This window comes from Devosia sp. ZB163 (assembly GCF_028613635.1).
Lineage (GTDB): Bacteria > Pseudomonadota > Alphaproteobacteria > Rhizobiales > Devosiaceae > Devosia_A.
Genome location: NZ_JAQRMY010000001.1, coordinates 1,565,499 through 1,620,919 on the forward strand (window position 1 = coordinate 1,565,499; position 55,421 = coordinate 1,620,919).

Below are 55,421 nucleotides of genomic sequence, written 5' to 3' on the forward strand. Positions count from 1 at the left end.
GAAAATATCGGTGATCGCAAACTGGTGGATCGGGTCGACTACATTAGGATCGGCCAACTATGACACCCTGAGGCTGGAGCCTTCACTCTTCTGTTTCATCCGGAGCGCGCGGGGCGTCCGTAGGCGGTGGCACCGCCTTGTTCATTTCCGCAGCCGAACGCACCACATTGAGCACGCCTGCAGCGAAACCCAGCATGACCATGACCAAAAAGAGCCACGGGCTGGTGTGCAACCACTGATCGAGCAGGAAACCAAGACCTGCGCCAACCAGGATTGCGGCGACAAATTCCGAACCGAGTCGCAGGCCGCGGCTCAATGCAGACATGTCGCGCGTGGCGGATCTGAACTCATCGTCCCCAGCCACTGACTTCTCGGCCCGGGCCCGCTCGATGCGGGCTTTTAGGTCCGAAGTCAGGGACCCGGCTTTTTTGCCGGCTACGGGACGTTCGGTTTTTCGTGGCGCTTTCATGCGCATCCCTAACGTGCCCGGGCCACAATGGTTTGGAGCCCCTCGAAGTCGCGCGCAACATAAGGGTGGCCCCAGTGGGTGTCAAGGTTGGTTTTGGCCATGTAAGTCGTTGAAATATAATGACTTAATGGCTGCGCTAACAGGTGTGACATTGAGTCATGCCGACTCTACCCGCCGCGATTGCGGCACGTGTAGGGCGCAGACGTCACGGTTGCGATACTTTAGGCGTAGCCGGAAGGCATGGCGCCGGGCTCAGCTTGCCTGGCGGACGGCCGCTTCAGCGCCCTTGAGGTCAACCGAAACCAGCTGGCTCACGCCCCGCTCTGCCATGGTGACGCCGAACAGGCGGTCGACCCGCGCCATGGTGATGGGGTTGTGGGTGATCACCAGGAATCGGGTCTCGGTCCGCTGGGTCATCGTGTCGAGCAGGTTGCAGAAGCGTTCGACATTGGCGTCGTCGAGCGGAGCATCGACCTCGTCGAGCACACAGATGGGTGCGGGGTTGGTGAGGAACACTGCAAAGATCAGCGACATCGCCGTGAGCGCCTGCTCGCCGCCAGACAGCAGCGTCATGGTCGACGGCTTCTTGCCCGGCGGCCGCGCAATGATCTCGAGCCCCGCCTCCAGCGGGTCGTCGCTCTCGACGAACTGCAGCTCAGCCGTGCCACCCCCGAAGAGCGACGTGAAGAGTTCCTGGAAGTGCGCGTTGACCTTTTCGAAAGCCTCGTTGAGGCGCTGCCGGCCCTCGCGGTTGAGGCTCTGGATGCCGCCGCGCAGCTTGGCGATGGCGGCGATCAGGTCGTCGCGATCCTTGACCATGAGGTCGAGCTTCTCGCGGACCTCCTCGGATTCCTTTTCGGCCCCGAGGTTCACGCCGCCCAGCCGCTCGCGCTCGGCCTTGAGCCGCTCCACCTGGGATTCGACCTGCGATTCCTGGGGCAGGGCATGCTCCGGCTTGATGCCGGCAAGCTGGGCCGTCTGTCCTGCCTCGACGTTGAGCGTCTCGTGGACCTGACGTTCGATCTGGTGGCGCTGGGCGATGAGGCCTTTGATGCGCTCCTCCACCCGGGCCAGTTCGGCGCGGAAGCCGGAGAGCGCATCGTGGGCGAGCCGCTGGGCCTTGTCGGCCTCGCGGTGGCGGGTATCGCCGACACTGAGCGCGTCCGCCGCACCCTGGTGGGCTTCGCGCGCCGTGGCGATCTGCGCATCGAGCTCGCGCCGACGCTCGGCAAGGGCCTCGGGCGAGGCCTGCAGCGCCGCGATCTGCTCGCGAACTTCGCCGGTGCGGCTGTCGAGCGTGGCGAGCTGGGCTGCGGCGCTCTCGCGCCGGCGAGTCCAGGCGGCGCTGTCGCTGGCAATCTGGCTCAGCCGCGAGGTCCGCATGCGGGCGGCCGTCTCGAAGCCGCCAAGCTTGAGGCGCGCGTCGTCGGCCTTGCGGCGGAGTTCGGCAAGGGCGGCCTGTTTGGCCCCATAAAGGGTGGCGGCCTCGGTTTCGTCACCCGCCTCGGCCGCATGCCGCTCAGCCTCGGTGACGGCGGCGGCCGCTTCGGCTCGACCTGCCTCCAGCCGGGCCCGTGTCTCTTCTAGTGCCGCCTGTCGGGCGGCGAGATCGCTGATGGCGCGCTGGGCCTTGTCGACCTCGGCCTGGGCCGCCGCAATCTCGCGCTGCGCCAGGCGCCACGCCTCGCGACGGTTGCGCTCGTCATTGCGGGCGGTGGCAAGTGCTTCCGCGAGGGCAGCCGCATCGGCCTTGCGGGTGTTGCGCGACGTCCGGACATCGCCGATCTCGGCCTCGATCTCGGCGAGGCGATTGCGCTGCGCCAGCTTCTCGGCCGCAGCAGTCGGTGCGTCGGCCGCGGCGATGAAGCCGTCCCAGCGCCACAGCGCACCCTGCTTGCTCACCAGCCGCTGGCCCGGCTGGAGCTGGGCCATGAGTTGCGCTCCGTCGGCGGCCTCGACGATGCCGATCTGGTCGAGGCGGCGCGCGAGAAGCGGGCTGCCCGAAACGAACCGCGAGAGCGGGGTGGCGCCGGCAGGCAGGGCCGGGTCGCCCTCTGCACCGGCACCCGCCCAGTGGAGCGGCGCGCGCGCATCTGTCGAGGCGTCGAGGTCGTCCCCCAGCGCGGCGCCGAGCGCCGTTTCGTAGCCGGGCGCGACCTTGAGCTGGTCGACGACAGCCGGCCACTTGCCGGCGCCGCTGCTGTTGAGGATGCGGTTGAGCGTTTGCGCTTCGGCCTCGAGCCGGGTCAGCGACGCCTCGATCTGCTGCAGCGCCGGACGGATGGCATCGGCGGCGACCTGCGCCGCGCTGGCGGCGGACTCGGCGGCGATGGCGTCGCTTTCGGCCGTCTTGGCCTTGGCCTGGGCGCCCTCCAGAGCTTCTCGCTTGGCCGTGAGCGTGGCATCGGCGCCGAGCATGCGGGCAACCTGCTCTGCCTCACGCACCACCTCGGCAACCTGGCTTTCGAGCCGCTCGGCGCGCGAACGGGCCTCACCGACGCTGCGCTCGGCGGCGGCCCGGCGCGCGCGGAGTTGGGCCAGTGCTTCGGCAGCGGCGCGCGACTCGGCATCAGCTAACGCGACCTCGTCCTGAATGACATCGGCAATGGCCCGCGCCTCTTCGAGCGCCTGCTGTTCGCCGGCGGCCTCGTCTTCGAGACGGGCTTTCTCATCGGCGGCCGACATCAGCGCCTCGTCGCTCTCGACGACCAGTGTGCGCTCGCGCACCGCGTCCTGCTCGATCTGCTTCAGCCGGTCGTCCAACTCCCTGAGCCGCGCCTCGGCGCGCTTGGCCTCGTTGTCGAGCTGCTCGGCAAGGATGGTCAGTCGCTGCAGCGCGGCACCGGCGGCAGCCTCGGCTTCGCGCAGCGGTGCCAGTGCCTTGTCGGCGAGGAACACGACCTTTTGCGCTTCGAGTTCGGTGTGCTGGGCCTCGGCGAGCTCGCGGACCAGCTTCGCCTGCGCTGCCTCGGCGTCCTTTTCGTTGAAGCGCGCGGCGATCCAGCGGATGTGGAACAGGGTCGCCTCGGCCTTGCGGATATCGCCCGACAGCGCGCGGTAGCGAACGGCGAGGCGCGCCTGCCGCTTCAGCGTTTCGAGCTGCTGCTCGACCTGGGCGATGACGTCGTCGACGCGTTCGAGGTTCTGCTCGGCGGCGCGCAGGCGCAGTTCCGCCTCATGCCGGCGGGAATGGAGGCCCGAGATGCCCGCCGCCTCTTCGAGCAGGGCACGGCGCTGCTGCGGCTTGGCCGCGATCAGCTCGCCGATCTGGCCCTGGCGGACAAGGGCAGGCGAATGCGCGCCGGTCGAGGCATCGGCGAACAGCAACTGCACGTCGCGGGCGCGCACTTCCTTGCCGTTGACGCGATAGACCGACCCGGACTCGCGCTCGATGCGGCGCGTGACCTCGAGGACATCGGCATTGTTCAGCGGGGCAGGGGCGGTGCGATCGGAATTGTCGAGCACCAGGGTGACTTCGGCCGTGTTCCGGCCCGGCCGGCTGCCCGAACCGGAGAAGATCACGTCGTCCATGCCGGAGGCGCGCATGGCCTTGTATGAGCTTTCGCCCATCACCCAGCGCAGCGCTTCGACAAGGTTGGACTTGCCGCAGCCATTGGGGCCGACGACACCGGAAAGACCGGGCTCCAGGTGGAGCTCGGTCGGATCGCAGAAGGATTTGAACCCGGTGACCTTGAGGCGCGTGAACTTCATCGCGCGCCCCTAGGAGCGCGCGCTTTAGCCCAGCAGCGGATCGATTTCGGCCTTGAGAGCCTCAAACGAGTTTTCCCCAGTCAGCTTCTTGCCGTTGACGTAGAACGTCGGCGTGCCCTGCAGCTGGAACTCGTCGAGAGCCTGCTTCTGCAAGGCTTCCAGTCCGGCGAACAGGTCCTGATTCGTCAAGGCAGCGTCATAGCTTTCCTTGGTGAAACCGAGCTGCTGGGCCACGGCGAACAGCGCGTCGTTCGGCGCGTTGGAGGTCAGCCACTGGTCCTGCGTCTTGAAGAATGTGTCGATGACGTCGTGGTACTTCTCGTCGCCGGCCGCCTCGGCCAGCATGAACACCACGGCATCGAGCACGTTGCGCATGAACGGGCGCGCAATGAACTGGATCTTGCCGGTGTCGATGTATTCGGCCTTGAGCTGCGGATAGACGTCGAGCGCGAACACCTTGCAGTGCGGGCAACTGGGCGACAGGTACTCGATGACGGTGACCTTGGCGTCCTTGTTGCCGAGCGGACGGTCCGGAATGTTGCCGGCCGGCGCCATCAGCTTGGCCTGGTCGATCTGCTGCGCCTGCGCAGCCGTGGCGCCAAGCAGCAGCGACAGGCTCGTGCCCGACGCGGCGGCGACAAGGGCGGCGCCCGAGCCGATGAGGATGTTGCGACGGTTGGCCACGAGTTTTCTCCGTTCTTCGTTGCAAGGCCTATATCGCGCCCAGGCTAGCGGGGACAAGCTCAACCCACGATGAACAGTTGGTGAGAACGGGCGGCTCTCACTGGGGCGGGTTCGGCGGCACAGGTGATCCACCGCACCACCCCCTCCCTCAATCCCTCCCCTCAAGGGGGAGGGAGGCGACCGTCGCAGCAATCGAGCTTCGCGTTGGCCTGGAAGCTCCCCTCCCCCTTGAGGGGAGGGGTTGGGGGTGGGGGTCCCTCGGTGATCCACAGGATCATCCCTAAATTGGGTAGCGGCGACGCTAAAGCTTCTTCCGAGCCATCGCCTGGCCCAGCTCCCGCAGCGCCTCGCGCACACCGGGATCCTGCACACGGTCGACCGTACGGCCGATCCGGGCCCGTGTGACCTCCGGCAGGGCGGGGACCGTCTCGGGCACTTTCTCCGACAGCTCGAACGGTGTGGCGCTGAGCCGGACCTGGCCGACGAGGAAATAGCCGAAATAGCGGTTCACCGCGGCGGCGACCTTCTGGCCCTCATGAGCGAGCGCCAGGGAATGACCGGGATGGCAACTCAGGTGCAGCACTGCGCCCTCGGCTCCCTTCTCGCCGCGCGGCCAGGTGAGCTTGTCGGGGCGCGCCATGCGGTCATAGGGCGCGGGAACGATGGCCGCCCAGTGGGTGATGATGTCACGGCTGGCAAAGCCGCGCTTCTTGAGCGCAGGATCGAGCACCTTGCCCAGGGCTTCGCCCGCGCCGACGGCACGGTTGAGCCGCTTGGGCGGGACTTCTTCCTTGCCTTTGGCTTTGGTTTTCTCGGCCACTGGTAACAACTTTCCGACGCCGCTTGCGCGCACTGGGATCGCGCGCCATCTGTTGCCGCCATCATGTCAAAAGCCGCGGCCCCGCAAAACCCCACACCGATCGATGCCGACGCCGTTCTCGCGTGGTACGATCGGCACGCCCGCACGCTGCTCTGGCGTGTAAGCCCGGCTGACCGCGCCCGGGGCGTCCCGCCCGATCCCTACCGGGTATGGCTTAGCGAAGTCATGCTGCAGCAGACGACGGTTGCGGCTGTCGGGCGCTACTACGCGCGCTTCCTGTCGCTCTGGCCGACGGTCGCCGACCTCGCGGCGGCCCCACTCGAGGCTCTGCTCGTCGAGTGGGCCGGGCTCGGCTACTACGCCCGGGCGCGAAATCTCCACGCATGCGCCATGGCGGTGGTCGAGCGCTTTGGCGGCCGGTTCCCCACTTCCTCGGCCGAGCTGCTGACGTTGCCGGGCGTCGGGCCCTACACGGCCGCCGCTATCGCCGCGATCACCGCGGACGAGCGCATCGCCGTCGTCGATGGAAACGTCGACCGCGTGGTTGCCCGCTACATCGCCCTCGATGTGCCGGTGCGCGACGAGAAGGACCTCGTTCGCGCCACGGTTCAGACCGCCGTGCCCGCGCGGGCCGGGGACTTCGCGCAGGCGCTGATGGACTTGGGCGCTACCATCTGCGCGCCGCGCAACGCCGCCTGCATCCTCTGCCCACTCGAGCCCGCCTGCCTCGGCGCCAAGGCCGACCCGTTGCGCTTTCCTGTCAAGCCGGAGAAGGCCGACCGCCCGACACGCTACGGCCATGCCTTCGTGATGCGCGACACCGACGGCGATGTCTACTTGCAGACACGCGCCGACACCGGTCTCCTCGCCAAGATGACCGAGACGCCGGTCTCAGACTGGACCCCGGACCGCCGGCCGGTGGCTCCGCCCGTCCCCTCGGACTGGCGCCATCGCGGCCAGGTGGTGCATGTCTTCACCCATTTCCGGCTCGAGCTCGAAGTGTGGTCGGCACACGTCGCCGACACGGCGCAACTCAGCGCCGGCTGGTGGGCCGATCCGCGCGAACTCGACAATGAGGCGCTGCCGAGCGTCTTCCGCAAGGTGCTGGTGACCGCCGGAGTGGAGTAGGCCCAAAACAGAGCCGCCGGCACCTTTCGGGGCCGGCGGCGAGGTAGCCTGGTAGATTGGAGGTCGTTCAGGCTGAAAGGCGTTCCATCTGCGCGCGCACCTGGCTGCGCAGATCGTCGATCGGGGAGAGGCGGCTGCCCTGCCGGGCATGCCAGAAGGTCCAGCCGTTGCAGGCCTCCGCGCCCTGGACGAGCGCGCCGACCCGGTGGATCGAACCCATGTGCTGGCCCGAAACCAGCGAGCCATCGGCGCGCACCATGGCGCTCCAGCGCTGGCGATCGTCGTAGAGCTCGGTGCCGGGGCTGATGAGACCCATCTCGACCAGCGAACCGAAAGCGACGCGCGGCGCTTGCCGCTTGGGCACGGCCGTCTCGATTGCTGCCGCTGTCAGCGGCCGGATCGAGGCGATGCGCTTCAGGGCGCCCGCGATGTAGGTGTCCTCGCGCTCGATGCCGATGAAGTGGCGGCCCAGCTTCTTGGCCACGGCGCCCGTCGTGCCCGTTCCGAAGAACGGGTCGAGCACCACGTCGCCCGGCTTCGTCGTCGCCGAGATGACGCGGTAGAGCAGGGCCTCGGGCTTCTGCGTGGGATGCAGCTTCTCGTCGTCGTCTCCCTTCAGGCGCTCGGCGCCGGTGCAGATGGGGAACAGCCAGTCCGAGCGCATCTGCACATCGTCATTGGCCTGCTTCATCTGCTCGTAGTTGAACGTGACGCGCGAGTTGCGGTCCTTGGCGGCCCAGATCAGCGTCTCGTGCGCATTGGTGAACCGGGTGCCGCGGAAGTTCGGCATCGGGTTGGCCTTGCGCCAGATGACGTCGTTGAGCATCCAGAAATCGAGGTCCTGCAGTGCGACCCCGAGCCGGAAGATGTTGTGGTACGAGCCGATGACCCAGATGGCGCCATCGGGCTTCAGGATGCGCCGCGCCGCCTTCAGCCAGGCCCGCGTGAATACATCGTAGTGGGCAAAGCTGTCGAACTTGTCCCAGTCGTCATCCACGCCATCGACCCTCGACTGGTCGGGACGGGTGAGCCCCTGCTCCAGCTGGAGGTTGTAGGGTGGATCAGCAAAAATCAGGTCAACCGAGCCGGCCGGCAAGGCATTCATGTGGGCGATGCAATCGCCAACAAGGATGGTGTCGATGGGGAGCGAGGTCCCCTCCGCATCGGCGGAAGCCGCCGTACGCGCGGTACGCAACATTACTCGAACCCTGACGCAGAACTAACGGTACTCGTTGTAAGGCGTTAGGGTTAAAGGGGATTTAAACGTCGCGGTTAGCAGAAGGTTAAGCACGAGATACGCGTCGGCCACTGCCGTAAGGAGCTACGCCACCACCCCACTGCCCCCATTTGCCGGGCGGTGCAGCTGTGTCACGTGGCTTGAGCAATGGGAGAGAGGGGGCGAGGAGAAAGAGGTTAGGCCGCCACCACCTGGTCGGCAGCCACGATCCCCGCGTCCTTGAGGCGCTGGGCCGCGGCGCAGGGCGCAAAATCCATGCGGTGATGGCGGCCTGGCCCGTGGGCGGTGAGAGCCTCGAGATGCTGCGGCGCGGCGTAGCCCTTGTGGCTCGCGAAGCCGAAATGCGGCTCCTCGCAATCCATGATCTGACACATCCGGTCACGCGTCACCTTGGCGATGATCGAGGCGGCTGCGATCGACACCGATTTGCCGTCGCCGCCCACGATCGCCTGCGCGGCGCAGGGCAGGTCCTTGGGAACGAGGTTGCCGTCGACGAGCACGTGGTCGGCCTTCACCGTCAGTCCGAGCACCGCCTGGCGCATGCCCCACAGCGAAGCCTGGAGGATGTTCATGCGGGCAATCACCGACGGCGGCATCACCGAGATGGAGACTACGGCCTTGGCCATGATTTCCTTGTAGAGTTCTTCGCGATCGGCAGCGCTCAGCACCTTGGAGTCGTTAAGCCCCGAGGGCACCCGCTTGTGATTGAGGACGACCGCCGAAACCACGACCGGTCCTGCAAGCGGCCCGCGGCCCGCCTCGTCCACCCCGCACACGATCGTCGCACCAAGCTTGATCGCGGCGCGCTCAAACTTGAGCGTGGGCTTTGTGGGGACGACGGGACGCGAATCGGGAGGCATGTCCTCAAGCATCGCCAGTTGGGCCGGCGACGCAAGCGGCCGCGCTGTCACAGCACTGACCTGATCGGATTGCCCGTCGATCTTCATCGTTACCGACTAGCAGCGGGCCACGGCAGCAGTGAGGCGACACCCCCCAGCTTCGCCGATGGCTGCCCCGCCCGCGCGGTCTGCCCGACAGGCCTCAGAACAGGCTCATCTGCCCGTCGTCGACCTTGGGCGGCACGAACAGGTCAGTCCGCAGGGCCGGCACCGGCTTGTTCAGACCGTAGCGCACGCGTGCCATTTCGAGCCGCTGGCGGAGCAGGGTGGCGTAGGGGCCTTCGCCCACGAAGCGGGTATGGAAGTTCGGGTCGTTGTCCTTGCCGCCCCGCGCATCGCGGATCAGCCCCATCACGTGGCTTACCCGATCGGGGAAGTGCCGCAGCAGCCATTCGCGGAAGATGTCGCGCACCTCCAGCGGCAGGCGCACCAGGATGGCGTGTGCCTCGCGTGCGCCCTGGGCAGCGGCGGCATCGAGGATGCGCTCGAGCTCCATGTCGTTGATCGCCGGGATCATCGGCGCGGCCATGACGGAAACGGGGATGCCCGCTTCGGAGAGCAGCCGAACCGCCTCGAGCCGCTTCTCCGGCGTCGAGGCGCGCGGCTCCATCTTCCGGCTGAGCTTGTGATCCATGCTGGTGATCGAGAGCGCCACGCGGACGAGGTTCAGCTCGGCCAGCGGCTTCAGGATGTCCAGGTCGCGCACCACCAGCGCCGACTTGGTCGTGATGGTGACCGGGTGCTTCGTCTCGAGCAGCAGCTCGAGGATTCCGCGCGTCAGCTTGTGCTTGCGCTCGGCCGGCTGGTACGGGTCGGTGTTCGTGCCCATGGCGATGGGCTTGGGTTTGTAGCGCTTGTCAGCCAGCTCACGGCGCAGCTGATCGACCGCATTGGACTTCACATAGATGTCGCGCTCGAACTCCAGGCCCGGCGAGTGGCCGAGATAGGCGTGCGTCGGCCTGGCGAAGCAGTAGGAGCACCCGTGCTCGCAGCCGCGATAGGCGTTGATCGAGCGGTCGAACCCGATGTCGGGGCTCTCGTTGCGGGTGATGATGGTGCGGGCGCGCTCGACATGTTCGATCGTCTCGAAGGGCTTCAGGTCCTCGACCATGCCCCAGCCGTCGTCGAAGGCCTCGCGGCTCTCCTTGTCGTATCGGCTGCCCTTGTTGGTCTGCGCGCCACGCCCGCGGTTGAGCGCAGGGTCGACATATCGGCGCGCGATGAGATCGGCATCGCGCGTGCCGTTCAGGCGCTCCAGCTGTTCGAAGTTCGGCGCGGTGACCCGCATGGTGCATCTCCAACGGTCCGGGCGGCGACTCGTCACCCGGTAACGTTCCGTTAGGAGTACCAGTTGCGCGAGAACAGAACAAGAACAAACTGGCGGGGATAACTTTCTGCACCGATTGACCCGATTGTGGCGCGCGCTACCCTGCACCGGTCAGAAAAGGAGAGGCAGGTGCGGTTAGCCCTGTCCCGCTTCGGCGGTCCTGGCCTTCGCTGTGGCGACTGAGTCCCATGACCTTGAACGCCCTCCAGAGTGGAGCGGCGATAGGAAAGGTCTTGGCCATGCAGGCATCAGTTTCCGTCATCACCCTCGGTACCACCGACCTCGTTCGCTCGAGGCGGTTCTACAGCGAAGGCTTCGGCTGGACGCCGGTTCACACGAGCGACGTCATCGATTTCTACCAGTTGAACGGGGTCGTGCTGGGGCTGTTCCTCACGCCCCTGCTCGAGGAAGACATGAACCGCACCGGGCTCGTGACCCCCGGTGCGTTCGCATTGGCCCACAATGTCCGCACGGCCGCCGAGGTGATCCCGCTGATGGACCGTCTCGCGGTCGCCGGCGGCCGGATCACGCGCCCGGCCGATGCCCCGCCGCATGGCGGACTCCGCGGCTATGTCGCCGATCCCGATGACCACGCCTGGGAGATCGCCTGGAACCCTGCCTTCGCCATGGATGCTGAAGGCAACGTGACCTTCGGGCTCTAGAGCCCGAGCAGGCCGCGGCGTCCCCACAACACGAAGGCAGAGAGGGCGAGCAACAGCAGGTTGGCGCCCAGCGTCTGCCCGGTTTCCCCGCGCTTGCCGTGATAGCCGATGGCGATGATCTGCAGCACGACCGAGCCGAGCGCCGCCAGCGGTGTCAGGAAGGTTAGGATGCCTGTCGCCATCGGCAGGATCAGGCCGAGGCCAGCCGCCGAGTCGACACCGCCGATGAAGCGCACGAAGCCGGGCTGCACGTCGCCCGGCCATTTCATCATGCCGGCGAGCTTGGGGATAGGCTGCGTGCTCTTCATCACGCCCGCCATCAGGTACATGGCGCCGGCGGCGACCTGTGCCGCCCAGAGCCAGAAATCGAGAGAGGTCAGGAAGTCCATCTTTCGCGTCCATTGATTGTGGAGCGGATGATCCGCTCGCGTTCGGGCGAAGATGACGGATACCGTTTGATGCAACAATCGGGATAGTGATGGAGACATCGTGCAGGATCATGCATAATAGGCCATGGTTCTCAACGGCATCGATGTGTTCGTTCGGGTGGTGCAGGCCGGCAGCTTCGCCGCGGCGGCCCGCGACCTCGGCATGCCCACCACAACGGTTTCGGCCAGGATCGCGAGGCTCGAGGAGCGGCTGGGCGTCACGCTGATCCAGCGCTCCACCCGTCGCATGCATGTGACCGAGGCCGGGCAGGCCTATTTCGGCCATTGCGTCGAGGCGCTGAACGCGCTGGAGGCCGGTGAGAGCCAGCTTGCTGCCGCCGGCTCCGAACCGTCGGGTCTTCTCCGCATCACGGCCCCATCCGATATTGCTGGCACGGTCCTGCCTGCGCTCTGCGAGCGCTTCCTCGAGCACTATCCGCGAGCCGACATTGACCTCGTCGTCACCAACCGGCAGGTGGACCTGATCGGGGAGGGGGTGGACCTCGCGGTCCGCGCCGGGCCGATGCGGGACTCGACCATGCTCAGCCGGAAGTTCGTGTCGGGCAGCCTCGGGCTATGGGCGAGCAGCGATTACCTCGGGCGCCACGGCATGCCGGCCAGCCTCGAAGACCTGGCGCGGCACCAGATCATCCGCTTCTCGCGCATGCCTGAGAGCTTTCGGTTGGTCGCGGGCGGGCACAGCTACACCCTTCCCGAGCGCAGCCGCATCAGCGCCGACGACTTGCAGACGATCCGCGCCTTCGTGCAGCGGGGCGCGGGGATCGGGTTGCTGCCCGATTTCAACGCGGTGACGCCGGACGCGCCCCTGGTGCGTGTGCTGCCCCAGTTCGGCACCGAGCCGGCCCCGGTATTCTTCGTCTATCCGGCGCAGCGGTTCCTGACGCTGAACGTGCGGGCCTTCATGGACCTTGCGCGGGAGCCGGCCTGAGGCGCCGGAGTTACCGCCGACCTTCGAGATGGCGTCACCTTTGGGTTCTAGCCTTATCAGGCCGCGCGCTTCCTCATGTGATAATGGAAGGGGCGGGCGCCGGGCCCGGAGCAGCGGCAGGAGGTGGATGATGAGCAGAATTCCGCATCATACCGAGCGGCATGCGATGGAGCGCATCGGCTGGCTGCGTGCGGCAGTGCTCGGCGCCAATGACGGGATCGTCTCGACCTCAAGTCTCATCGTCGGCATCGCCGCAGCGAATGCGGGACACACCGCGATCCTCTCGGCCGGCGTTGCCGGGCTCGTCGCTGGGTCCCTGTCGATGGCCGCCGGCGAGTATGTTTCAGTGAGTTCGCAGGCCGACACCGAGCAGGCGGACCTCGAGCGCGAGCGTCGCGAGTTGGCCGATCAGCCGGGGGCCGAGCTCGAGGAACTCACCGATATCTATGTCAGGCGCGGCCTAAGCCCCGGTCTTGCCCGGCAAGTGGCGGTGGAACTGATGGCCGGCGATGCGCTGGCCGCCCACAGCCGCGATGAACTGGGGATCGTCGAGCACCTGGCGGCCAATCCCCTGCAGGCGGCCGTCACTTCCGCCATCACCTTCGCGGTGGGAGCCGCGGTGCCGCTGCTGACCGTGCTGCTGACGCCGCCTTCGGCCCTGCTGCCGACCACGATGGTGGTCACACTCGTCGCGCTTGCCGTGCTGGGGGCGCTCGGCGGCTGGACCGGCGGAGCCGGCATGGTGAAGCCGGCGCTTCGCGTGCTGCTCTGGGGCGCCATCGCCATGGCCGTCACCTTTGGCGTCGGCCTGCTGTTCGGGCAGGTCGTCTAGCCCGCGACCTTCGAGAAGTCCGCCACGAGCCGCATCGTGTCGCGGAGCTTGGCGAGGAGGTTGAGCCGGTTGGCGCGGACGGCGGCGTCCGGATCGTTGACCAGCACCGCCTCGAAGAAGCGGTCGACCGGCTGGCGCAGCGTCGCGAGGGCGGTGATCGCGCCGGGATAGTCGTTGGCGGCGACCTTGGCTGCCACAGCCGCATCGGCCTTCATGATGGCATCGGCGAGCCCGATTTCCTCATCGAGCTTGAGCTGCTCCTCGACGACGGGCTCGTTGTAGCTGCGCTTGTCCTTCTTTTCCTCGATCGAGAGGATGTTGGCGGCGCGGCGATAGCCGGCGAGGAGGTTCTTGCCGTCCTCGGAATCGAGCAGCTTGCTCAGCGCATCCACCCGGCGGGTGATCTCGAGGATGTCGTTGCTGTCCTTGCCGATGACTGCATCGACGAGGTCGTGACGGGCCCCGGCATCGCGCAGCGACACCTTCAGGCGATCGTGGAAGAAGCTGAGCAGATCCGGTTCGACCGTGAGCGGGAAGGTGAGCTCGTTGTCAGTGACGATGCGGATGACACCCAGCGCGGCGCGGCGCAGCGCGAACGGATCGCGCGAGCCGGTGGGCTTTTCGTCGATGGCCCAGAAGCCGGTGAGCACGTCGAGCTTGTCGGCGAGCGCCACGGAGATGGCGACCGGCTCGCCGGGAACGAGGTCGGTGGGGCCGAGCGGCTTGTAGTGGTCGGAGACGGCGTTGGCGATGGCCGCCGGCTCACCCTGCGCCAGGGCATAGTAGCGGCCCATGACGCCCTGCAGTTCGGGGAACTCGCCGACCATGCCGGTGACGAGGTCGGCCTTGGCGAGCATCGCAGCGCGCTTGGCCTGCCCAGCGTCTGCGCCGACCTTGGGCGCGATCTCGCCGCTGAGCTTCACCAGGCGCTCGACGCGCTGGAACTGCGTGCCGAGCTTGGCGTGGAAGATGCTTTCCTCGAGCTTGGGCAGGCCATGCTCGAGCGGCAGGGCGAGGTCGGTGTTGTAGAAGAAGCGCGCGTCGCTCAGGCGTGCGCGGATGACGCGCTCGTTGCCGGCGACGATCGCCTTGCCGCCGTCCTCGGCGATCTGGTTCGAGATGATGATGAAGTTGGGCGCGAGCTTGCCCGACGCGTCGCGCAGGCAGAAGCATTTCTGGTTGGCGCGGATGGTCGCGATGATCACTTCCTCGGGCACTTCGAGGAAGGCCGGGTCGAACGACCCCATCATCACCACCGGCCACTCGACGAGGCCCGCGACTTCCTCGAGCAGGCCCTCGTCATGGATGACGCTGAGGCCCTGCGCGAAGGCGAGGTTGTCGGCGTCCGCCTTGATGATCTCCTTGCGGCGATCGATGTCGAGGACGACCTTGGCCTTCTCGAGCGCCTGGACGTAATCGTCGAACCGCTTCACGCGGATCGCCTCGGGCGCGAGGAAGCGGTGGCCATAGGTGGTCTGGCCGGAGGCGACCGTGTTGGACTTGAACGGGATGACGACCGGCTCGTCGTTGTCGGTGCCGAAGGTGGCGGTGATGGCGCGCAGCGGCCGCACCCAGGTCAGCCCGCCATTGCCCCACTGCATGGATTTCGGCCACTCGAAGCCGGTGATCACCTTGGGCAGGAGCGTTGCGAGGATCTCGGTCGCCTCGGCGCCCTTGCGCTCGATATGGGCGACGTAGAACTCGCCCTTCTTGGGGTCGCTCTCGACCTTGGCCTGGTCGATGGAGGCGAGCCCGGCCGCCTTGAGGAAGCCGTCGATCGCCTGCTGCGGCGAGCCGACGCGCGGGCCCTTCTTCTCCTCGCGCGTATCGGGCGAGCGGGCCGGCAGGCCGGTCACCGTCAGGGCGAGGCGGCGCGGCGTCACGAACGCCTTGGCGCCCTCGTAGACGAGGCCCGCATCGACCAGCGCATTGGTGACGGCCTTCTTCAGATCCTCGGCTGCCTTGCGCTGCATGCGCGCAGGGATTTCTTCCGAGAACAGTTCGACGAGAAGTTCGGGCATTTGGGAAACCGGCGTTGAGAGCGCGGGAGGACTAGCAAAGGGCAGGGGGGATTGTCCATTGCGACGGCCACTTTGGGGACGATGAGAAGCGAAACGTCGCCCTGCGGTCGCGCTTGAACTCCAACTTAAGACTAAACTTCCAAGAATATTGCACGACCTTGATTGTCCTGCCCGAATTTGGTCCGACTCCATAGGCAAGCGCCTCGGGATCAGCGAACGCAGAAAGCGCCCATGTCCGCCGCCCTGAAAATCTACGCCCTGTTCATCGGCTCGGCCCTGTTGATGTTCGGAGGAGGGTTGCAGGGCCTGCTAATGTCGGTGCGTGGCGCCGAGGAGGGTTTTTCCCTGACGGCGCTGGGCCTTATCGGCACCGGCTGGTCCGTCGGTTTCGTCGCCGGCTCCATCACTGTGCCGATGCTGGTGAAACGCGTCGGCCACATCCGCGCCTACTCGATCATGGCGGCGATCGGCACCGTGACGATCCTGCTCAACCTGCTGTGGATCCAGGATATCGGCTGGATCGTGCTGCGCGCCTTCTCCGGCTTCTGCTTCGCCGGCGCGGCGATGATCGTCGAGAGCTGGCTCAACGAGGTGGCGGACAATCGCAGCCGCGGCACCATCTTTTCCGTCTATACCACCATCAACATGGCCGCCTCGACCGTCGGTCAGCTCGCCATGGCAGTGACCGGCACCTACGGCCACATCCCGTTCGTGGTCGGAGCCATCGCCTTCATCTGCGCCGTGCTGCCGACTGCGCTGACCTCCACGCCCCAACCGCGTCCAATCTCGTCGGCCCGGCTCGACGTGGTACTGCTCTACAAGACTTCGCCGCTCGCGGTGATCGCTGCCTTCGCCTGCGGCATGGCCAACGGCACGTTCGGCACGCTCGCGCCGGTCTACGGGTTCGAGCAGAAGCTCGACGCGTCGACGCTCGCCTATCTGTTCGCCGTCACCGCCGTCGTCGGTGCGGTGGCGCAGACGCCCTTCGGCCGGCTGTCCGACCGGATCGACCGACGGATGGTGATCGTCGGTCTCAGCGGCTTTTCCGCGCTCATCGGGCTGATCACGGTGTTGCTCAACCCGAGCAGCGGGGTGCTGATGTTCATCCTGTTCGGGCTCTACGGCTTCGGCGCCTACCCGCTCTATGCCATCGCCGTCGCCCACGCGAACGACTTCGCCAAGGAGGGCGAGTTCGGCCGCGTCGCCGGCGGCATGCTGCTGATCCTCGGTATCGGCCTCGCCATCGGCCCGATACTCGCCAGCTGGGTGATGAACGTCATCGCCCCCGTCGGGCTCTTCATCGTCACGGCGACTTTCCACGGCGCGCTGGCGGTGACGGCCTTCCTGCGCATGAAGGTGAGGCCGGTGCGCGATGCCACGGGTCGCGTCCGCTTCCGCGCCATGAACGCCGAAAAGCCGATATCGCCCGGCACCGTGACGCTCGATCCGCGTGCCGACGAGAACCAGGACAACATCCCGCGCACGCCACCCGCCAAGGCCCCGCCCGCTCCCGAAGGCGAGGCCGAGATCCTGGTCCCCGATCCAATCGAGCCGGTAGTACTTGTGCCAGAGCACCCCAAGCCCGATGCTCCCGGCGATACCGACAAGTCGGACAAGCCCCGGCCGGAGTAAGAATATGTTCAAGTCCGAACTGGACCTTGCGAGGACCTTCACCCCGCTCTCGATCGCGGTGCTGGCCGTGTCCGACACGCGCACGCTTGAGACCGATACGGGTGGCGCGCTGCTGAAGTCGCTGATGGAAGCCGACGGGCACAACTGCTTCGAGCGCGCCGTCGTGCGCGACGATATCCACCAGATCCGCGCCAAGGTGATGGAATGGGTGGTGAACCCCGGGGTCGATGCCATCATCACCACCGGCGGCACCGGCTTTTCGGGCCGCGACGTGACGCCGGAGGCGCTCGAGCCGTTGTTCCAGAAGCGGATGGAAGGATTCTCGGTGCTGTTTCACCAGTATTCCTCGACCACCGTCGGGACCTCGACGCTGCAGTCGCGGGCGACCGGCGGCCTGATCGGCGAGACCTTCGTCTTCGTGCTACCCGGTTCGCGCGGCGCCTGCCGCGACGCCTGGGAGGGCATCCTCCGCGCCCAGCTCGACAACCGGCACAAGCCCTGCAACTTCGTGGAACTGATGCCGCGCCTCAGCGAGCGGTAGCAGCTCGGAACGGACACGGTGGCCCGACGTTCTCCCCCGCGAGGAGAATGCCAATGATCCGCAAGCTCAAGTCCGGCGAGTTCAGGCTCTACTCGAGGAAGACCGACCCCAGGACCGGCAAGCGCCGCAACCTCGGGACCTTCGATACGCGCGAGGCGGCCGAAGAGCACGAGCGCGAAGTGCAGTACTTCAAGCAGCACTGACAAGCTGCTGTTCCGGCGCTATCCTGAGCCATGGCCAAGGACGAGAAGATTACCGTCAAGCTCACGCGCAAGGAAACCGCGCCGCGCAATGTTGCGGCCCGCGCGCTACGTGAAGGCCAGTTTCAGCCCAAGGTCGAAGAGGACCCAAAGGGCTACAAGCGGCACACTCGGCACAAGCGTGACCCGATCCTCGATGAGGATCACGACGAGCCTTAACTGAAATCAAGTTATGATGCGGCGTTGACTGATATTTGGTTCATTTCGAACATCAGGGACGCACCGGAACTCCCTCCAGAAACACGTTCATTTCCGGTTCAGCCAGCGCAATTCAGTTGAAGGCCCAGTTCCGCGGTGACAAGCTCCGCGGTGACCCGGCACTGCGGAGGGCTCCATGACCGGCCTGATTATTCTCGCGATCCTCGTCGCGGTCGTTGGCTATGCGATATTCGTATACAACGACCTCGTCTCCAAGCGGCAGCTGAAGGAAGAGGGCTGGTCGGGCATCGATGTGCAGCTCAAGCGCCGCAACGACCTCATCCCCAACCTGATGGAGACGGTGAAGGGCTACATGAGCCACGAGCGCGAGACGCTCGAAGCCGTCACCCAGGCCCGCGCCGCCGCGACCGCCGGCGCCAATGCCAGCCCCGCCGAGCGCAGCGCGCTCGAGGGTGCGCTGTCGGGCGCGCTGGGCAAGCTGATCGCCATCGCCGAGTCCTATCCCGAGCTCAAGGCGAACACGACTTTCCTCGAGTTCCAGGAAGCGCTTCAGGGCGTCGAAGAAGAAATCCAGATGGCCCGCCGCTACTACAACGGCTCTGTCCGCAACCTGAACACGACCGTCGAGAGCTTCCCGTCCAACGTCGTCGCCAACGCGTTCAAGTTCGAGAAAGCCGAGTACTTCGAGCTCGACAACGAGGCCGAACGCGCCGTGCCGCAGGTGAAGTTCTAGCTGCTGCGACGAGGGGCGCCAAAATGCATAGAGACGGCCCCCTCCCATCCTCCCCCACAAGGGGGGAGGTGCCTGCCGGTGCATCTGGCTCGATCGCGCCCCAAACTCGACTCTTCACCTCCCCCCTTGTGGGGGAGGATGGGAGGGGGCCGTCCCTGTCGGCTCTGGCCGGCCGCCTTGGCGTTTTGCTGGCGCTGATCCTCACCCTGCTGTTCGCCCTCCCGGCCACCGCTCGCGAGGCCATAACCTCGTTCTCCTCCGCCGTGACGCTCCGCGCCGATGGCTCGGTAGATGTCATCGAGACGATCGTCGTACGGGCCGAGGGCTATGAGATCCGGCGCGGCATCTACCGCGACATCCCGCTCATCCTCATCAATCCCGACAATTCGCGGCTGCGCTCGACGCTCGACGTGCAGACAGTGACGCGCGACGGGCGCGAGGAGCAGTACAAGCTCGAGAACATCGGCGCCGGCTTCAAGCGCATCCGCATCGGCGACCCCGATGTGACCCTGAGCTACGGGCTCCACAAGTACACTATCCGCTACACCATGAGCCGCATGGCGCGGACCTTCGAGGACCATGACGAGTTGTTCTGGAACGCCACCGGCAACTACTGGAACTTCCCCATCGACGAAGCCGTGGCCTCCATCCGCCTGCCCGAAGGCGCGGTGATCGACAAGCTCGTCGGCTACACCGGCCGCCCCGGTTCGACCGAGCAGGCAGTGACGGTCACCCGCACCTCCGACAACACCGCCACGTTCCGCGCCACAAGGCCGCTCGCCTCCGGCGAAGGCCTTAGCGTCGCTGCGTCGTTCCAGAAGGGCATCCTCGCCGAGCCACAGGGCTGGGACCGGCTGGTCTGGTGGCTGAGCGATCACCGCGACGTCGTGGTGCCCGCCATCGCCGTGGGACTGGTGCTGCTCTACAACCTCCTCGCCTGGACCTCGGTGGGTCGCGATCCCAAGAAGGGGACGATCATCCCGCTCTTCCACCCGCCCAAGGGCTTTTCGCCTGCGCTGGCGGAGTATGTCGACGGCATGGGCTGGGACAAGAGCGGCTGGACCGCCTTTACCGCCTCGATCTTCGACCTGGGCGTCAAGGGGCTGGTGAAGATCGACAATCCCGGCAAGACGCTGACCGTCACCGTCACCGGCCAGGAGCCGCCCGCCGATCTCGGCGCGGCCGAGCGCTTGCTCTTCAACTACCTGAAGTCGCAGCGCAGCGTAACGGTCAACACCACGACCGGGCCCAAGCTCAACGAGACGCGCGGCCAGTTCGTCGCCGCTATCGAGGGCGAGAACCGGCAGGTCTACTTCAACAACAACACCGGCTACATCGTCTTCGGCGTTGCCCTGTCGGCGCTTTTGCTGCTGGGCATGGTTATCTTCGACATGATCGATCCGCTGACGCTGGTCTTTGCCGCGATGGGCGCGATCTTCATCGGCGTGCTCGCCGGCATCCTGCGCGGCTTCTGGCAAAGCCCGGTGCTTGTGAAGATCATCGTCAGCGTCTGGGCCCTGATCTTCGGCGGCAACCTGCTCGGCGCCGCCGGGAGCCTGCTCACCGATTTGAGGCTGGACGGCCCGCTGATCGGCGCCGCCTCGATCATCTTCGTCAACGTCGTCTTCGCCGTGCTGATGCGCGCGCCCACGGTGCAGGGCCGCAAGGTCATGGACCAGCTCGATGGCTTCAAGATGTATATGGAGACGGCCGAGAAGAACCGGCTGAACATGGACAACGAGCCGCCGATGACGGTTGAGCGCTTCGAACGCATCCTGCCCTATGCCATTGCGTTGGGCGTCGAAAAGCCGTGGTCGAAGCACTTCGAAGCCGAACTCGCCCGCAACGCCGTAGCCGATGCGCGCGGTGGCACCTACCAGCCCGGCTTCTACTCAGGCCGGAACTGGTCGACCAGTTCCGGCGGGTTTGCCAACACGGTTTCCTCGGTCGCCACCGGCATGAGCGCCGCCATGGTCGCCGCCCAGCCCAGTTCGTCGTCGGGCTCCGGCTTTTCGAGCGGCGGTGGTGGCGGCGGCTCAGGTGGCGGTGGCGGCGGTGGTGGCGGAGGCGGCTGGTAGACTGCCGCCGTCGATCAGGCGTCTATCGCCTGCTTGAGGCTCAGCATGTCGCGCCAGGCCATGGCCTTCGAAGCCGGCGTCCGCAGCAGGTAGGCCGGATGCAGTGTCGCCAACGCCCGGACCGGGTGGCTCCCGACGGTAAGGTCGCGCCACTGGCCACGCATCCGCGTGATGCCGTTCTGCGTCTGGAACAGCGACTTGGTCGGCACGTTGCCGAGCGTCACGAGGAACTTGGGCGCAACCAGTTCGACCTGCCGCAGCAGGAAGGGCGCGCAGAGCGCCATTTCCTCGGGTGAAGGTTCGCGATTTCCCGGCGGGCGCCAGGGCACCATGTTGGCGATGTAGACCTTGGTGCGGTCGAGCCCGATCGAAGCCAGCATGCGATCGAGCAACTGCCCGGCACGGCCGACGAAGGGCTTGCCCTGCAGGTCCTCCTGCTCGCCGGGGCCTTCGCCCACCAGCATGATCTCGGCTTCGGGATTGCCGTCGGCGAACACCAGCTGCGTGGCGCGCTTCTTGAGCAGGCACCCCTCATAGGCATCCATCACGGCACGCAGGGCGTCGAGCGTCTGTGCGCTGGCGGCGAGGGCGGTCGTTTCCGTGGGGTCGGACGTCAGCGAGATCGCGACGGCAGGGGCGGGCGCGGCTTCCGACACCGGTGCCGGGGCAGGGCGCGCGCGCGAGGGTGCGGCAGACGCCGCGAAGCGATCGACCGGCTCCTCGCCCACGGCGAAATCGACCCCGACGGCACGATACCAGTCGAGCGCCGTTCGGGCTTCGGCATCATTTAGCGGTCGATTTTCGGACATGTGTTCTGTTATGTCACAGCCCGCTTTCCCCCGCTACCTTGCACTGGACTTATCCATTGGCCGAAGCCGGTAACCGCGAGATTCTCGAGACCGACGTGCTGATCGTGGGCGCCGGTCCCGCCGGGCTCAGCGCCGCCATCCGGCTCAAACAGGTTGCGCCCGACCTCGCCGTTACTGTGGTGGAAAAATCCGCCGAGATCGGCGGGCACATCATCTCCGGCGCGGTGATGAATCCGGTCGGGCTCGACCAGTTGCTGCCGGGTTGGCGCGACATGGGGGCCCCCGCCGGTCCCGACGTGATCCGCGACACGTTCCACTTCCTTACGGCGGCCGGCGACATACCGTTTCCCGGGTTCATGATCCCGCCGCAGATGAAGGTGCCCGACGCTGTGATTGTCAGCCTGGGCGACCTCGTGCGCTGGCTGGGCGAGCAGGCGCAGGCGCTGGGCGTCGATATCTTCCCCATGACGGCTGCAGTCGATGTGCTGACCGGCCAAGGTGGGCGCGTCCAGGGCATCATCACCGGTGACCTCGGGGTCGGCGCCGATGGACAGCCCAAGTCCACCTATGCCGCCGGAATCGCGCTCAAGGCGAAGTACACGCTCATCGGCGAGGGCGCGCGCGGCTCGCTGGCCAAGGGGCTGATCCGCCAGTTCGGGCTCGCCGACGGCCATGACCCGCAGCTCTACGGCCTTGGCATGAAGGAAGTGTGGGAGATCGCACCGGATCGCCATGAGGCGGGCCGCATCGACCACTATCTCGGCTACCCGCTCGACGACGCGACCTCGGGTGGCGGCTTCGCCTATCACGCGCAGGGCAACAAGCTCTATCTCGGGCTGGTCGTGCACCTCTCCTACGACAACCCCACGCTGTCGCCCTTTGGCGAGTTCCAGCGCTTCAAGCAGCATCCGGCGATCGCACGGTTGCTCGCCGGCGGCCGCCGCCTGAGCTACGGCGCGCGGGCGATGACGTCGGGCGGTCTGCAGTCGATCCCCGACCTTGCCTTCCCCGGCGGCGCCCTCATCGGCTGTTCTGCCGGTTTCATGAACGTTCCGGCTCTCAAAGGCATCCACAACGCTATCCTGTCGGGTAAGGCCACTGCCGAGCGCGTCGCCGCGGCGATCGGCGCGGGCAGGGCGCACGACACGCTCGAGGGGCTCAACGAGTCCGTGCTCGCCACCGGCATTGGCGCCGAGCTCAGGCCGGTGCGCAACCTCAAGCCGTTCTGGTCCCGCTTCGGCACCTATCTGGGGGTGCTGCTCGGTGGCTTCGATTTGTGGTTCCAGGCGCTGTTCGGCGCATCTGCCTTCGGCACCCTCAGCCACGGCAAGGCCGACTTCGAGAAACTGCGTCCGAAGAAGGAAGTCACGCCCAAGGCCTATCCGACGCCTGACGGTACGACGACATTCGACCGGGCGAATTCCGTGTACTTTGCCAGCCTGAGCCACGACGAAGACCAGCCAATCCACCTGAAGCTCACCGATCCCGACGTGCCGGTGCGCGACAATCTCCCCCGCTACGGCGAGCCGGCTCCCCTCTACTGCCCGGCGGGAGTCTACGAGCTGGCCGAGGAGGGTGGCGCACCGGTCTTCCGCATCCACGCCGCCAACTGCGTCCACTGCAAGACCTGTGATATCAAGGATCCGGCGCAGAACATCACCTGGGTCCCGCCCGAAGGTGGCTCGGGCCCGAACTACTCCGGCATGTAGCCGCTCACTAGATTGTGCCCACCCCTTGCGGCGCAGTCCCAAAATCGCCCATCTTTCCAAGGCTAGTGCAAAACTACCCTGTCCCTCGGAGCATTCGAGCCACGTGACTCACAAAGCCCGCCTCTTGTCCGGTGTCGTTCTCGCCTCAATGCTTGTTTTCGGTGGCGCTTCGGCGCTCGAAAACAGCACGATGCTGCCGCTGCTGAACGACAGCGTCACGGGCAGCTATCTGGCCGGAAAGCAGGCCCTGTCCGACCTCAGGACCGAGGACGCCGCCCGCTATTTCCGCCTCGCCGCCGAGAATGATTGGGAGAACCCCGTCCTCGTCGAGCGCAGCTTCATCGCCTACGCGGCCGACGGCCAGATCGCCGAGTCAGCCCGGGTAGCCAAGCATCTGCTCGATCTCAGCGCCCCCAACGATCTTGCCAGCCTCGTCATCGGCACCCAGGCCGTGAAGGAGCGCCGCTACGGTGCCGCAGCCCGGGAACTCGAGACGGTGGGCGGCGACACCTTTGCCGGCATCACCGGCGGCATCCTGCGCGCCTGGGCACTGGTCGGCGACGGCAAGAGCAACGAGGCCAGCAAGGTGCTGGACGAGATCGCCGAGGGCGGTCTCGAGGACTTCCTCGTCTTCCACCGCGCCGTGATGGCCGATGTCGAAGGGCGCAGCGAAGAGGCGCTCAAGCTGATTGCCAAGGCGTACGAGACCGACCCGATGGTCGCCCGCATCGTCGAGGCCTATGCCCGCATGCTCGGCAATGCCGGGCGTTTCGACGAGGCCGAGAAGGTCATCGCCGGCTTCGAGGACCAGGGTCTGAGCCACCCGCTGATCGACGCCGTGAAGGAAAAGATCGACCGCAAGCAGCGCCCCGGGGTCTTCGCCGCGGACGTGCAGGCCGGCGCGGCCGAGATGTTCCATTCGGTTGGCGTTGCGCTCGCTCGTGAGGGCAGCCCCGATACCTCTGCCGTGTTCCTGCAACTCGGGATGTACCTTGATCCCAAGTCCGACATCATCGACCTGGTCTATGGCCAGCTGCTCGATGGCGCCGACCAGCATCAGGCGGCCAACGCCGTCTACGACCGCATCCCCATGGATTCCCCGATGAAGCCGATGGCCGTGGTGCGCGTCGCCGAGAACCTGAACTCCATGGGCGATCGCGATGAGGCCCTGCGCCGGCTCGGCAACATCGTGCATCAGAACCCCGATGACCTCGAAGCGCTCTCGGTGCTGGGCGACATGCAGCGCGCCGCCGAGAAGTACGCCGAGGCCGCCGATACCTACACCAGGGCGCTGGCCGTTGCCGGCGGCAACCACCCTGGCGACTGGCGCTTCTACTATGTCCGCGGCATCTCCTATGAGCGGAACAAGGAGTGGGCCAAGGCCGAACCGGATTTCAAGCGGGCGCTCGAGCTGAACCCCGACCAGCCGCAGGTGCTGAACTATCTCGGCTACAGCTGGGTGGACCAGGGTCTCAACCTGATGCCGGCACTGGACATGATCCAGAAGGCCGTCGCTGCGGCACCCAATGACGGCTACATCATCGACAGCCTGGGCTGGGCCTACTACCGGCTCGGCCGTTTCGAGGAAGCCGTTCAGCAGCTCGAACTCGCCGTTCAGCTGCGCTCGACCGATCCCGAGATCAACGATCATCTGGGCGATGCCTACTGGCGCGCCGGGCGCAAGCTCGAGGCAAGGTTCCAGTGGAACATCGCTTCGTCGGTCGACAAGGAAGGCAACGTCAAGGAGCGCGTCGCCAAGAAGCTTGCCGACGGCCTCGATGCAATCGAGGCTGCGCCCAAGCCCGCCCCGGTGGCGGACGGTCAGGCCGTGCCCGCCCAGTAATGGCGTCCGACGCGGACCCCCACTTCACCGAGGCGGCGCCCGCCAAGGTCAACCTGGCACTGCACGTCACCGGCCGGCGCTCCGACGGCTACCATGAGCTCGAGAGTCTCGTGGTCTTCGTCGACGTCGCCGACGAGGTGTCAGCCCGCCCGGCGAAGACCGACCGGTTCAAGGTCTCCGGCCCCTTCGCGGCCGCCGCCGGCAACGGCGACTCGAACCTGGTCGTGCGGGCGGTCCGCGCCTTCCGCGAGCGCTGGCCCGGTCGTGTACCGAACGGGCTCGACATCCAGCTCATCAAGAACCTGCCCGTAGCCGCGGGTATCGGCGGCGGCTCCGCCGATGCGGCGGCCATGCTGCGACTGCTGGTGCACATGGCGGATGGCGCGGTTCCCCTGCCGGAACTGCAGTCACTCGCCTTGACCCTGGGCGCGGACGTACCGGTCTGCCTCCTCTCGCGCCCCTGCGAGGTGCGGGGCGTGGGCGAGATCCTGCATCCGCTGCGCGATTTCCCGCCGACCCATATCGTTCTGGTCAATCCGCTGGTGCCGGTTGTCACCGCCGACGTCTTTCGCCGGCTCGATAGCCGCGAGAACCCCGCCATGCCGGCACTGCCACAGCCGCTGACCCGTCCGGTTCAGCTCGGCTTGTGGCTCGCCGAGACCCGCAACGACCTCGAGCCAGCGGCCATGGAGCTGGTACCCGCCATTGGCGAACTGCTACGCCACATGCGCGTGCTCGATGGCTGTGCGCTCGCTCGCATGTCGGGTTCCGGCGGGACGGTGTTCGGCCTCTTCGGTTCCGCAGCGCAGGCCCACCAGGCGGCCCATGAGACTCGGGCCAAATACCCCAGCTACTGGGTCGCCGCGGGACCCGTGATCGGTTGAAACGGAAGCGGCCCCCCGAAGGGAGCCGCCACCACCAGTCCGCCTGTAGGAGGGTCAGAACTGGAAGTTGAGACCGACGGTGAAGGTATTGGTGTCGAAACTCGACTCGAGGTCGGGATCGAAGAAGTCGAAGTTCTCGTCGCTGAATGACGAGAAACGATACTCGCCGCGGATCGACATGTTGTCGGTGACAAGCACTTCGGCACCCACGCCGACCGTCCAGCCGACGTGTGTGTTGTTGTCGTTTAGCCAGACTCCGTCCCACACGTCGATGTCGTGGGAGGCGAAGGCCAGACCCGCGGTACCGTAGACGAGTACAGTATCGAACCCGAAGCCGGCACGACCGCGCAGGCTGCCGCTCCAGTCGATGCTGGGATCGAAGTCGTCGAGGTCGATATCGTCCTCGTCGCCCTCGAAGTTGTTCCAGGTGATATCGCCTTCGAGACCGAAGACGAACCCGCCATCCATCTGCCAGTTGTAACCGGCCTGGAGACCGACCAGCCAACCCGAGACGTCGAAGTCGAACGTGTCATCGGGAAAGTCGACCCAGTTCCAGTCGATCGTGCCGGTGCCCCAGCCAGCATGGACACCGATATAGGGGCCAGTCCAGTCCATGATGGGAACGACGACCGGAGCAGGCTCTTCGATAACCAGGTCGGCCGCCATGGCGGAACCGGCCAATGAGATTGCTAGGGCGGACGCCGTAGCCAGGACTAGTGTGCGCATTCTCAGGACCCTCTGTAGTAATGCCCCAGAGTCTGCCTCAATGCCGCCGGGTGTCTAGTGATCTACGTAGTGGATACTTTTGGCGTCGCGGGTGAGTTGCGCCTGTGCCACAGTTGAGACAAGTATCTTGTACAGTAACGTACGCTTGTATGGCAGTAATGTGCCAAATAGTACAATCAACTTGTGGAAAACCTGCATGCCGAATTCTCCGCCTTCGCATGCGCTGGCCGGCGAATCATTTTTCGATCGACTCGGATTGGGCCGTTGGCGCTGGCCCGACGCGCTCAGTAAGCCCGCGCTACGGTGAAATCGGCGATGTCGCCGAGTAGCGTCTTCATCTCGCTGGGCGGCAGTGGCTTCAGCGCGTCGCGGGCGCGGATGGCATGGGTGCCGGCCTCGGCAATCGTCTTGCCCAGCGTGTCGTAGCGCTCGAAGATCGCGACCACCTGCTTGAGTTCTGCCTCGCCCGTGCCGATGTTGCCGAGACTGCCGATGATGGTTTCGTGCTCCGCCGGCGTCGCCTGCCGGAGCGCGAGAATGACCGGCAGGGTCATCTTGCCTTCGCGCAGGTCGTCGCCGGTATTCTTGCCCAGCGTCCCGCTCTCGCCGCGATAGTCGAGGACGTCGTCGACGAGTTGGAAGGCGAAGCCGAGTTCACGGCCGTAGTCCTTGAGCGCGCGGCGACCCGCGGCATCCGCGCCACCAGCCATGGCGCCAACTTCGGTGGCGGCCTCGAACAGGGTCGCGGTCTTGGCGCCGATGACTTCGTCGTAGTCGGCCGAGCTGGTCGACAGGTCGCGCGTCTTGGCGAGCTGCAGGACTTCGCCCTCGGCAATGACCGTGGCTGCCTGCGAGATCACCTTGAGCGCTGCGACGTTGCCAGTATCGACCATCATCATGAAAGCCTGCCCGAGCAGGAAATCGCCAACGAGCACGCTCGCCTGGTTGCCCCACAGCATCCGCGCTGCCGCGCGGCCGCGCCGCATGTTGCTCTCGTCGACCACATCGTCGTGAAGCAGCGTCGCGTTGTGCATGAATTCGACTGCGGCGGCGAAGTTGACCTCGCTGCCATTCGCGTTGCCGAAGAGCATCGAGGCCGCGATCGTCAGCATGGGGCGAAGCCGCTTGCCGCCTGCGTCGATGAGATAGCGCGCCACTTCCGGCACCAGCGCGACATGCGAGCTGGCCTTGTCGAGGATCATCGCGTTGACGCGTTCCATACCGGGCCGCGTGGCGTCGAGCAGCCGGTCGAGCGCGCCGGCGCTGGTGATCGCCTCGTTTGCCGCTGCCGCCGAAAGAGCCATGAAATCCCCGGTTTGAGGTACGCTTCCAGCGCCCTATAGTCGGGCACATCCGAACCGTCGCGATGGTGCGATGTCCCTAGACGATGCAACCGACGTTGTAAAACAACAAAAGCTCACGCGCGACGCCTTTTTGGGCGGCCGCCTCACCGTGTCGCAACCCGAAAAGGGGTTCCGCGCCGGACTGGATTCGGTCCTGCTCGGGGCGGCGGTGAGCGAACGCTCGCGCCGGCTTCTCGATCTGGGTGCGGGCGCCGGGACGGCCTCGCTCGTCGCAATGGCGCATCTGCCCGAGCTTTCCGCAACGCTGGTCGAAGCCGATCCGGCCATGGCGGCGCTTGCCGCGTCGAACCTCGGCGCCAACGGCATGGCCGAGCGGGGCAGGGTCCTGGCGCTCGACGTCACCGAACCGGGGCGAGTGCGTGCGGCGGCGGGGCTGGCGTCCGATCATTTCTCATCGGTCATCGCCAATCCGCCCTTCTTTGATCCGGGCCGCGGCTCCGCTCCGTCGGCCGCACGCTCCAACGCCCGCCACATGGATGACGATGCCCTCGACCGTTGGGTGAAGGCCGCCGCGACCCATGCCGCCCCGGATGGTGAGGTGATCTTCATCCACGTCGCCGAGGCGCTGCCGCTCCTCGTTCCCGCCTTTACCCAGCGATTCGGCGCGGTGACGGTGCTGCCGCTGCTGCCGCGCGAGGGCGAGCCGGCGAGTCGCATCCTCGTGCGCGGCACGAAGGGGTCGCGGGCGCCGTTCAGGCTGTTGGCGGCCCGCGTGCTGCACGAACCCGAGGGGCGGGCCTTCCGACCCGAGTTCGACGCCGTCTTTCGCGGGCAGGGCCGTCTCATCTGGTAATGCGGCGGAGGGGCACATACATGTGCCCGGAAATCGGGAAACGAGAGGCGATACATGGGCCTGCGGCACTGGATGAAGCGCAAGATGGGGCAGAGCGGTCCCGTTATTCCCGTCGTGCGCCTCCATGGCGTCATTGCCGCCGACCAGCGCCCCGGCCGGCTCAACATCGAGATGGCGGCGCCGCTGCTCAAGAGGGCCTTCGCCATGAAGCAGGCGCCGGCCGTCGCCATCATCGTCAACTCGCCCGGCGGCTCCGCCGTCCAGTCCCGGCTGATCTCCAAGCGCATCCGCGACCTCGCCGCCGAGAATGACAAGCGCGTGCTGGTCTTCGTCGAGGATGCGGCGGCTTCGGGCGGCTATTTCATTGCGACGGCGGGCGACGAGATCATCGCCGATCCATCCTCGATCGTCGGCTCCATCGGCGTGATCTATGCGGGTTTCGGCTTCGTCGAGACGCTGAAGAAGGTCGGCATCGACCGCCGGGTGCATACCGCCGGCCGCAACAAGTCGACGCTCGATCCCTTCCTGCCGGAGAAGGCCGAGGACGTCGAACGCATCAAGTCCATGGAGACCGACATCCATCAAGTCTTTATCGACTGGGTGAAGGCGCGCCGCGGCGACCGCCTGAAGGCCTCGGACGATAGCCTGTTCACGGGCGAGTTCTGGAGCGGCATCAAGGGGCTGGAACTCGGTCTGGTCGATGGACTGGGCGACATCCACGAAGTGCTGCGCAGCCGCTTTGGCGACAAGGTCGACCTGGTCCAGATTTCGCCCAAGCGCGGGCTGTTCGCCATGCCGCGCCTCGGTTTCGCTGCGCTCGCCGGCGACGTTGCGGCCCAGCTCGAGGATCGCTCGGTCTGGGCCCGCCTGGGGCTCTAGCCCATGAGCACGGCCATCATCATCCGCGTGCTGATCTTCCTCGCGGTCTTCCTCGCCATCGCCTGGGGCGTGCGCAGGATCTGGCGCGACTGGAAGGGCGAGTTCAGGGCCATCGACAAGGCCAAGCACGAGCGCGACCTGCGCGAACGCGCCCGCCCCGACGTCATTACGCTGAAGCGCGACAAGGACGGCAAGTTCCGGCCGCCAGAGGATCGGCCCTAGTTTTTTCCGCGACATCCAGTCCTGCGTCGCGGTAGCTTTCAGCGATGCCGGGAGCACACGGCCATGAGTAGCGGACTGTTACGCGAGCGGCGGGCGGATCAGCCGGCGCGCGTCACCTTTGTCGAACTGTTCTTCGACCTCGTCTTCGTAATCGCCATTACCCAGATCTCGCACGGGCTGCTGGATCATCTCGATTGGGCCGGCGCGTTGCGGGCGGCGATGCTGTTGCTCACGATCTGGTGGGCCTGGATCGACACAGCCTGGATCACCAACTGGCTCGATCCGCAACGGCCGGCCGTACGGGTGATGCTATTCGTGCTGATGGGCATAGGCCTCGTGATATCGAGTTCGCTGCCCGAGGCTTTCGGCGAACGCGGGCTGGTCTTCGCCACGGCCTTCGTGGCGTTCCAGTTGAGCCGCACCGCCTTCATGCTCTGGGCCGTCCGTCGCGATGCCTCGCTGAGCCGCAACTTCGTGCGCATCGGCATCTGGTACTGCGTCTCAGCCGTGTTCTGGTTGCTCGGCGGCCTGGCGGAAGGTGACCTGCGGCTCTGGCTCTGGCTCGTGGCGGTGGTTCTCGACGCAGCGGCGGCGATGGTCAACTTCTGGGTCCCGGGGATGGGTCGTTCGGAGACGCGGGAGTGGACAATCGATGGTGGCCTGATGGCCGAGCGGACGGGGCTGTTCATCATCATCGCGCTGGGAGAGTCGATACTCGTGACTGGCCGCACATTCATGGACCTCGAGTGGACTCCGGTCCTGACGCTGGCCATGACCGTCTCGCTGCTGCAGTCGATCGCCATGTGGTGGATCTTCTTCGGCCAGCACGCCGGCGCAGCGGCCGAGGCGATTGCACGATCCAAAGATCCGGGCCGGGTGGCACGGTTCGCATACACCTATGTGCCGATCCTGCTCGCAGCCGGCATCGTGGTGTCGGCCGTCGGAGACGAACTGGTACTGTCTCATCCCGAAGGACATATCGAGACGCCGACCGCTCTGGTGATCGTGGGCGGGCCGGCCCTGTTCCTGATCGGTGCAGTGTTGTTCAAGCGGGGGGTGTTCAAGTACTGGTCGGTGCCGCGCCTCTGCGGGCTTGCGGTGATCCTCGCGCTCTATCCGCTGGCGGGGAGCCTTTCGCCGTTACTCCTCTCGGCCGCCACCACCGTCGTCATGCTCGCTGTGGCGGCCTGGGAAGCTGTCGACATCGCGAGGCACCCGGAGCGCATCGCCAACGTCCGGGATTCCGGCGAGTGAAGACCGGCAATTGACCCCGCGCGACGGCCCCACCAGGTTCCGCGCGGAATTTCCAAGCCGGATCGCCCAGGGACCCGTCTCACCGCCAGCGCCGGCTGCGCGTTGGGTCCCTGCTTGCGCAGGGATGACAGCCGGTGGAGTGGTGATACCGCGGTCACACCGATGCATCCGACAGCCACGCGGCTTCGGAGTTCTCAAAGAGCGCATCTCCCGATTGGGAGATGAAGCGGGGCCGGCGAGGCGATTGCCCCTCGCGGGTAGTCCGCAGGGTTTGTGAGGCTCGCGCCTCGCCGGCCGGCCGGGGTTTTGGGCTTTGCCGGAGCGGATCCCGGGACCGTGGTCCCAACACCGTCTCGCCCGAGCCATGGAAGCTGTCCTGCTGGTCCAGATCCTCGGGGGTCACAGGTGACCCCCGGACGTTTCCAGGCAGGCAGTCCGCTCTCCCCACGGAGAGCTGGTCGTTGGAGCAGAGCTGCCTCCGCCCCGGCGATATGACAGTGCGCCCGAGGGCGAACCGGCTCAGACTTGGGCCTGGATGATGCGACCACCACCCACCCGGTCTCCGCTGCACCAACCACTCGTCATGATCTCGCTTCGGTGCGGCGGACGGGGGGAGAGTCGCATGGGGCGGGGGGCGGGGGGATAAGTGGGGCGTGGAGAGGAGGGTTTGAGTATGTGGCGCACCGGGACGGCAAGTTTCCGGCCGGACGAGTGACGCCCGCTACCCCGCCGATCAGATCGGCGCCCTTTGAGAGCGGCCGACCCAAGTTCCGCGCGGGCGCCTGATCTGCTAGCTTGCTCGCGACCGTCGCCGCGGGGAGGGAGCCGATGCACGACGACGATGATGTCGCCCAGATCACGGCGCTGATCCACCGCAATCGCATCGCCATCTGGATGCGGGACTTCGAGGCGTGGTCGGAGTGCTTCGTCCATGCGCCTTACCTGTCCCGCTGGGGCTGGTGGGCGCTGGGTGGGATGTTCGTCCGACAGGGCTGGGACGATATCTCCGCCCGGCTGCATCGCGAAATGCTGGAACGCCCGGAGCCCTGGCCGGACTTCGCCTACAACACCAAGGTCGTGAACCTCAATCTGCGCATCCACGGCGATCTGGCCTGGGCAACGTTTGAACAGCACTATCCGGACGGTCCGGTCTGGGAGGGGGCCCGCGGCCCGGGCCTCGCATACGAGATGCGGGTTTTCGAGCGCCACTACGGCGAGTGGAAGATCGCCTTTCTCGGCCTTCTCGATGGTGGCTATCCCGACGACGGCGTGCTGCGCCTGAGGCTCGATGGCGAAGGCCGAGTGCTTTCCACGGGCCCTGAACTTGCCCGTGCACTGGAGGACGACGATATCGCGATCCGCAACGGCCGGTTGCGCATCCGGGACAGTCGCACGGACAGCAAGCTCCAGGCCGCCATTCGCTGGGCCGCCAAGCAGGACGCCGCCTATATGCCGTTCACCGGCGCGGTCCCCATCGTCATGGAATCCGGTGAGGGGCTCGCCACCAAGGTCTGGTGGATCTCATGCGAGAGCGGCCGGGTGAACTTCGCTTTCGGCGATTCTCGCACGACCGAGGCCCGACTCGGCGCGGCGGCGCTTATCTACGGCCTCTCCCCGGCCCAGCGTCGGGTTGCCGCGCTGGTTGCCGACGGCCTCACCCTGAACGAGATAGCCGAGCGGATGGGCATCACGTCGAACACCGCCCGCACACATCTGCAGCGTATCTTCGACAAGACCGGTGTCCACAACCAGTCCGCGCTGGTCCGCGTGCTCCTGTCTGCCATCGCCCCGGTGCGCAAGCAGTATTTCGGCTCCGTCTGACGACCCTCGTCCCCTTTTTGTACGACAGGCCTGTGTCACGGGTTCCGCTGACAATGCGTCCGTGGGCGTTGGTCTAGCCTCCTCCAATCGAACAGGAGGTTGCCTTGACCGATTTCGCGTTGCCGCTTCATGCCCCCCGCACCTCCGTCGCCCGCCCGGACTGGTTGACCCGCCTTGGCAGAACTCTTCGCGTTCGCGCCCGCGTCAACCGTCGTCGCCGCCGCCGTCAGTACCGCGACTTTGCCGGCACTGGGGCGCACGACTGGCTGCTGGCGTTGCCGCAATCCCGTCACGGTGGTTGACCGTCCACCGGCCTCCCACTAGGTTCCGCGCGGAATTTCCAAGCCGGATCGCCCGTCGATGACCTCCTTGCCCGCCCACATGGACCCCCGGAACTCTTTCCAGGGGCTGATCCTGACGCTGCAGCGCTTTTGGGCGGAGCAGGGTTGCGTGATCCTGCAGCCCTACGACATGCAGATGGGCGCTGGTACGTTCCACACCGCGACGACGCTGCGCGCGTTGGGTCCGAAGCCCTGGAAGGCTGCCTATGTGCAGCCGTCGCGCCGGCCCAAGGACGGGCGCTATGGCGAGAACCCCAACCGGCTGCAGCATTACTACCAGTTCCAGGTCATCCTGAAGCCGTCGCCGGACAACATCCAGGATCTCTACCTGAAGTCGCTCGACGAGATCGGGCTGAACCGCAAGCTCCACGACATCCGCTTCGTCGAGGACGACTGGGAGAGCCCGACGCTGGGCGCCTGGGGCCTCGGCTGGGAATGCTGGTGCGACGGCATGGAAGTGAGCCAGTTCACCTACTTCCAGCAGGTCGCCGGCTTCGAGACCATGCCGGTGCCGGGCGAGATCACCTACGGCCTCGAGCGGCTGGCCTGCTACCTGCAGAACGTCGACTCCATCATGGAGCTCAACTTCAACGGCGGCTCGGGCGAGGACAAGGTCACCTATGGCGACGTCTTCCTGCAGAACGAGCAGGAATTCTCGAAGTACAACTTCGAGGCGGCGGACACCGACATGCTGTTCCGCCATTTCGAGGATGCCGAGAAGGAGTGCCGGGCCCTTCTGCAGAAGGGTGCCGTCGGCAACCGTCAGACCCTGGCCGTCCCTGCCTACGAGCAGGTCATCAAGGCCTCGCACAATTTCAACCTGCTCGACGCCCGCGGCGTGATCTCGGTGCAGGAGCGCCAGAGCTACATCCTGCGCATCCGCGAACTGGCCAAGGAATGCGGCGCCGCATGGCTGCAGACCGAGGGCGGCGGCGCGGCCTGAGCGACCTGCAGGTGCTTGGGGGCCGCGTTTTCCGACACGGCCCCGCTTGCACGAAAGTCCGGCCCCGATAAGGGGCCGGCGCGCTGTCGTCAGGTGCGGGCCCCGATCTGCGCGGCGGGAATGGCGCGGCCTTCGATATAGTGGCCATAGAGCGTCGTGAGGATGCTCACGCCCACGAGCATCTTCACCCAGCCGGTGCACAGGGTCCAGAGCATCGCGAGGAAGGCGCCGATCGGTCCTGCCAGCATGAGGACGATCGCCGGGATGTCGATGACGATCGCCGCAATGGCCGAAACGATCGCGAGGACGATGATCGGGCCATTGGCGTTCTTGGTCGCCTCCCAGGCCTGCCCCAGGGTCAGGGGCTTGTCGATTGCGATCGCCGGCAGCATGGGCGCCAGCCGATAGCCGACGATCAGCGCCGCGGCCAGGCCGAGCAGCGTCGTGATGAAGATGCCGACCGCACCCAGGAGCGGAATCGCGACGACTCCGATCACGGCGGACACGATGAACAGCAGGACCATCGCGATAAGGCCGAGCAGCAGCGAGTAGCCGCCATAGCGCAGCAGCCTGCTGCTGTTGAACTCCGGCAGCTGCCCGGCGGAGGTCTCGTCGAGCAGGATGTAGCGATGCCATGCTACGGCGATCCAAACGAAGGCGACGATCGCCAGGATCAGCGTGATGAACGAAACGAGGCTGCTGGTGCCCATGGCTGCCAGCGCCTGATCCGGTCGTGACGGAGCGGGGAACAGCAGCGCAAGCAGCAGGCTGGGCACGGCGTAGATGAGATAGAGCAGTCCCGAGATCCTCAGCGCATTGCGCCAGTCGCCCAGCACCAGGCGCACCGAATGAACAAACATGTTGACGCCCACAGCCAAGCCTCCAAATCATTGTGCGGAAACGTATTTGGCCGCGAAGCTAACCGAACGCGGAGCGTGGCGGAAGCAGCGCAGCGTGAAATACTGTGCATGTAGAGGCCGGAAGTACAGCGCCTAGCTGCAGGTCATGCTCATGCCGTCGGCGCCGGTGAACTTGAACACGGTTGTTCCTGTGTCATCGGTTCCGAACACGCCGGTGAGCCCCATTTCCTTGAGTGGTCCCGAGAGAGGGTTCACGTCATTGGCGGCGGATGCCACCTGCCCGGCGGAACTGTTGCCGTCGATGCTCTTGAACGAGTAGTCGCCTGCGACGAGGAGGGTGAGTTCACCCAGACTTGCGCCGGCCCGATCGACGCAGGAATAGACGCCGGGCGGCGGGAACTGCGCAAAGGCGGGGCTGGCGAGGATCAGCAGCGGCACGGCGAGCAGGGCAGGGCGCATTGGTGGATTGTCTGCGCGGCGCATGGCAGCAGCAAGGCGTCCGCTATAAGCAGGTTGCGATCTGCATATAGCGTGCGCTCGTTGGTTCGCTCGAGCGCAGGAAGGCCGAGCCGGCCTCATACGGGCTGCCCAACTAGACTGGAGGAACCAGTTGGTCCTTGCGGCCCCTGCGCTTGAACGGCTCCATGCCGTCGTTGGCGAGTTGGTCGGCGCGCTCGTTCATCTCGTCGCCGTTGTGGCCCTTGACCCAGTGCCAGTTGATCTTGTGGCGCTGGGTGGCGGCGTCGAGGGCCTGCCAGAGTTCCACGTTCTTGACCGGCTTCTTGTCGGCGGTGCGCCAGCCGTTCTTCTTCCAGCCGTGGATCCACTTGGTCAACCCGTCCTTGACGTAGTTGCTGTCGGTGTGGAGCTCGATCTCGCACGGGCGCTTCAGCGCCGTCAGCGCCTCGATGGCGGCGGTCAGTTCCATCTGGTTGTTGGTGGTCAGCGGCGCGCCGCCCTTCAGCTCCTTGACCGTATCGCCGTACTGCAGCACTGCGCCCCAGCCGCCTGGGCCGGGATTGCCCGAGCAGGCGCCGTCAGTGTGGATGATGACCGAGTTCACGCGGCGGCCGGACGGTCGTAGCGGTACCACTCGCAGTAGTGGCCGTGGTCATTGTTGCCGGTATGGGTATAGACGCCGCCCAGCTTGCGCAGGACCTTGAGCGAGCTCTCGTTTCGGACGTCGGCGATGCCGATGAAGTGGCTGCGGTCCGTCTCGCGGAAGTACCAGTCGCGCAAGGCGCTGGCCGCTTCGAAGACGTAGCCGTTGCCCCAGTGCTCGGGAAAAAGCGAATAACCGATCTCGGGCGTCTCGTCCGGCCCGTAGACGCCGAAGCCGCAGCGGCCGACGAGCACCCCGTCGGACTTCCGCGTGACGCGGAGCTTGCCCATCTTCTGGCGGTCGAACAGGTCGATCCAGTGGGCAAGGGAGGCATCCATCTCGGCAGTGGTCCAGGGCCGGCCGTGCTCGGTGAGGTAGCGGGCCACTGTCGCATCGCCATGCAGGCGGTAGAGGTCGTCGATCTGGTCTGACCGCCAGCCGGAAAGCACCAGGCGGTCGGTTTCGAGAAGAGTCAGGTCGGTCATGCGGCTGGCGCGGCTCCCTGGGGTGCGCGCAGCTCGCGCGGCAGGTTGAAGACGATCCGCTCGCGCTGCTCGCCGCTCGCGGTCACGGAGATATCGAAGCGCTGGGCAAAGGCCTCGATCACCTCGTCCACCAGCGTTTCGGGGGCCGAGGCTCCGGCGGTGACGCCCAGCGACGTGATGCCCTCGAAGCGGCTCCAGTCGATCCGGTCTGCGCGCTCGACCAGCGAGGCGTTGGCGCAGCCCGAGCGCTGCGCGACTTCGACGAGGCGGACGGAGTTGGACGATTCCGGCGCGCCCACCACGATCATCGCATCGACATTCGGTGCTACCCGCTTCACCGCTTCCTGGCGGTTGGTGGTGGCGTAGCAGATGTCTTCCTTGTGCGGCAGCGCGATCGCCGGGAAGCGGCGGCGCAGCACTTCGACGATGGCCGAGGTGTCATCGACGCTGAGCGTCGTCTGCGTCACGTAGGCAAGTTTCTCCGGGTCGCGGGGCGTGAAGGCCTCCGCATCTTCGACCGTCTGGATGAGCGTGATGGCGCCATCGACCAGCTGGCCCATCGTGCCGATGACCTCGACGTGGCCGGCATGCCCGATGAGGACGATTTCGCGGCCCTCGTTGAAGTGCCGGTTGGCCTCGATATGCACTTTGCTCACGAGCGGACAGGTGGCATCGAGGAAGAACATGTTGCGCGCTTTGGCGCCCGCGGGCACCGATTTCGGTACGCCGTGCGCGGAGAACACCACCGGAGCCCCGGTATCGGGGATCTCGTCGAGCTCCTCGACAAACACGGCGCCCTTCTGCCTGAGCCCGTCCACGACATACTTGTTGTGAACGATCGCATGGCGCACGTAGACCGGCGCGCCGTAGCGTTCGAGCGCCAGTTCGACGATCTGAATGGCACGATCCACGCCGGCGCAAAAACCCCGTGGGGCGCACAGCGTGATGTCCAAGTGCGGCCTTGTTTCCATACGAGAGCAGATGCTTTCAACACGTGGGCAAGTCAAGTGCGGCCTGTCCTCGCACCACGAAGCGGCAACCTTGCCATGAGGCATCTGTTGCGGCGCAACGGACTGAACTGCAATATGATTCGTAAATCTGGTCGGAAGGTGTCCCGGTGACGCTGGCTATGGAAATGTTCGCAATCGCGCCGGCTACCGGCAAGGCGAACCTTTCGGCTACCCAGGATGCGCTGCTCGTCGGCAAGGCGCTGTGGCTGAGCCGGGCAGCGGAGGCCGGCCTGACCGTTGCGCCAACGATTGCCATCAGCCGGGCGGCGTGGAACGCGCTGCAGGAAGAGCGCAAGGCCGATGACGACCGGCTGCGCATCCACTGGGTGGCAACGCTCTTCCGGCTTGTTGGTCGCGATGGCCGCCCGCCGCAGCTCGTGGTTCGTACCTCCAGTGCCAAGCACAGCGCCGGCCTGATGCCGGCCCGGCCGGGATTGAGCCCGCCGGCCAGCGAGTCGGAATCGGTCGATCCGGCCAAGCCGCTCGCGCGGGCCATCGCCGACGCCTTCGCCTCCTACGCTGCCTTCGATCCACGCCCAGAGCGGCAGATCGTGATCGTCCAGGCCATGGCGGATGGCGATATCCGGCAGTTCCTGACTCGCGACCCCCAGACCGGCGTGATCGGACCGGCGCAGGTGAATGGGGGGCCGTTTGGCCCGCTGCCCGATAGCGCCGGGTCCTTCGTCGAGATCCTCGACGCCGCAGCGGGCCAGCACCTCGTCTGTACGGTGTCCATCGAGGGCGAAACGGTTCGGCTGCTATCGGCGCGGGCGACCCCCGCCTCGGCAGCCGCAGAGCTCGAGGCGGCGGTCGACCGCGTCAACCACAAGCACTGGACGCAGCGCGAGGCGGTGACCCATATCGAGCCGGCCCGGCTGCAGCAGATGCTGCACCCGCGGCTCCGTTCCCCGGAATCCGCCACCATCCTCGCGACCGGGCTGGGCGTCTCGCCGGGCGCGGCGAGCGGCGTCATCGTCTTCAGCTCCGAGGATGCGGCGCGCATGAAGGCGCGCGGCCGCCATTGCATCCTCGTCGTCACCGAGACCGGCCCGACCGATATCGAGGGCATGAAGGCCGCGACGGGCATTCTTACGGCGCGCGGCGGCATGACTTCGCACGCCGGCGTCGTCGCCCGCATCACCGGCAAGCCCTGCGTGGCCGGCGTCAGGACATTGAGCGTCAATCAGGCCGAACTGACCTGCAAGATCGGCAAGCGCGAGTTCCGCCAGGGCGATCGCATCACCATCGATGGCACCGACGGCTCGGTCTATCTCGGAGCGCTGCCACTGGCCCAGCCGCATATCGGCGGGGCGATGAGCAAGCTGCTCGGCTGGTCCGACGCCTCGCGCCGGGTGAAGGTGCGGGCCAATGCCGAGACGGTCGAGGCGGTGAACACGGCGCTGAGCTTCGGCGCCGAGGGTATCGGGCTTGCGCGATCCGAGCACATGTTCTTCTCACGCGAGCGCCTCGTGGCGCTGCGTCGGCTGATCCTCTCCGAAGATGCCGACGACCGCGCCAAGGCGCTGACCGGCCTCGTCGACTTCCAGACGGTCGACTATTCCCAGATATTCACCGCCATGAAGGGCCTGCCGGTAACGGTGCGCCTGTTCGATCCGCCGCTCCACGAGTTCCTGCCGCGGACCGACGAGGACATCGAGGAGACGGCGCAGTCGCTCGGGCTTGAGGTCCGGGCCCTGAGGCTGCGGCTCGACCGGATCGCCGAGATCAACCCCATGCTGGGCCACCGGGGCGTGCGGCTCGCCATCACTTATCCCGAAATCCTCAAGATGCAGATCGAGGCACTTTGCGCCGGCGTGCGCGAGGCTTCGACGCGGCAGTCGGAGCCCGTGACGCTGGAAGTCATGGTGCCCTTCGTCTCCACCGTCTCGGAGGTGGTCGAGATCAAGCGGCAGACCTATGCCATCGTCGAGCAGGCCAAGCTCCCGCCCGCAGCGCGCGAACGCTTCAGCTTCGGGACCATGATCGAGCTACCGCGTGCGGCGCTGAGGGCAGGGGACATTGCCGAGCATGTCGACTTCTTCTCGTTCGGCACGAACGACCTGACGCAGACGACCTACGGCATCTCCCGCGACGACGCGCCGGCGTTCCTTTCGGCATACCAGCGCAAGGGGCTCTACGACTTCGATCCGTTCGTGACGCTCGACCAGAAGGGCGTCGGCGAAATGATCGCCATGGCGATCGATCGCGGCAAGCGCGCCAACCCGAGCCTCAAGATCGGCATCTGCGGCGAGCATGCGGGCGATCCGGAGTCGCTCTCCTTCTTCGCCCGGCTCGCCATCGACTACGTAAGCTGCAGCCCCTACCGGGTGCCGGTGGCGCGGCTGACGCTCGCCCAGTAGCGCTAGGCCATGAGCTCCAGCGCCGAGCGTGCTGCCATGTAGATGGCGACCACGATGACCAGCGCGGCAAATGCCGAGTTGAGTGCGCCCTTGCGTGCCGCGAGCTTGCCGGCGACCCACGTGCCGGCATAGCCCCCGACGATCCCGCCGGCGACGAACAGCGCCGCGAGCGTCCAGTCGACCAGGCCCGACATCGCGTAGCTTATTGCCGTCGTGAGTCCAAAGGCGGTGACGGCAACGAGCGAAGAGCCGATGGCGTTCAGCATCGGCATGCCGGTCGAGGCGACGAGGCCCGGGACGATCAGGAAGCCGCCGCCGATGCCGAAGAAGCCGGACAGCGCGCCGGTTGCGCCGCCATAGCCGAGGACGCGCGGCGCCTTCTCGCGGTTGCACACCACATTCGGCGTGCCGGGATTGCGACGAGCCCGGAACATCAGGACACCGACGACGACCATGAGCGCAGCGAACAGCAACAGCAGCAGGTTGCCGTTCATTGCCTTCCCGGCGACTGAACCGAGCGCTGCGCCGGCAACACCCGCTACCGTGTAGAGAAGCGCGCAGCGCCAGATGACGTTGCCGCGCCGCGCGTGCGCGATGAGGTTCGAGGCGGCGTTGGCGGCCACCGCGACCGCGCTGGTGCCGATCGCGACGTGCGGAAGCGGCACGCCGACGAGGTAGACCATCAGCGGCACCGCGAGGATCGAGCCGCCTCCGCCGAACAGCCCGAGGGTGAAGCCGACGAGGCTGCCCGACGCGGCGCCGAGTAGGTACTGGATTGTGTCGAGCAACATCGTGGCTCCTGCTTTTGGGTAAAGGTTGGCCGTCCCGCCTCAGGGCGAGGCGGGTCCGGCAGGATTGACGGTCGGGATGGGGTCAGGTGCTAGAGCAGGGCCTGGTAGAGGCTGCCCGCCCGGCCGCCGGAGCGGCAGTAGCCGAGGATCGGCCCTTCGATCTCGGCGAGGGCCTGCTGCATGCGGATCAGCTGGCCCTCGCCCAGCATTCCGGAAACCGGGATGTGGATGGCCTTGAGGCCAGCAGCGGCGGCGGCGGCGGCGATGTCGGCGAAGCTCGGCTGGCCGGCGTCCTCGCCGTCCGGGCGGGCACAGATGATGCCCCTGTAGCCGGCGTCCGCCAGCCCAGCCACGTCTTCGGGCCTGATCTGCGGGGCGATGGAGAAACGGTCGTCGATCTTGTTGATCATGTTGGATACTCACTCAACTGGGATAGCGGGATTGGTCAGAGGCCGTTGATCGGCACTTTGAGGTAGCGGCGGCCGTCGTCTTCCTCTTCAGGGAGTTGCCCGGCGCGCATGTTGACCTGCAGCGACGGAATGATGAGCCGCGGCATGGCGAGGGTGGCGTCCCGCTCCTGGCGCATCTGGACGAAGGCATCCTCGGCGGTGCTGCCACCGACATGGATGTTGTGCGCTCGCTCGTCGGCGACCGTGGTCTCCCAGCGGATTTCGCGGCCGTTCGGGCCGTAGTCGTGACACATGAAGAGCCGCATCTCACCCGGCAGGCTGAGAACCCGCTGGATCGAGCGATAGAGCGTGCGGGCATCTCCACCGGGGAAGTCGGCACGGGCGGAGCCGCCGTCGGGCATGAACAGGGTGTCGCCGACGAAGGCGGCATTGCCGATCACATGCACCATGTCCGCCGGGGTGTGGCCGGGAGTGAACAGCACATGAGCGACGAGGTTGCCGATGCGGTAGCTGTCGCCGTCGACGAACAGGCGGTCGAACTGCGAGCCGTCGCGACGGAACTCGGTGCCTTCGTTGAACACCTTTCCGAACGTGTCCTGCACGGTCCGGATCTGTTCGCCGATGCCGAGCTTCCCGCCGAGCTTGCCCTGGATGTAAGGGGCTGCGGACAGGTGGTCGGCATGCACATGCGTCTCGATCAGCCACTCGAGCGTCCAGCCGTTGTCGCGGATATGCGCGACGATCTGGTCGGCGCTCTCGTAGGAGATGCGTCCGGCGGCATAGTCGAAGTCGAGTACGGAATCGATGACTGCGCAGGCGCTCGAGTCCGGGTCCTTGACCACGTAGCTGATCGTGTTGGTGGCCGGGTCGAAGAACGGGACAACCAGTGGCTGCACGGTCAGGTCCGGCGTGAATGGAATGTGCTGGTTGGTACTCATGACAGTTCCTTTCAGTTGGTCTGGGGCTGGGGCGGCGCACGACGCGCCGCATTCCGAAGCTGATGGGTGACGAGCATCGCTGTCGCCATCGCAAGGACGAACAGCAGGGCGGCCGGTTCTCCCAGCCCAAGCATCGGGATGGCGCCGCCGGGACAGAAGCCCGCGATGCCCCAGCCGATGCCGAACAGGGCCGACCCGCCGATCAGGGCCGGGTCGAGGTCGCGCCGCGTCGGCAGGTGGAAGCCGCTGTCGAACCGCGGTGCCGGTCGGCGCAGGACCAGCCGGTAGCCGATCATGGTCACGGTCAGCGCCGATGCCATGACCAGGAGGAGGCTTGGATCCCATGTGCCGAACACGTCGAAGAAGTTCAGCACCTTGGCCGGGTTGCCCATGCCGGAGATCGCGATACCCGCGCCGAACACCAGTCCGGCGAGGCCGGCAGAGATGACCGCGCGCATCACGCGACACCCAGAACGTGGCGGACGACGAACACGGTGGCGCCCGAGAAGGCCATGAACACCACTGTCGCGGCGATCGAGCGCGGCGACAGGCGGGCGATCCCGCATACGCCGTGGCCGCTCGTGCAGCCGCCGCCATAGGTGACGCCGACGCCGACCAGCAGTCCGCTGAGGATCACCGCCCAGGCGGGCAGGTCGCTCGCGAAGGGGACGGGCGCTCCGAGCGCCAGCCACATCAGGGCAGGGGCGAGGATGGCGCCGGCGAGGAAGGCGAGGCGCCAGCCACGACCGCCTGCACCCGGCAGCATCGCGCCGCTGAGAATACCGGTGAGGCCGGCGATGCGACCGTTGAAAGCCATCAGCGCGACGGCGGAGGCTCCGATCAGCGCGCCGCCAAGAATGGCAGGGATGGGGGTGAATTCTGTTATCATCGATACAAGGGTCCGGTCTTTGGAGTCGAAGGCTTGCGGCCGGCCCGGCTACAAACACGTTGCATTAGCTAATTAGAATGTTCTAATATGTCAAGCATGGACATCACCAGGCTACAACCCCGGGCCGAGGAAGCCGCGCAATTGCTGGCGGCCATGGCCAACCCGAAGCGTTTGCTGATCCTGTGCAACCTGCTCGATCGCGAGCGGACAGTGAGCGAACTCGCAGCGATCGTCGACCTGGAGCAATCGCCGCTGTCGCAGCACCTGGCAAGGCTGCGGGCCATGGGGCTGGTGCACGCCCGCCGTAACGGGCAGTCCGTCCACTACAGCCTCGCATCGGCCGAGGTCACCGAACTGCTCGAAACGCTCTACCGCATCTATTGCGAGCCCGAGGAGCGGGCACGGGCCAGCGAGCAGGGCTAGCGTTGGCTGGATCGGCCTGGCCCCGCTCGCGCGGGCCGTCTTCCCGGACTTGCGCAGGTTAGCCGCAGCCGCGGACGGTCGCGCGGCAGCGTGTCGCGACCGATGTCCGGCATGGTTAACGAGGCGTTTAGGCTAAGTTCAAGCCCCGCAACACCTAATCCGGAAACGCCCGTCCAGCCGCCCCATTTCGCCCAGACATCGCCCCCTCGCGGCCACGTCCAGCCCCATCTGACGCCAGATTCCACCTGTTTTACGGAAGGGTAACCCTAAACCCGCATTATCTCGACGGCCGGCATTTGCGTCACAGTTTATCTGAAATGCCGGAGCGTCGTGTTAGTTGCGTACCGAGTGGATAGTAAAGCGTTCTGATGGCCCACTACCGGACCACCCCCTTGCGCCGGACTCGCGATGAGTTCGCCGTACTCAAGGCCGGCGCAGGTTTTGCGCTTGCCGCTTTCGCCATCGCCGGGCTTACCGGCGCGGCTCACGCACCCGACATGGGGTCGCGTGAAGCCTATCAAGCCAGCATCAACAAGCCGACGCTCACCCGCGCCGGCAGCGACCTGATCATCACCGGTTCGATCGACAACATCTTTCTGTCCGACAGCTTCGTAGGCTCGAACCGGGCCCTGAAGCAGGATCGTGCACGCCCCGAGGTCGCCCTCGAGGACGTGACGCGCGATTTCGACGGCATCCGCGCCAGGATCGCGGGCCTCAGGGCCTCCCAGGGCCTCCAGGATGCCGTCCAGACGGCAGTTGCGAACGACAAGGCTACTGAAGCGACGGTGCAGAAGACCTTTCTGGCCGAGACCACGACGCCGGCGGCCACGCCGGTGAGCGTTGCTTTGGTCGACCCAGGCCTGAAGTCGTCGGCGCTCGACGCCATCGCCGGTGCAACGGGCGGCAGTGCCGTACCGACGCCCAAGGAGATGTCGCAGAAGCTCGCCTATGCGCGCGCCGACCTGCCGGTCACGACTCCGGATGCCGCCATCGTCGACAAGAAGGGCAAGAAGGTCTCCGACAAGGAGCTCTGGTGCATGGCGACTGCCATCTACTTCGAGGCGCGCGGCGAAAGCTATCGCGGCCAGGTCGCGGTGGGACAGGTCGTCATGAACCGCGTCTCCCACAAGCTCTACCCCGACAGCATCTGCGGCGTGGTGTTCCAGAACCAGAGCAAGCGCAACGCCTGCCAGTTCTCGTTCGCATGCGACGGGATCCCCGAGAAGATCACTGAGAAGAAGGCCTGGGCCCAGGCCCAGGAGATCGCCAAGGAAGTCGTCTCGGGCCAGGAATACCTGAGCGATGTGGGCTACTCGACCCACTACCACGCGACCTATGTCTACCCGCACTGGGCTCCGCGCATGAAAAAGAACGTGAAGATCGGCACGCACGTCTTCTACCAGTTCAAGCGCGGCTGGAAGTTCGGCTAACTCTACCAAACGGCCCCTTCGGGGGCCGTTTTCGTATCAGAACGTCGCCATCTTGCGTTTCACCCTGTCGATGAACGCCTTCAGCCCTGCCTCGGTCTGGTTGTTCATGTCGTAGAGCGCCAGGTAGGTCGGGGGCATCAGGGTGCCGAAGGTGGCCCAGGCCCAGCGCATGGCGAGGCGGCGCGGCGGGTCGCCCATGATCATGGTGCGGAAGCGGTCGCCGCCATAGGTGGTGACGTAGGCGACCTTCTTGATGTTCTTCATGCCCGGGACGAGCTTGCCCTTGTCGGGCGCGTCGCCGCCTTCGAGGACGAAGGAGACGCCGGGCAGGAAGATGCGGTCGAAGAAACCCTTGAGGATCGCCGGGTAGCCGTAGTTCCACACCGGGTGGACGAAGACGATCTTCTCGCAGGCGCGCAGCCGGTCGACATAGGGCTTGGTCAGCGCCGTGAGGTTGCCCGGCACGTCGTGATACTCGAGCCGCTCGGCCCGGCTCATCGCCGCCTGGAACTCCTCCTCGTAGAGGTTGAGCGCATCGACCTCGTCGCCCTTGGCCCTCAGGGCCTCGCAGACCGCGTGGAACAGCGCGCGGTTGTAGCTGGTTTCGACCGGGTGGGCGTGGACGACGAGGACCTTCATTCGGCAGCGCCACCCAGCGTGTAGAGGCCGGTGAACAGCCAGGTGCGGCCGGACTCGAAGTCGAAATCCGGATCGTCCCAGGCGATCATCTTGCCGGGGTTGAGGATGCCCTTGGGGTCGGCCTCCTTCTTGAAGGCGAGCTGCGCCCGGTCGGTCCGCTTCATGCCGCCTTCCTCGAGGGTGTAGCGGTGCGGGTTGAAGACGAGGCAGCCATTCTCCTCGTGCAGCCGGATGATCTCCTCGAGGCGTTCCTCGGAGGTGTAGCGGACGATCGGCAGGCCCGAGAACACCACGCGGCCGTCGAAGCGGGTCATCTCGATATGCATCGGCAGCTCGTCGCCGAAGGTGTCGACCGCCCACTTCACATGCGCGAGGTCGGGGTACTGGGTTTGCAGGTACGTGATGGTCGGGTCGATCTTCAGGCCGCGCAGCGTAGTGTGGTTCCAGGCGAGCTCGTAGATCGGCGGGAGCTTCGCCTTTTCCTCGGGCGTCAGCGTGTCGGCGCGATAGAGCAGATCTCCCTCGTGGAAGGCGACGAAATCGACCAGTGCCGGCACCGCGGCAGGAGCCGCCATCAGCAACACGACCGACTGCTCGCGGTTGCGGATATAGGGGCGGTGGCGGTTGAAATAGTCGTGCGCCACAGGAGCCGCGACCGGCGAGATCTCCTTGCAGAGCAGGCCATCCTGCAGCGCCACCTGTTCGGCGAAGGCGCAGGCATCGATGATGGAATCGAAGCCGACCATCATGTCGACCCAATCGTAATGCGCGGTGAGCGGCATCTCGGCCTCGACGATGATGCCGTTGGTGCCGTAGGCGTGCGCCACCTTGAGGATGTCGGGACCGCGGAGGTCGAGGACGCGCGGCTCGGCCTCGCAGGTGACCACCTTGAGCCCGAGGATGTTGCCGAAATTGCGCAACCCGCCCCAGCGGATCGAACCGACGCCGCCCGAGCCGCCGGCGATGAAGCCGCCGAGCGAGGCCATGCGATAGGTCGAGGGGTGGAAGCGGAGCTCGCCGTTGACGGCGTGGATGGTCTGCTCGTCGAGTTGCTCGAGGATGACACCGGCTTCGGCGCGCACCCGGTCCTGCTCGATCTTGATCACCTTGTTGAGGTTCATCAGGTCGAGCATCGCGCCGCCGGAGAGCGGCATGGCCTGGCCGTAATTGCCGGTGCCGGCGCCGCGCGGGGTGACGGGCACATCGTACTTGAAGGCCTCGCGCAGCACGGTGACGACCTCGTCGACCGAGCGCGGCGAGACCACGATCTCGGCGGTCACGCCTTCGAGCTGCTGCTTCAGGCGCGGCGAGTACCAGTAATGGTCGCGGCTCTTCTGCTGCACGATGCGCGGATTGTCCTGCACCGGAATATCGCCGAGCGCGGCACGGAATTGGGCGATATCCATCTGTTACTCCATCAGGTCGTCGAGTTCGCGATAATCGGGGAGGCTCGTGTCGATTGCCTTGCCGGCGCGAAGCACGATGCGGTCATGTTGCGGACGGGCGTTGAGCTCGGTCCAGCTGCGGGCGCGGAAGAGCACGAGATCGGCGGGCGCGCCGACTTCGATCACCGCCTTGTAGGCGAAACCGGCATGTTCGGCGGGAGCCGAGCCGACGGCGCGGACCCAGTCCCAGGCCTGGTCCTGCGGGTGGTCGAACTGCAGGATACGGGCGCCCTCGCGCAGCACCTCGACGCCGTCGAGATCGCCATAGGCGTAGAACGGATCGCGGGTGTTGTCCGAGGCGATGGCGACGACCGCGCCGGCCGCCTTGAACTCGTTGAGCAGGGTCGCGCCGCGGCGGATCGGGGTGCGGACGGTGCCGTTCCCGTTCACCCGGTCCTGCAGGTAGATGTTGCACATCGGCAGCGAGACGATGGCGATGCCGGCCTCGACTGCCTTGTCGATGGTGGTCCGCTGGGTGCGCTCGTCCTGGACGGTTAGGACGCAGCAATGGCCGGCCATCACCTTGCCGGTAAAGCCGGTTTCGAGCACCGCCTCGGCGAGGTGCAGCAACGCGCTGGCGCTGGGATCGCCGGTTTCGTCGGTGTGGAGATCGAGGTCGAGGCCGAGCTCGCCGGCCTTCTCGACGACGCGCAGCATCGCCTCCTTGGAGCGGGCATATTCGGCGACCGAACCGCCGAGGATGCCGCCGGAGGCTTTGACCTGCTGCGCCACGGCGTCGAGTTCGGCGGGGTTCACCAAGGTGTCCGGGCCGACAATGGAGACGGCCTGCAATTCGATGCGGCCGGCCCACTTGTCGCGCATCTGTTCGAACAGCGCCCAGCTGATCTCGTGCTGCGGCGGGGCGCTGTCGAGATGGGTGCGGATGGCGGCGGTGCCGTGCGCATAGGCGCAGCGCAGCGCGAAATCGAAGCGGCGCTCGACGTCGGCGGCCGCCCAGTTGCGCTCGCGATCGGCGCCGACGGCGAGCAGCGCGCCGAGCCAGGTGCCGTCCGGGTTCTCCTTGCGCGGCCAGATATGGCCCTTGTCGAGATGCGTGTGGATATCGACGAAGGCGGGGAGGATCAGGCCGGCGTCGAGGTCATGGCTTGGGCCGGTGACCGGGGCCGAGCCAGCGGGGCGGATCGCGGCGATGCGGCCGTCGGTGATCTCGAGGTCGAGGGATTCGATGGCGCCGCTGCCGACCTTGCCGCGCGCCGCGCTCGGGATGCGGGCGTTGCGGAGGGTGACGGTGCCGGTGGAGAGGGCGGGGGTGCCGTGCATTAGGCTTCCCAAGGGCTGCTGCGCACTGGACCTCTCATCCGGCGCTGCGCGCCACCTTCTCCCCGACGGGGAGAAGAACAGAGCGCCGACTGCGCAGTCGGTGTTCCTCTCCCCGTCGGGGAGAGGGTGGATCGGCCGAAGGCCGAGACGGGTGAGGGGTGAGCCACCGACGCCAACCTAATTCTCCCGCTTCACGGCGCTCTCGTGCCAGCGGTGCAGGGACAGCCAGGCGATAAGCGAGGTGAGGCCGAAGATGGCGACGCCGGTGCCCGTCAGGAGGATCAGCGCTGCGAACAGCCGGGGGATGTTGAGCCGGTACTGCGACTCGAGCAGGCGGAAGGCGAGGCCGGAACCCTGACCGGCAGTGCCGGCCGCGAATTCGGCGACCACTGCCGCAATCAGCGCGAGGCCGCCGGCGATGCGGAGGCCGGCCATGAAGTAGGGCAGGGACGCGGGCAGCTTGAGGTAGATCAGCGTCTGCCAGCGCGAGGCGCCGTAGAGGTCGTAGAGGTTGAGCAGGTTGTGGTCGACGCTCTTCAGGCCCGTGACCATGTTGGAAAGGATCGGGAAGAACGCCACGAGGAAGGCGATGATCAGCAGCACCGTCTGGGTTTCGGGCACATAGATCAGCAGCAGCGGCGCGATGGCGATGACCGGGGTCACCTGCAGGATCACCGCGAACGGGAACAGCGCCAGCTCGACCCATTTGCTCTGGACGAGGATGATCGCCATGGCGACGCCCCCGATCAGCGCGAGGATCAGCGCCGTGAAGGTGATCCTGAGCGTCACCAGCAGCGAGGGCGCGAGCGTCGGCCAGTCGTTGATCAGCGACGTCACCACATCGCCCGGGGTGGGCAGGATGTATTTCGGGATGCCGTTGAGCACCACGGTGAGGTGCCAGGCGATCACCGCCAGCACCAGCATGGCGACCGGCACGACGATGCGCAGCACCTTCTCGGTGTTCGAGGTGCGCGGACGGAGGATCGCGACGGCGCTGTCGGTGCCGGCTTCGTCTTCGGCGTTGGGGGCAGTCTGCACGACGTTGCTCATCAATGCGTCCCCCCGCCGGCGTGGATGGCTTCATGCAGCGCGTGCGACACCTCGTGGGTGGTGGCGCGATATTCTTCGGAGGTGCGGTATTCGGCGTTGCGCTCACCGCTGGTCTTGAGCGGCAGGTCGGCGAACACCTGGCCCGGGCGGGCCTTCATCACCACGATGCGATTGCTGAGATAGGCGCTCTCGAACACCGAGTGGGTGACGAAGATCACGGTGACGCCGGACTGCTTCCAGAGGCGCAGCACGTCGTCGTTGAGCTTCTGCCGGGTGATCTCGTCGAGTGCCGCGAACGGCTCATCCATCAAGAGCAGCTTGGGCTTGGTGACCAGCGCGCGGGCGATCGAGACGCGCATCTTCATGCCGCCCGACAGTTCGCGCGGATAGGCATCGGCGAAATCGGCGAGGCCGACCGAGGCCAGCGTCTCCATGATGCGGGCGCGGGCGGCGGCCTTGCTCACGCGCTGCAGGCGGAGCGGCAGGTAGACGTTACCGAACACCGTCTGCCACGGCATCAGCGTCGGTTCCTGAAACACGAAGCCGACATCGCCCTCGGGCAGGCCCCGCGAATTGATCTTGGAGGAGGGCCAGTCGATGCTGCCCGAACTGGCGCCGCCGAGGCCGGCAATGATCCGGAGCGCCGTGGACTTTCCGCAGCCAGATGGGCCGAGCAGGCTCAGGAACTCGCCGCGCTGGACGTCGAGCGACATGTCCTTGAGCGCCAGCGTGCCATTGGAGAAGACTTTCGAGACGTTGCGCATGGAGACGACGGTCTGCGCCGATGTCGTTGCGGTCCCCGGCTCGGCGAGGGAGAGATCAGTCAAGTGCGTTAGCCCACGTTAGGGTCGAACGGCGCGGGCGGGATTGCCCGCGCCGAGTTGGTATTCTTACTGCACGAGCTCCTTGCCAAGGCCCTGGCAGACGAGTTCAGTGGTAAATGCCTGCGTGTAGTCGATGCCGTCCTCGAACACTCCGACGGCCTTCATCTGCTCGTAGAAGCTCTTCCAGCGCGCATCGGTCATGCAGCCGATGCCATTGGCCTCGGCGTCGCCGGAAACGACGATGCCGTATTCCTTCATCTTGGCGAGGCCATACGCGAGCTGACCGTCGGTCATCTCGGGATTGTCCTTCTTGATCAGCTCGTTGGCGGCAGCGTTGTCGCCGTACAGGTAGTTGTACCAGCCGATGATGGTGGCTTCGACGAAGCGCTTGGCCACGTCCTTGTTGGCGTCGTACCAGGGCTTCATCGTCTCGATGGTGGTCGAGTACGGCTCGAAGCCGTTGTCGGCGAGCAGGAACACCTGCGGCGCCCAGCCGGCCTGCTTCTCGATCTCGTACGGCTCGGAAGTCAGGTAGCCCTGCTGGATCGCCATCTTGTCGGCGATGAACGGCGCCGGGTTGAAGGTGTAGGGCTCGAACTTCTCATCGACGAAGCCGGTGTAGGCGGACTTCATCCAGCTGAAGTACGAGATGAAGCCGTCCTTGGAGAGAATGTACTTCGAGGCACCGGCGAGGTCGGCGAAGGTCTTGAAGCCCGCATCCGGATGAGCCAGCAGCACCTGCGGGTCCTTCTGGAAGATCGAGGCGATGGTGAGGGTCGGGATGCCTTCCTTGACCGCGTCGATAGCAGTGGTCGGGCCACCCATGTAGAAGTTGATCTGCCCGCCGATCAGCAGCGAGCGATTGGCGCCCTGCGGGCCACCCTGGCGGATGGTGACGTCGAGATTGTACTTGGCATAGGTGCCGTCTGCGACGGCCTGATAGTAGCCGCCGTGCTCTGCCTGCGCGAGCCAGTTGGTGCCGAAGCTCACCTTGTCCTGGGCATAGGCGCCCGAAATGCCCACCGCCAGCGCTACCAGGCCGGCAGAAGCGAGCTTGCTCAGATGGTCCATCGTGTAGTCTCCCTGTTAAAGACTCCGCCGGGCTTGTCCCCCGCCCGTCGGATAGGCAAACTTGGGTGCCAGGTGGCACGGAGGGGCATTCATTCCGCGCCCCGCCGGAAAAGAAAAGCCCAAATATACGCCATTTCCGCAACTGCTGCCGGAATAGGCAGCGCGGATTGGTTTGGGGCTATCTTTGACGACCGTTTGACGTTTAGGTGAGCATACACATAGGGGGTCCTGTGCATAAGCCGCTTTCGCCCGACAGCATCCACCCGCCTTTTGCCCCCTATAGCCCCGGGGTCGAGGTCAATTCGCGCTCGCGCCTCGTCTTCGTTTCGGGCCAGCTCGGGATCGCCAAGGACGGCACGATCCCACCCGATTGCGAGGGGCAGGCCCGACTCGCCTTCGAAAACATCGCGGCGATTCTCGCCGAGGCCGAGATGGCCCTGAAGGACATCGTCCGCATCAACGCCTTCGTCACTGGCCGTGAACACCTCCAGCCCTACATGCAGGTGCGCAACGGCCTGTTCGGCGACCCGCTTCCCGCTTCGACGCTGATGATCGTCGCCGGTTTCGCCCGGCCGGAATTCGTCGTCGAGATCGAGGCCGTGGCCGCCACGCCCGGCTGAACTGCTATCGGACCGACACATGACCTACCGCAAGATCTGGTGGAACGACTTCTCCGCCCTCGACTTCCACGGGCTCGACCCGATGAAGACCATCGCCGTCTTCCCGGTGGCCGCCATCGAGCAGCACGGCCCGCATCTGCCGGTCGGCACTGACACGATCATCAACCAGGGCCATCTTGACCTCCTGGTGGAGCGGGTCCCGGAGGACCTCGATATCCGCATCCTGCCGGTGCAGGCGGTGGGCAAGTCCAACGAGCACATCTGGCAGAAGGGGACGATCAGCGGTACGGCGACCAACCTGATCGAAGCCTGGACGCAGATCGGGCTCGAGATCGCCCGCACGGGCATCCGCAAGGTGGTGTTCGTCAACAGCCACGGCGGCAACGTCTCGATGCTCGACATCGTGGCGCGCGAACTGCGGGTGGAGTCCGGCATGCTCGCGGTGAAGGCGGGCTGGAGCCATTTCTGGCCCAAGGACATCTACTCCGAGGTCGAGAACCGCTACGGCATCCACGGCGGCGACAGCGAGACCTCGCTGGTGATGCACTTCAGGCCGGAACTCGTGCAGCTCGACCGCCTGCAGGACTTCCCCTCGGTCGCCCAGCGCGACGAGCAGCAGTACAAGTACATGCGCCCCACCGGCATGCTGAGCTACGCCTGGATCGCCAGCGACATCCACCCCAAGGGGGCCGCGGGCGAGGCGAGCAAGGCGACGGCAGACAAGGGCCGCATCACGGTCGAGGCCGCCGTCGACGGCTTCATCGAACTGCTGCGGGAAGTGGAAAGCTATCCGGTTCCGGACACGGCCTGAGGCCGCCCCCATTGCAGCGCGCCGCAACTGCCGGTAATTCCGGCAGATGCAGCCCGTTCACGCCACCTCGCACTCCCTCACTCTCGACGGCACGCCGCTCACCTTCCGTCACCTGGCCCAGATCGGGCAGCGCGCCACTTCGCTGACTCCCGATGCCGCCGCCATGGCGCGCGTGGATGCGGCCCGCAAGGTGCTGGACGACAAGATCGCCCGGGGTGAGCCGGTCTATGGGGCCACCACAGGCGTCGGCGCGATGAAGGACGTCGAGTGGACGCCCGAGCAGCTCGAGGCGTTCAACATGGGCCTCGTACGGGCCCACCATTTCGGTACCGGCTCGCCGTTCCCCAGCTCGATCGTGCGCGCCGCCATGGCCATTCGCGTCAACACCGCGCTGACCGGCCGCGTCGGCTGCTCGCGCGGGCTCGTCAACGCCTATCTCGATCTGCTCGCCAATGACGTGGTGCCGGTGGTGCGCCGCACCGGATCGATCGGCACCGCCGACATTGGTCTTATGGGCCAGATCGGGGCCGTACTGACCGGGGTGGGTGAGGCTGTCTACCAGAACCGCCGCATGTCGGCGGAAGCGGCGCTCGCTGAAGCCGGCCTCCAGCCTTGCCGGATGGCCCCGCGCGACAGCCTGGCGTCGATCAGCGTCAATGCCGTCGGCTTTGCCGCGGCGGCCGAGGCGACCCGCTCGGCAGCCTCGGCCGTGCGCATGCTGCTGGCGACCAGCCTCACGACGGCCGGCGCGCTGGGCGCCTCGCGCGATCCGTGGAAGGCCGTGGCGCATGTCGGAACGGAGCGTGAGGCCGAGATCGGCGGTTGGCTCTACCGCAACGCCATGGGCTGGGACTGGCCCAACGCCACGCATATCCAGGACCCGCTGAGCCTGCGCATGATGCCCCAGGTCTTCGGCTCGACCTTCGATGCGTTGCTCATTGTCGGGAGGACGATCCTCGCGGCGACCGGCCGCACCGACGACAATCCGGTCGTGGTGGACGGGCAGGTGCTGACCTCGGGCGGCTCGCTGCCGCTGGACGTGACGATCTATCTGCAGATGGCACAATTGGCGCTGGCTCACGCGGCGCGCAACTCGTTCAACCGCTGTGTGCTGCTGAGCAACGGGGCGCGCCGCGACCTGCCGATCAACCTCGTGCCGCGCGGCGCCATCGCCACCGGCTTCGGGCCGATCATCAAGCTGGCAGGTGAGCTTTTCGCCCGGGTGCTGTCCATGTCCACGCCGGTCTCGGCGCAAGCCATGGTGGTTGCTGCCGGCCTCGAGGACGAAGCGGCGTTCCTGCCGCTCGTGGTCGAGCGCTTCGAACGCCAGGTGCGCGCGTTGCGCCGCCTCGCCGCGCTGGAAGGTCTACTCTCCGCCCAGGCCATGGATATCCATGGCGACCGGCCGACCGGGGTCCCGGCCCTGATCTATGAGAAGGTCCGGCGGCACGCGGCCTATTATGAGGTGGATCGGCCGCTGTCGGCGGAGGTCGAGATCATCGAAAGCGATCTGGGTTCCGAGGCAAGCCTGTCGGAACTGATTTCGCTCGCTCCCATTGCTGGCTTGGACGAGTTTTTCGCGCTGGGTCCGGTGGCGTAGCATGGCGGAGTATGACTTTTGTCGGGTCTCCGTATAGGTTTGCCTCCAACTCCGGGCCAGGGATCACGCAGGGCCGGACAACAAGGAGACCATCATGCTTTCCAAGAAACTGCTCGGTGCCGTAGCGGCACTGGCCTTCACGGTGACTGCAGCCAATGCGCAGGTCGTCGTCTCCTCCAAGATCGATACCGAGGGTGGCCTGCTCGGTAACATCATCAGCCAGGTCCTGCAGGCCAACGGCGTGCCGGTGACCGAGAAGATCCAGCTCGGCGGCACGCCCGTCGTGCGCCAGGCGATCACCGCCGGCGAGATCGACATCTATCCCGAGTACACCGGCAACGCCGCGTTCTTCTTCAACAAGGCCGACGACCCGCTCTGGAACGATGCGACCAAAGCCTATGAAGAGGCCAAGAAGCTCGACCTCGAAGCCAACAAGATCGTCTGGCTGTCGCCGGCTCCGGCCAACAACACCTGGGCCGTGGCGCTCCGCAAGGACGTCGCCGAGCCCAACAAGCTCGTGACCTTCTCCGACTTCGGCAAGTGGGTCGCCGGTGGCGGCAACGTGAAGCTTGCCGCTTCGGCCGAGTTCGTCTCCTCGCCGGCCGCGCTGCCCAAGTTCCAGGAAGTCTATGGCTTCACGCTGAAGCCCGACCAGCTGGTAACGCTCTCGGGTGGTGATACCGCAGCGACCATCGCGGCAGCGGCGCAGCAGACAAATGGTGTAAACGCAGCAATGGTCTACGGCACGGACGGCGGCATTGCGCCGTCGGGCCTCGTGGTGCTGCAGGACGACAAGGGCGTGCAGCCGGTCTACGAGCCCGCTCCGATCATCCGCGAGGAAGTGCTCAAGGCCAATCCGCAGATCGAAGAGCTTCTGAAGCCGGTGTTCGCCAAGCTCGACCTGACGACGCTGCAGGAGCTCAATGGCCGCATCCAGGTCGGCGGCGAAGCCGCCAAGGACGTCGCCATCGACTGGCTGAAGACCAACGGCTTCCTGAAGTAAGCTTCGACAGGCGCATGCATTTTGGGGGTGGGCAGGACGACTGCCCACCCCTAGTGTTTTGGGTATGCTTGGGTTCTGCAAAATGATGCCGGGAGACCCCTCACCCGTCTCGGCCTTCGGCCGATCCACCCTCTCCCCGACGGGGAGAGGAACAGTGGTGATCACCGATGCTGCGGAATTCTTCTCCCCGTCGGGGAGAAGGTGGCGCATAGCGCCGGATG

The 55,421-nt window shown here is 66.2% G+C and carries 56 protein-coding genes (1 of these 56 only partly in view); 27 read left to right on the plus strand and 29 right to left on the minus strand.

Annotation, left to right across the window (positions count from 1 at the left end):
* The 5 genes from PRN20_RS07885 to PRN20_RS07905 all read right to left on the minus strand — a co-directional run.
* On the minus strand, positions 1-57 hold the beginning of the coding sequence (locus tag PRN20_RS07885) for a F0F1 ATP synthase subunit A (protein ID WP_443112536.1). It extends 699 nt beyond the left edge of the window; 57 of the gene's 756 nt are visible here — the first part of the coding sequence; it begins with the start codon at positions 55-57; the stop codon falls past the left edge of the window.
* 25 nt (positions 58-82) lie between these two features.
* Entirely contained in the window at positions 83-469 is a 387-nt protein-coding gene (locus tag PRN20_RS07890) for an AtpZ/AtpI family protein (protein WP_273956687.1), read from the minus strand.
* Between the two features lie 252 nt (positions 470-721).
* Entirely contained in the window at positions 722-4,180 is a 3,459-nt protein-coding gene (locus PRN20_RS07895; protein ID WP_273956688.1) for a chromosome segregation SMC family protein, read from the minus strand.
* Between the two features lie 24 nt (positions 4,181-4,204).
* Positions 4,205-4,864 (minus strand): DsbA family protein, encoded by a 660-nt coding sequence (locus PRN20_RS07900; RefSeq protein WP_273956689.1) that lies wholly within the window; start codon positions 4,862-4,864, stop codon positions 4,205-4,207.
* A 301-nt stretch (positions 4,865-5,165) separates the two neighbouring features.
* Positions 5,166-5,684: a DUF721 domain-containing protein gene (locus tag PRN20_RS07905; protein ID WP_273956690.1), complete on the minus strand. Its 519-nt coding sequence runs from the start codon at positions 5,682-5,684 to the stop codon at positions 5,166-5,168.
* A gap of 63 nt (positions 5,685-5,747) precedes the next feature.
* Between PRN20_RS07905 and PRN20_RS07910 the strand changes: the two genes are divergently transcribed.
* On the plus strand, positions 5,748-6,812 hold the full coding sequence (locus PRN20_RS07910) for an A/G-specific adenine glycosylase (RefSeq protein WP_273956691.1): 1,065 nt from the start codon (positions 5,748-5,750) through the stop codon (positions 6,810-6,812).
* A 67-nt stretch (positions 6,813-6,879) separates the two neighbouring features.
* Here PRN20_RS07910 and PRN20_RS07915 read toward each other — a convergent pair whose 3' ends face one another.
* The 3 genes from PRN20_RS07915 to PRN20_RS07925 all read right to left on the minus strand — a co-directional run bounded on the left by PRN20_RS07915 (position 6,880) and on the right by PRN20_RS07925 (position 10,236).
* Positions 6,880-8,010: a site-specific DNA-methyltransferase gene (locus PRN20_RS07915; protein ID WP_273956692.1), complete on the minus strand. Its 1,131-nt coding sequence runs from the start codon at positions 8,008-8,010 to the stop codon at positions 6,880-6,882.
* A 215-nt stretch (positions 8,011-8,225) separates the two neighbouring features.
* A complete protein-coding gene (locus PRN20_RS07920) occupies positions 8,226-8,996 on the minus strand; it encodes a ribonuclease HII (protein WP_273956693.1) in 771 nt (256 codons plus the stop codon).
* A gap of 94 nt (positions 8,997-9,090) precedes the next feature.
* Positions 9,091-10,236 (minus strand): PA0069 family radical SAM protein, encoded by a 1,146-nt coding sequence (locus tag PRN20_RS07925; RefSeq protein ID WP_273956694.1) that lies wholly within the window; start codon positions 10,234-10,236, stop codon positions 9,091-9,093.
* Positions 10,237-10,514: 278 nt separating this feature from the next.
* On the opposite strand from PRN20_RS07925, the gene PRN20_RS07930 reads away from it, so the two are divergent.
* On the plus strand, positions 10,515-10,937 hold the full coding sequence (locus PRN20_RS07930) for a VOC family protein (RefSeq protein WP_273956695.1): 423 nt from the start codon (positions 10,515-10,517) through the stop codon (positions 10,935-10,937).
* On the opposite strand, the gene PRN20_RS07935 is transcribed toward PRN20_RS07930, so the two are convergent.
* Positions 10,934-11,326: a DoxX family protein gene (locus PRN20_RS07935; protein ID WP_273956696.1), complete on the minus strand. Its 393-nt coding sequence runs from the start codon at positions 11,324-11,326 to the stop codon at positions 10,934-10,936. The genes PRN20_RS07930 and PRN20_RS07935 overlap by 4 nt on opposite strands.
* A gap of 124 nt (positions 11,327-11,450) precedes the next feature.
* Here PRN20_RS07935 and PRN20_RS07940 point away from each other — a divergent pair, with 124 nt between their 5' ends.
* Entirely contained in the window at positions 11,451-12,314 is an 864-nt protein-coding gene (locus PRN20_RS07940) for a LysR family transcriptional regulator (RefSeq protein WP_273956697.1), read from the plus strand.
* Between the two features lie 130 nt (positions 12,315-12,444).
* Entirely contained in the window at positions 12,445-13,146 is a 702-nt protein-coding gene (locus PRN20_RS07945) for a VIT1/CCC1 transporter family protein (RefSeq protein ID WP_273956698.1), read from the plus strand.
* Here the strand turns inward: PRN20_RS07945 and glyS are convergent.
* Positions 13,143-15,167 carry a glycine--tRNA ligase subunit beta gene (gene glyS, locus PRN20_RS07950; RefSeq protein ID WP_273956699.1) on the minus strand — a complete coding sequence of 675 codons (2,025 nt, stop codon included), beginning with the start codon at positions 15,165-15,167 and terminating at the stop codon, positions 13,143-13,145. The two genes, PRN20_RS07945 and glyS, sit on opposite strands and share 4 nt — an antisense overlap.
* A 231-nt stretch (positions 15,168-15,398) precedes the next feature.
* On the opposite strand from glyS, the gene PRN20_RS07955 reads away from it, so the two are divergent.
* From PRN20_RS07955 to PRN20_RS07980, 6 genes are all read left to right on the plus strand, one after another.
* Positions 15,399-16,799, plus strand: coding sequence for an MFS transporter (locus PRN20_RS07955; RefSeq protein ID WP_273956700.1), 1,401 nt, complete (start codon positions 15,399-15,401; stop codon positions 16,797-16,799).
* Positions 16,800-16,803: 4 nt separating this feature from the next.
* The gene (moaB, locus tag PRN20_RS07960; RefSeq protein WP_273956701.1) at positions 16,804-17,340 is read left to right on the plus strand and encodes a molybdenum cofactor biosynthesis protein B; all 537 of its coding nucleotides are present in this window, start codon (positions 16,804-16,806) and stop codon (positions 17,338-17,340) included.
* Between the two features lie 53 nt (positions 17,341-17,393).
* The gene (locus PRN20_RS07965) at positions 17,394-17,543 is read left to right on the plus strand and encodes a hypothetical protein (RefSeq protein ID WP_273956702.1); all 150 of its coding nucleotides are present in this window, start codon (positions 17,394-17,396) and stop codon (positions 17,541-17,543) included.
* Between the two features lie 30 nt (positions 17,544-17,573).
* Positions 17,574-17,759: a DUF7230 family protein gene (locus PRN20_RS07970; RefSeq protein WP_273956703.1), complete on the plus strand. Its 186-nt coding sequence runs from the start codon at positions 17,574-17,576 to the stop codon at positions 17,757-17,759.
* A gap of 184 nt (positions 17,760-17,943) precedes the next feature.
* Positions 17,944-18,492 carry a LemA family protein gene (locus PRN20_RS07975; protein ID WP_273956796.1) on the plus strand — a complete coding sequence of 183 codons (549 nt, stop codon included), beginning with the start codon at positions 17,944-17,946 and terminating at the stop codon, positions 18,490-18,492.
* Between the two features lie 185 nt (positions 18,493-18,677).
* On the plus strand, positions 18,678-20,570 hold the full coding sequence (locus PRN20_RS07980) for a DUF2207 domain-containing protein (protein WP_273956704.1): 1,893 nt from the start codon (positions 18,678-18,680) through the stop codon (positions 20,568-20,570).
* Positions 20,571-20,584: 14 nt separating this feature from the next.
* Here PRN20_RS07980 and PRN20_RS07985 read toward each other — a convergent pair whose 3' ends face one another.
* Entirely contained in the window at positions 20,585-21,379 is a 795-nt protein-coding gene (locus PRN20_RS07985; RefSeq protein ID WP_273956705.1) for a uracil-DNA glycosylase, read from the minus strand.
* A gap of 56 nt (positions 21,380-21,435) precedes the next feature.
* On the opposite strand from PRN20_RS07985, the gene PRN20_RS07990 reads away from it, so the two are divergent.
* The 3 genes from PRN20_RS07990 (at position 21,436) to PRN20_RS08000 (ending at position 25,815) form a co-directional block, all read left to right on the plus strand.
* Complete coding sequence (locus PRN20_RS07990) at positions 21,436-23,088, plus strand: electron transfer flavoprotein-ubiquinone oxidoreductase (protein ID WP_273956706.1); 1,653 nt, start codon at positions 21,436-21,438, stop codon at positions 23,086-23,088.
* Positions 23,089-23,191: 103 nt separating this feature from the next.
* The gene (locus PRN20_RS07995) at positions 23,192-24,931 is read left to right on the plus strand and encodes a tetratricopeptide repeat protein (RefSeq protein ID WP_273956707.1); all 1,740 of its coding nucleotides are present in this window, start codon (positions 23,192-23,194) and stop codon (positions 24,929-24,931) included.
* Positions 24,931-25,815, plus strand: a complete 885-nt coding sequence (locus tag PRN20_RS08000) for a 4-(cytidine 5'-diphospho)-2-C-methyl-D-erythritol kinase (protein WP_273956708.1) — start codon at positions 24,931-24,933, stop codon at positions 25,813-25,815. Before PRN20_RS07995 ends, PRN20_RS08000 begins: the two co-directional genes overlap by 1 nt.
* 54 nt (positions 25,816-25,869) lie before the next feature.
* Here the strand turns inward: PRN20_RS08000 and PRN20_RS08005 are convergent, their stop codons facing one another.
* Positions 25,870-26,541: an outer membrane protein gene (locus tag PRN20_RS08005; protein WP_273956709.1), complete on the minus strand. Its 672-nt coding sequence runs from the start codon at positions 26,539-26,541 to the stop codon at positions 25,870-25,872.
* A 284-nt stretch (positions 26,542-26,825) separates the two neighbouring features.
* A complete protein-coding gene (locus PRN20_RS08010) occupies positions 26,826-27,845 on the minus strand; it encodes a polyprenyl synthetase family protein (RefSeq protein ID WP_273956710.1) in 1,020 nt (339 codons plus the stop codon).
* A 148-nt stretch (positions 27,846-27,993) separates the two neighbouring features.
* Here PRN20_RS08010 and PRN20_RS08015 point away from each other — a divergent pair, with 148 nt between their 5' ends.
* From PRN20_RS08015 to PRN20_RS08045, 7 genes are all read left to right on the plus strand, one after another.
* Positions 27,994-28,698 (plus strand): tRNA1(Val) (adenine(37)-N6)-methyltransferase, encoded by a 705-nt coding sequence (locus tag PRN20_RS08015; protein WP_273956711.1) that lies wholly within the window; start codon positions 27,994-27,996, stop codon positions 28,696-28,698.
* Positions 28,699-28,752: 54 nt separating this feature from the next.
* Entirely contained in the window at positions 28,753-29,577 is an 825-nt protein-coding gene (locus tag PRN20_RS08020; protein WP_273956712.1) for a S49 family peptidase, read from the plus strand.
* A gap of 3 nt (positions 29,578-29,580) precedes the next feature.
* The gene (locus PRN20_RS08025; RefSeq protein WP_273956713.1) at positions 29,581-29,799 is read left to right on the plus strand and encodes a hypothetical protein; all 219 of its coding nucleotides are present in this window, start codon (positions 29,581-29,583) and stop codon (positions 29,797-29,799) included.
* 63 nt (positions 29,800-29,862) lie between these two features.
* Positions 29,863-31,053 (plus strand): low temperature requirement protein A, encoded by a 1,191-nt coding sequence (locus PRN20_RS08030; protein ID WP_273956714.1) that lies wholly within the window; start codon positions 29,863-29,865, stop codon positions 31,051-31,053.
* A gap of 828 nt (positions 31,054-31,881) precedes the next feature.
* On the plus strand, positions 31,882-32,874 hold the full coding sequence (locus PRN20_RS08035) for a helix-turn-helix transcriptional regulator (protein ID WP_273956715.1): 993 nt from the start codon (positions 31,882-31,884) through the stop codon (positions 32,872-32,874).
* Positions 32,875-32,978: 104 nt separating this feature from the next.
* The gene (locus PRN20_RS08040; RefSeq protein WP_273956716.1) at positions 32,979-33,176 is read left to right on the plus strand and encodes a hypothetical protein; all 198 of its coding nucleotides are present in this window, start codon (positions 32,979-32,981) and stop codon (positions 33,174-33,176) included.
* 58 nt (positions 33,177-33,234) lie between these two features.
* A complete protein-coding gene (locus PRN20_RS08045; RefSeq protein ID WP_273956717.1) occupies positions 33,235-34,158 on the plus strand; it encodes a glycine--tRNA ligase subunit alpha in 924 nt (307 codons plus the stop codon).
* An 89-nt stretch (positions 34,159-34,247) separates the two neighbouring features.
* On the opposite strand, the gene PRN20_RS08050 is transcribed toward PRN20_RS08045, so the two are convergent.
* From PRN20_RS08050 to ispH, 5 genes are all read right to left on the minus strand, one after another.
* Complete coding sequence (locus PRN20_RS08050; RefSeq protein WP_273956718.1) at positions 34,248-35,018, minus strand: hypothetical protein; 771 nt, start codon at positions 35,016-35,018, stop codon at positions 34,248-34,250.
* A 132-nt stretch (positions 35,019-35,150) separates the two neighbouring features.
* The gene (locus PRN20_RS08055) at positions 35,151-35,477 is read right to left on the minus strand and encodes a hypothetical protein (RefSeq protein WP_273956719.1); all 327 of its coding nucleotides are present in this window, start codon (positions 35,475-35,477) and stop codon (positions 35,151-35,153) included.
* Positions 35,478-35,610: 133 nt separating this feature from the next.
* A complete protein-coding gene (gene rnhA / locus PRN20_RS08060; protein ID WP_273956720.1) occupies positions 35,611-36,081 on the minus strand; it encodes a ribonuclease HI in 471 nt (156 codons plus the stop codon).
* On the minus strand, positions 36,078-36,605 hold the full coding sequence (locus PRN20_RS08065) for a GNAT family N-acetyltransferase (RefSeq protein WP_273956721.1): 528 nt from the start codon (positions 36,603-36,605) through the stop codon (positions 36,078-36,080). Before PRN20_RS08065 ends, rnhA begins: the two co-directional genes overlap by 4 nt.
* Positions 36,602-37,576 carry a 4-hydroxy-3-methylbut-2-enyl diphosphate reductase gene (gene ispH, locus PRN20_RS08070; protein ID WP_273956722.1) on the minus strand — a complete coding sequence of 325 codons (975 nt, stop codon included), beginning with the start codon at positions 37,574-37,576 and terminating at the stop codon, positions 36,602-36,604. The genes PRN20_RS08065 and ispH overlap by 4 nt, the downstream gene beginning before the upstream one ends.
* Before the next feature lie 158 nt (positions 37,577-37,734).
* On the opposite strand from ispH, the gene PRN20_RS08075 reads away from it, so the two are divergent.
* Positions 37,735-39,975 (plus strand): putative PEP-binding protein, encoded by a 2,241-nt coding sequence (locus PRN20_RS08075; RefSeq protein WP_273956723.1) that lies wholly within the window; start codon positions 37,735-37,737, stop codon positions 39,973-39,975.
* A 2-nt stretch (positions 39,976-39,977) separates the two neighbouring features.
* On the opposite strand, the gene PRN20_RS08080 is transcribed toward PRN20_RS08075, so the two are convergent.
* From PRN20_RS08080 to PRN20_RS08100, 5 genes are all read right to left on the minus strand, one after another.
* The gene (locus PRN20_RS08080) at positions 39,978-40,766 is read right to left on the minus strand and encodes a sulfite exporter TauE/SafE family protein (RefSeq protein WP_273956724.1); all 789 of its coding nucleotides are present in this window, start codon (positions 40,764-40,766) and stop codon (positions 39,978-39,980) included.
* An 89-nt stretch (positions 40,767-40,855) separates the two neighbouring features.
* Entirely contained in the window at positions 40,856-41,176 is a 321-nt protein-coding gene (locus PRN20_RS08085) for a TIGR01244 family sulfur transferase (protein ID WP_273956725.1), read from the minus strand.
* 35 nt (positions 41,177-41,211) lie between these two features.
* Positions 41,212-42,114, minus strand: a complete 903-nt coding sequence (locus PRN20_RS08090) for an MBL fold metallo-hydrolase (protein WP_273956726.1) — start codon at positions 42,112-42,114, stop codon at positions 41,212-41,214.
* Between the two features lie 11 nt (positions 42,115-42,125).
* The gene (locus PRN20_RS08095) at positions 42,126-42,572 is read right to left on the minus strand and encodes a DUF6691 family protein (protein WP_273956727.1); all 447 of its coding nucleotides are present in this window, start codon (positions 42,570-42,572) and stop codon (positions 42,126-42,128) included.
* Positions 42,572-43,000, minus strand: coding sequence for a YeeE/YedE family protein (locus PRN20_RS08100; RefSeq protein ID WP_273956797.1), 429 nt, complete (start codon positions 42,998-43,000; stop codon positions 42,572-42,574). Before PRN20_RS08100 ends, PRN20_RS08095 begins: the two co-directional genes overlap by 1 nt.
* A gap of 90 nt (positions 43,001-43,090) precedes the next feature.
* On the opposite strand from PRN20_RS08100, the gene PRN20_RS08105 reads away from it, so the two are divergent.
* On the plus strand, positions 43,091-43,426 hold the full coding sequence (locus PRN20_RS08105) for an ArsR/SmtB family transcription factor (RefSeq protein ID WP_273956728.1): 336 nt from the start codon (positions 43,091-43,093) through the stop codon (positions 43,424-43,426).
* Between the two features lie 392 nt (positions 43,427-43,818).
* Entirely contained in the window at positions 43,819-44,856 is a 1,038-nt protein-coding gene (locus PRN20_RS08110) for a cell wall hydrolase (protein WP_273956729.1), read from the plus strand.
* Positions 44,857-44,892: 36 nt separating this feature from the next.
* Here PRN20_RS08110 and PRN20_RS08115 read toward each other — a convergent pair whose 3' ends face one another.
* The 6 genes from PRN20_RS08115 to PRN20_RS08140 all read right to left on the minus strand — a co-directional run bounded on the left by PRN20_RS08115 (position 44,893) and on the right by PRN20_RS08140 (position 51,166).
* Positions 44,893-45,495, minus strand: a complete 603-nt coding sequence (locus tag PRN20_RS08115; protein ID WP_273956730.1) for an NAD(P)H-dependent oxidoreductase — start codon at positions 45,493-45,495, stop codon at positions 44,893-44,895.
* Positions 45,492-46,901: an FAD-binding oxidoreductase gene (locus PRN20_RS08120; RefSeq protein WP_273956731.1), complete on the minus strand. Its 1,410-nt coding sequence runs from the start codon at positions 46,899-46,901 to the stop codon at positions 45,492-45,494. Before PRN20_RS08120 ends, PRN20_RS08115 begins: the two co-directional genes overlap by 4 nt.
* A 3-nt stretch (positions 46,902-46,904) precedes the next feature.
* Positions 46,905-48,221: a cytosine deaminase gene (locus tag PRN20_RS08125; protein WP_273956732.1), complete on the minus strand. Its 1,317-nt coding sequence runs from the start codon at positions 48,219-48,221 to the stop codon at positions 46,905-46,907.
* Between the two features lie 177 nt (positions 48,222-48,398).
* On the minus strand, positions 48,399-49,271 hold the full coding sequence (locus PRN20_RS08130; protein ID WP_273956733.1) for an ABC transporter permease: 873 nt from the start codon (positions 49,269-49,271) through the stop codon (positions 48,399-48,401).
* Complete coding sequence (locus PRN20_RS08135; RefSeq protein WP_273956798.1) at positions 49,271-50,035, minus strand: ABC transporter ATP-binding protein; 765 nt, start codon at positions 50,033-50,035, stop codon at positions 49,271-49,273. The genes PRN20_RS08130 and PRN20_RS08135 overlap by 1 nt, the downstream gene beginning before the upstream one ends.
* A 126-nt stretch (positions 50,036-50,161) precedes the next feature.
* Positions 50,162-51,166, minus strand: coding sequence for an ABC transporter substrate-binding protein (locus PRN20_RS08140; protein ID WP_273956734.1), 1,005 nt, complete (start codon positions 51,164-51,166; stop codon positions 50,162-50,164).
* Positions 51,167-51,396: 230 nt separating this feature from the next.
* On the opposite strand from PRN20_RS08140, the gene PRN20_RS08145 reads away from it, so the two are divergent.
* The 4 genes from PRN20_RS08145 to osmF all read left to right on the plus strand — a co-directional run bounded on the left by PRN20_RS08145 (position 51,397) and on the right by osmF (position 55,200).
* Positions 51,397-51,786, plus strand: a complete 390-nt coding sequence (locus tag PRN20_RS08145; protein ID WP_273956735.1) for a RidA family protein — start codon at positions 51,397-51,399, stop codon at positions 51,784-51,786.
* A 19-nt stretch (positions 51,787-51,805) separates the two neighbouring features.
* A complete protein-coding gene (locus tag PRN20_RS08150) occupies positions 51,806-52,597 on the plus strand; it encodes a creatininase family protein (protein ID WP_273956736.1) in 792 nt (263 codons plus the stop codon).
* A gap of 46 nt (positions 52,598-52,643) precedes the next feature.
* Positions 52,644-54,197, plus strand: a complete 1,554-nt coding sequence (locus tag PRN20_RS08155) for an aromatic amino acid lyase (protein WP_273956737.1) — start codon at positions 52,644-52,646, stop codon at positions 54,195-54,197.
* 94 nt (positions 54,198-54,291) lie between these two features.
* Positions 54,292-55,200, plus strand: a complete 909-nt coding sequence (gene osmF / locus PRN20_RS08160; RefSeq protein ID WP_273956738.1) for a glycine betaine ABC transporter substrate-binding protein OsmF — start codon at positions 54,292-54,294, stop codon at positions 55,198-55,200.
* Positions 55,201-55,421: the final 221 nt, after the last annotated feature.

What these genes read in the sequence shown, in the direction of transcription:
- glyS (WP_273956699.1), bottom strand. Translation starts at nt 15,167, where the DNA reads ATGCCCGAACTTCTCGTCGAACTGTTCTCGGAAGAAATCCCTGCGCGC.
- ispH (WP_273956722.1), bottom strand. Translation starts at nt 37,576, where the DNA reads ATGGAAACAAGGCCGCACTTGGACATCACGCTGTGCGCCCCACGGGGT.
- PRN20_RS08105 (WP_273956728.1), top strand. Translation starts at nt 43,091, where the DNA reads ATGTCAAGCATGGACATCACCAGGCTACAACCCCGGGCCGAGGAAGCC.
- PRN20_RS08115 (WP_273956730.1), bottom strand. Translation starts at nt 45,495, where the DNA reads ATGAAGGTCCTCGTCGTCCACGCCCACCCGGTCGAAACCAGCTACAAC.
- PRN20_RS08095 (WP_273956727.1), bottom strand. Translation starts at nt 42,572, where the DNA reads ATGCGCGCGGTCATCTCTGCCGGCCTCGCCGGACTGGTGTTCGGCGCG.
- PRN20_RS08090 (WP_273956726.1), bottom strand. Translation starts at nt 42,114, where the DNA reads ATGAGTACCAACCAGCACATTCCATTCACGCCGGACCTGACCGTGCAG.
- PRN20_RS08030 (WP_273956714.1), top strand. Translation starts at nt 29,863, where the DNA reads ATGAGTAGCGGACTGTTACGCGAGCGGCGGGCGGATCAGCCGGCGCGC.
- PRN20_RS08125 (WP_273956732.1), bottom strand. Translation starts at nt 48,221, where the DNA reads ATGCACGGCACCCCCGCCCTCTCCACCGGCACCGTCACCCTCCGCAAC.
- PRN20_RS08150 (WP_273956736.1), top strand. Translation starts at nt 51,806, where the DNA reads ATGACCTACCGCAAGATCTGGTGGAACGACTTCTCCGCCCTCGACTTC.
- PRN20_RS08120 (WP_273956731.1), bottom strand. Translation starts at nt 46,901, where the DNA reads ATGGATATCGCCCAATTCCGTGCCGCGCTCGGCGATATTCCGGTGCAG.
- PRN20_RS08130 (WP_273956733.1), bottom strand. Translation starts at nt 49,271, where the DNA reads ATGAGCAACGTCGTGCAGACTGCCCCCAACGCCGAAGACGAAGCCGGC.
- PRN20_RS07925 (WP_273956694.1), bottom strand. Translation starts at nt 10,236, where the DNA reads ATGCGGGTCACCGCGCCGAACTTCGAACAGCTGGAGCGCCTGAACGGC.
- PRN20_RS08025 (WP_273956713.1), top strand. Translation starts at nt 29,581, where the DNA reads ATGAGCACGGCCATCATCATCCGCGTGCTGATCTTCCTCGCGGTCTTC.
- PRN20_RS08155 (WP_273956737.1), top strand. Translation starts at nt 52,644, where the DNA reads ATGCAGCCCGTTCACGCCACCTCGCACTCCCTCACTCTCGACGGCACG.
- PRN20_RS08050 (WP_273956718.1), bottom strand. Translation starts at nt 35,018, where the DNA reads ATGTTTGTTCATTCGGTGCGCCTGGTGCTGGGCGACTGGCGCAATGCG.
- PRN20_RS07930 (WP_273956695.1), top strand. Translation starts at nt 10,515, where the DNA reads ATGCAGGCATCAGTTTCCGTCATCACCCTCGGTACCACCGACCTCGTT.
- PRN20_RS08055 (WP_273956719.1), bottom strand. Translation starts at nt 35,477, where the DNA reads ATGCGCCCTGCCCTGCTCGCCGTGCCGCTGCTGATCCTCGCCAGCCCC.
- moaB (WP_273956701.1), top strand. Translation starts at nt 16,804, where the DNA reads ATGTTCAAGTCCGAACTGGACCTTGCGAGGACCTTCACCCCGCTCTCG.
- osmF (WP_273956738.1), top strand. Translation starts at nt 54,292, where the DNA reads ATGCTTTCCAAGAAACTGCTCGGTGCCGTAGCGGCACTGGCCTTCACG.
- PRN20_RS07965 (WP_273956702.1), top strand. Translation starts at nt 17,394, where the DNA reads ATGATCCGCAAGCTCAAGTCCGGCGAGTTCAGGCTCTACTCGAGGAAG.
- PRN20_RS07935 (WP_273956696.1), bottom strand. Translation starts at nt 11,326, where the DNA reads ATGGACTTCCTGACCTCTCTCGATTTCTGGCTCTGGGCGGCACAGGTC.
- PRN20_RS08005 (WP_273956709.1), bottom strand. Translation starts at nt 26,541, where the DNA reads ATGCGCACACTAGTCCTGGCTACGGCGTCCGCCCTAGCAATCTCATTG.
- PRN20_RS08010 (WP_273956710.1), bottom strand. Translation starts at nt 27,845, where the DNA reads ATGGCTCTTTCGGCGGCAGCGGCAAACGAGGCGATCACCAGCGCCGGC.
- PRN20_RS07910 (WP_273956691.1), top strand. Translation starts at nt 5,748, where the DNA reads ATGTCAAAAGCCGCGGCCCCGCAAAACCCCACACCGATCGATGCCGAC.
- PRN20_RS08085 (WP_273956725.1), bottom strand. Translation starts at nt 41,176, where the DNA reads ATGATCAACAAGATCGACGACCGTTTCTCCATCGCCCCGCAGATCAGG.
- PRN20_RS07915 (WP_273956692.1), bottom strand. Translation starts at nt 8,010, where the DNA reads ATGTTGCGTACCGCGCGTACGGCGGCTTCCGCCGATGCGGAGGGGACC.
- PRN20_RS07890 (WP_273956687.1), bottom strand. Translation starts at nt 469, where the DNA reads ATGAAAGCGCCACGAAAAACCGAACGTCCCGTAGCCGGCAAAAAAGCC.
- PRN20_RS08020 (WP_273956712.1), top strand. Translation starts at nt 28,753, where the DNA reads ATGGGCCTGCGGCACTGGATGAAGCGCAAGATGGGGCAGAGCGGTCCC.
- PRN20_RS07895 (WP_273956688.1), bottom strand. Translation starts at nt 4,180, where the DNA reads ATGAAGTTCACGCGCCTCAAGGTCACCGGGTTCAAATCCTTCTGCGAT.
- PRN20_RS07955 (WP_273956700.1), top strand. Translation starts at nt 15,399, where the DNA reads ATGTCCGCCGCCCTGAAAATCTACGCCCTGTTCATCGGCTCGGCCCTG.
- PRN20_RS07940 (WP_273956697.1), top strand. Translation starts at nt 11,451, where the DNA reads ATGGTTCTCAACGGCATCGATGTGTTCGTTCGGGTGGTGCAGGCCGGC.
- PRN20_RS07985 (WP_273956705.1), bottom strand. Translation starts at nt 21,379, where the DNA reads ATGTCCGAAAATCGACCGCTAAATGATGCCGAAGCCCGAACGGCGCTC.
- PRN20_RS08000 (WP_273956708.1), top strand. Translation starts at nt 24,931, where the DNA reads ATGGCGTCCGACGCGGACCCCCACTTCACCGAGGCGGCGCCCGCCAAG.
- PRN20_RS08045 (WP_273956717.1), top strand. Translation starts at nt 33,235, where the DNA reads ATGACCTCCTTGCCCGCCCACATGGACCCCCGGAACTCTTTCCAGGGG.
- PRN20_RS08140 (WP_273956734.1), bottom strand. Translation starts at nt 51,166, where the DNA reads ATGGACCATCTGAGCAAGCTCGCTTCTGCCGGCCTGGTAGCGCTGGCG.
- PRN20_RS08075 (WP_273956723.1), top strand. Translation starts at nt 37,735, where the DNA reads ATGGAAATGTTCGCAATCGCGCCGGCTACCGGCAAGGCGAACCTTTCG.
- PRN20_RS08080 (WP_273956724.1), bottom strand. Translation starts at nt 40,766, where the DNA reads ATGTTGCTCGACACAATCCAGTACCTACTCGGCGCCGCGTCGGGCAGC.
- PRN20_RS07920 (WP_273956693.1), bottom strand. Translation starts at nt 8,996, where the DNA reads ATGAAGATCGACGGGCAATCCGATCAGGTCAGTGCTGTGACAGCGCGG.
- PRN20_RS08065 (WP_273956721.1), bottom strand. Translation starts at nt 36,605, where the DNA reads ATGACCGACCTGACTCTTCTCGAAACCGACCGCCTGGTGCTTTCCGGC.
- PRN20_RS07945 (WP_273956698.1), top strand. Translation starts at nt 12,445, where the DNA reads ATGAGCAGAATTCCGCATCATACCGAGCGGCATGCGATGGAGCGCATC.
- PRN20_RS08135 (WP_273956798.1), bottom strand. Translation starts at nt 50,035, where the DNA reads ATGCGCAACGTCTCGAAAGTCTTCTCCAATGGCACGCTGGCGCTCAAG.
- PRN20_RS07970 (WP_273956703.1), top strand. Translation starts at nt 17,574, where the DNA reads ATGGCCAAGGACGAGAAGATTACCGTCAAGCTCACGCGCAAGGAAACC.
- PRN20_RS08035 (WP_273956715.1), top strand. Translation starts at nt 31,882, where the DNA reads ATGCACGACGACGATGATGTCGCCCAGATCACGGCGCTGATCCACCGC.